Below are 56,289 nucleotides of genomic sequence, written 5' to 3' on the forward strand. Positions count from 1 at the left end.
AGCTGTGCATTTACGACCTGGTGCATCAGAGCGATAGATGCCTCGCGGTCGAAAATTTCTGCAGGCAGCTCAACCGTGCCGTCGGTCTTGCCATCAGCGGTGTGGACGTCAAGCTTCAGATTGGTCATGCGTGTGCACCGCCCTTCACTGCGGTCTTAACGGTTACGAGGCCGCCGCGAACACCTGGGATTGCACCCTTGATGATCAGCAGGTTTGCCTCGGCGTCAATCTTCTGAACCTTCAGGTTCTGGGTGGTGACGCGGTCATTACCCATGCGGCCAGCCATGCGGGTGCCCTTGAAGACGCGGCCTGGGGTAGCACAAGCACCGATACCACCGACGCGACGGTGTGCTGCCTGGTTACCGTGAGCTGCGCCCTGGCCAGCAAAGCCGTGGCGCTTCATGCCGCCGGCGTAGCCCTTACCCTTGGAGGTGCCGGTGACGTCGACGAAGGAGATGCCTTCGAAGATGTCAACGGTGACATCCTGGCCTACCTCGTAACCGGAAACGTCATCCATGCGGATTTCGGCTACGTGACGGCGTGGGGTAACACCAGCCTTTGCAAAGTGGCCGGCAGCAGGCTTGTTAGCCTTGCGTGGGTCGATTTCGCCGTAGGCGATCTGGATGGCGTTGTAGCCATCGGTTTCAACGGTGCGAATCTGGGTTACGACACATGGACCAGCTTCAACGACGGTAACCGGAATAACGCGGTTGTCCTCGTCGAAGATCTGGGTCATGCCGAGCTTGGTGCCCAGAATGCCCTTTACTTCGTTTTCACTCATTATTTATTCTCCGCCAAGTATCTTCTGGTCGATTACTGGATGTTCACATCGACGCTGGCCGGAAGATCGATACGCATGAGAGCGTCAACGGTCTTTGGCGTTGGGTCGAGGATGTCGATCAGACGCTTGTGAGTACGCATTTCGAAGTGCTCACGAGAGTCCTTGTACTTGTGTGGAGAACGAATAACTGCGTAAACGTTCTTTTCAGTAGGCAGTGGCACTGGGCCAACTACACGGGCACCGGTACGGGTGACCGTCTCGACGATCTTCTTTGCGGAAGCGTCGATTGCCTCGTGGTCATAGGCCTTGAGCCTAATGCGGATCTTTTGTCCCGCCACGCTTATCCTCTTCCTCGCTGTCCCACATCAATTCTTGAGCGGTGGGAATTCGCTGATTTCTCTATAACGTTGTCCGAGCCTGTCAGAGGCTTGGCGCACAACGCCAGTTACTTGACTGTCAATCTTGATGAACTCGAAGAGATGAAGTTTGCATGAGCAACAACACCTTTTACGTCGAGCCTCGATTGCAAGAGATAAGTACCGTGTTACGCACGCCATACTTATGGACTCTTACGTCAAGTGGAAGGGAACCTATCTCGCGATAAGCGTGTTCCTTGCCGACTGCCGCTGTTTATTTGCCATGCCCCTTCATGCTTCGGTTCTCCACTTCCAAGGAAGTGAACAACCTTCTCACACGAGGTGAGAGAAGGAAGATCATGTTTGCCTCACCATCAGCGTGAACGTTAAGAAATGTTCACGTGTTGTTAAAGCAACCTGGCTATTAAAACATGTCCCACCCAAAAACTCAAGCCCTTTTCCTAGCCTTTGTTACGCATCACACACCCAGGCTCACCTGCTGTGTTATCTCCCCCTACAATAAGGAATGAAAACAGCACCACACTATGAAGGAGTTCCCCGTGACCGATCCCGTCCAGCCAGCCTCCGGAGTTGATCGTGGCCGTACCCTCATCGAAGACGTGGTGGTGGCGAAAATAGCGGGGATGGCCACCCGTGAGGTATCCGGAGTCTATTCCCTTGGCGCCACCCCTACCCGTATGGTCGGTGCGCTGCGAGACAACATCCCTGGGGCCCGAAGCAGCGCCCAACAGGGTGTCTCCGTTGAGGTGGGCCCAACCCAGACCACCGTCGACATCGCCATCGTCGCCGAGTACGGCGTGGCCATCCACGAACTTGCTGCCGCGATCCGCCGGAACGTTATCGCCGCGTTAGAACGTATGACGGGCCTTGAGGTGACCGAAGTGAACATCACCGTGCACGACGTCCACCTTGCGCAGCTCGATGACAACTACGAGGAAGCAACCGCAACACCCCGCGTGAAATAGATGACTGACTACCTTGAACCTTCGCTAGCCACCCACATCCAGGATGCGGTGTGCTCCTGTGACGGCGTCGCACACCTCCATTCCGGGCAATTCGGGGAAATTGCGCTCCTCTACCCCGGCCTGCGGGTTCCGGGGCTACGCCTCGTGGCGGAGCGATTGGAAGTTCATGTCGTCGTTAAGCTCACTGCTGGCGACCTGCACCAGCTCGCTACGACAATCCGGCACGCAGTGAGCGAACTGGTGGACCTACCCATCGACGTCACGATCGGAGACGTAACAATATGAAAAGCAACGTCCTAATCGGCATCGCGATCGGCTTCCTGTTCGCCTTCGCTGTCATTTTCGGCGGTCTGTCCGGGCTGCTGTGGGCCGCGTTGTTCGCGACGATCGGCGGTATCGTGGGAGCTCATTTCGATGGGCTCATCGATCTCCGCGCCCTGTGGGACAGTGTGAGCCGAGGTCGCCGTGGATAAAATCAGCGAGCGGGCCGTCACCAAGATTGTTGCGGCAGCAGTGGCAAGCGTCCCCGGCACCGCCACCATTAAGTCGGGGGTCGGCCGCCTTACCGGACGTGCCTTCCCTCGGTTTGACGTGCAGCTTGACGACGACGGGGACACCGCTACGATCGAGGCCTTCATTGCCGTGACCTGGCCCGCTCCCCTGCTCGACGTTGCCGAAACCGTTCGCGACACCATCGTCGAACATGTCCATACCCTCACCGGCATCAAGGTGCTCGCCTGCAACGTTGTGGTCGGTCCGGTGGTCGCAGGGGAAGGCCGCGTCCTGGTAGAAGACTTAGCACTGCCACCACTCGTTACCACCCCGATCACTGTACGAGGTATCCGATGACTACACGCGTTCCCCGCGCCACCCCGGCATCGCGCATCGTCGCGATTTTGATGAGCCTATCGCTGTTCGGGGTCGCCATCTGCGCTGCCCGTGAGCTATGGACCAAACGCACCGGAACACAGCTCAACAGCCTGCTCACCCCCGTTTTCGAGCTCATCGCGCGCGCCAAGTACGAGCCGTGGATGCTACCGATGGGGTGCCTGGTTGTCGCCGTTGGATTCGCACTCATAGTGATCGCGCTCAAGCCCCGACCACGCACCCACATTCAGCTACGCATGGCCGAGAATCACTGGACTCGCAACGTTGACATCGCCAGGCTTTGTACCGCCGCTGCGGAACGCGTTCCCGGCGTGGCACGCGCCTCCACCTACGCCTCACCCCGCCACGTCACGGTGACTATCTCAGGCAACCACTCTGACAGTACCCTCGTCGAACGCGTGACCAGTACCGTCCATAACGTGGTCGCCCCGCTAGCAGATGCGCCACAGGTTCAGGTCCGCCTGCAACAACAACCAGGGGAAAACCAATGAGCAAGCTTACCGACGCCCTCAACCGCCTCATCATTTTCCTCACCGGTCTCCTCGCCACTGGAGCCGGCGCGTTAGTCGTAGCGCTATATTTCGACGTTCCCATCGCGCAGCAACTGGTCCATACCATGCGCCCCCACGAATGGGGCACCATCCCGCAGTCGCCCTGGTTCTTGGTTGCTGTCAGTGCCGTCGGGATACTCGCATTGCTGTTCGGCGTACTCGGCCTATACATGAACCTCAAGCGCTACCACATCAGACGGGTCTCTTCACCAGCCAGCACTCCAACGGGCGCGATCGATTATGACCTCAGCGCAGTTGCCGGTGCGATAGCCGACTCCTTCGAGGCCTTGCCACGGGTGATCCGTGCTCATTCAGTAGCACGGTGGGATCGTGGCGCGCGGGTCATCACCATCACGGTCGATGCTGAACCGCAAGTTAACCTGCGGACGCTCGAGGAGCACGCTGTGACTGCGGAGCAGGACCTGCACCGGGCAATCAGAGAAACGCTAGACGTCGTTTTCCGGTTCCATATCGCTCCCGTTGAACGGAAGAACTGACAATCCTTGTTCGATGGCGTTGATAAAGAACGCGACCTTTTCGTCCACGTAGCCTCGCGCCAGCCAGTGCTGGTCGGGGTCTGATCCATTGTGGAGCTTATGAGCTGCCCGAACGGCTGCCACCTGACAATGCGAAGCGATCACTGAGCCAAAAACAAACTCGATGAGTAAATCAGCCGTCGCATCGTCGCAGGGGAAGCCAGTTCCGTTAAGACGATCTTTGAACTCCCGATGATGCTTTTGAAATGCAATCGATGACGTCGCGCTAGTGAGCATTGTTTGATCAAGCCCCTCGTAGGTATCCATGATTTCCCATAGGGCGTTGACGCCAATAGTCAGATTAGTTTGCCATGTGGTTGCAGTTTGTTTGAATGGCCAGTTCGTTGCGACGTGTTTGACGCACAGTTCGACGAGGTGATCTCGGGAGGCGATGATGCGGTAAAGCGCAGAGGTACGGACACCTAGTCTGTCAGCCACAGCGCCAAGAGTGAAATTGGTGAGGCCAAGTTCCAGCGCGACGTTAACGGCGTCTTGTTCAGCGAACCGCGGCTTGGGGCCAGTGCGAGAGGTTCCGTTAGTCATATCACATATCCTAAGGCAATTTGTAGTTCTCACCTATTTATTGTCGAACAAAAAAGGGCTGTTGGTTGAACCAACAGCCCTTTGTATCCTGCGTATTACAGGATCATCAGATTACTTGATGATCTTGGTAACACGGCCGGCGCCGACGGTGCGGCCACCTTCGCGGATAGCGAAGCGCAGGCCTTCGTCCATAGCGACTGGCTGGATCAGGGTGACGGACATGTCGACGTTGTCGCCAGGCATAACCATCTCGGTGCCCTCAGGGAGCTTCACAACACCGGTAACGTCGGTGGTGCGGAAGTAGAACTGTGGGCGGTAGTTGTCGAAGAATGGGGTGTGGCGGCCACCCTCGTCCTTGGACAGAACGTAGACGGAGCCCTCGAACTCGGTGTGAGGGGTGTAAGCGCCTGGCTTAGCGATGATCTGGCCGCGCTCAACGTCTTCACGCTTGATGCCACGGAGCAGCAGACCACAGTTGTCGCCAGCCTCGGTGTAGTCGAGGAGCTTACGGAACATCTCGATACCGGTAACGGTGGTGGTGGTGGACTTCTCGCGAATACCGAGGATCTCAACTTCCTCGTTCACGTTCAGCTGGCCACGCTCGACACGGCCGGTAACAACGGTGCCGCGGCCGGTAATGGTGAAGATATCCTCGACAGGCATGAGGAATGGCTTGTCGGTCTCGCGGACTGGGTCTGGGATGTTGTCGTCACAAGCCTGCATGAGCTCGAGAACGGAGTCAACCCACTTCTGCTCGCCGTTGAGGGCGCCCAGTGCGGAGATGTGAACGATTGGAGCCTCTTCGTCGTACTCCTGCTCAGCGAGCAGCTCACGTACTTCCATCTCCACGAGCTCGATGATTTCCTCATCGTCAACCATGTCGCATTTGTTCAGAGCAACGAGGATGTAAGGAACGCCAACCTGGCGAGCGAGCAGAACGTGCTCACGGGTCTGAGGCATTGGGCCGTCGGTAGCAGCAACCACGAGGATTGCGCCGTCCATCTGAGCAGCGCCGGTGATCATGTTCTTGATGTAGTCGGCGTGGCCTGGAGCGTCAACGTGTGCGTAGTGGCGCTTCTCGGTCTGGTACTCAACGTGGGAAATGTTAATGGTAATGCCACGTTCCTTCTCTTCCGGTGCCTTGTCGATGGCATCGAAAGCGAAAGCCTGGTTCAGATCTGGGTAAGCGTCAGCCAGAACCTTGGTGATAGCCGCGGTGGTGGTGGTCTTACCGTGGTCAACGTGACCGATGGTGCCGATGTTTACGTGCGGTTTCGTGCGCTCGAACTTCGCCTTTGCCACTGTATGTCCTCCTGGACTTCATGGTGGCTACGACCTTCGCAGCCACATTTGGTGGTTTGTATCCGTACCCATTCGGTGCCTCACGCGAGGCGCTAAATAGGTGCAGCATTATTTCTGCCAGTTACATGATACTAGGGTCCCAAACGGTAGAAAACAAACCCTTCGAGAAAAGCCTAGTGTTGCCATGAGTAATGGCCAGCTCAATCCCCCTTTTTCGGGAGACTCAGCGAGCCATTACCCAAACGGCTTATTCGCATTATAGGAGGGCCAATTAATCTGGCAAAACTAGCCCTCCCTGAGCGGTAATCGGCTTACTTGTTGCCGGTACGCTCTGCGATGATCTCGGCTGCGACGTTCGCAGGAACCTCTGCGTAGGAGTCGAAGATCATGGTGAAGTTTGCGCGGCCCGCGGTGCGGGAACGCAGGTCACCGATGTAGCCGAACATCTGAGAAAGTGGCACCTTAGCCTTGACGACCTTCGCACCGGAGCGGTCTTCCATTGCGTTGACCTGACCACGGCGGGAGTTGATATCGCCAATGACGTCGCCCATGTACTCCTCAGGAGTGGTGACCTCAACAGCCATCATTGGCTCGAGCAGGACTGGCTTTGCCTTTTCGACAGCAGCCTTGAGTACCTGAGCACCAGCGATCTTGAAGGCCATTTCAGAGGAGTCAACGTCGTGGTATGCACCGTCGACGAGGGTTGCCTTGATGTTGACCAGTGGGTAGCCAGCGAGGAAGCCGTACTGCATAGCGTCCTGGATACCAGCGTCGACAGATGGGATGTATTCCTTTGGAACACGGCCACCGGTGACGGCGTTCTCGAACTTGTAGATTGGGGACTCGCCCTCTTCGAGCTCCTCCGGAGCCGGAGCGTAAGGCTCGATGGAAACGATGACCTTTGCGAACTGACCGGAACCACCAGTCTGCTTCTTGTGGGTGTAGTCGAGGTTTTCGACAGCCTTGCGAATGGTCTCGCGGTAAGCAACCTGAGGCGCACCGACGTTTGCCTCAACCTTGAACTCACGCTTCATGCGGTCAACCAGGACGTCGAGGTGGAGCTCGCCCATGCCGCCGATGACGGTCTGGCCGGTCTCTTCGTCCAGCTTAACGGTGAAGGTTGGGTCTTCTTCAGCCAGCTTCTGGATAGCGGTACCCAGCTTCTCCTGGTCAGCCTTGGTCTTAGGCTCAATGGCGACCTCAATCACTGGATCCGGGAAGTCCATGGACTCGAGGATGATCTGATCGTTGAGATCACAGAGGGTGTCACCGGTGGTGGTGTCCTTCAGACCAATGAAGGCGTAGATGTTACCAGCGTGTGCGGCGTCAACAGGGTTCTCCTTGTTGGCGTGCATCTGGAACAGCTTACCGACGCGCTCCCTCTTACCCTTGGTGGAGTTCATGACCTGAGCACCTGGCTCCACAACGCCTGCGTACACGCGGACGAAGGTCAGCTTACCGAAGAATGGGTGAGCAGCAATCTTGAATGCCAGAGCAGAGAAAGGCTCGTCGTCGGAAGGCTTGCGCACAACGGTGGTGCTCTCATCGCCGACAGCGTGTCCGTGAACCTCGCCGATGTCCAGTGGGTTCGGGAGGAAGTCGATGACTGCGTCGAGCAGTGGCTGGACACCCTTGTTGCGGTATGCGGTACCACACAGAACTGGGTAGACCTCGGAGTTGACGGTCATCTTGCGGATGGCTGCCTTGATCTCCTCAACGGTGAGCTCTTCGCCACCGAAGTACTTCTCCATCAGCTCTTCGTCGGACTCAGCGACGGTCTCGAGCAGCTTCTCACGCCATTCGTTTGCAGTGTCAACGAGGTCAGCTGGGATCTCTTCGACGGTAGCTGGGGTACCGACCTCAACCTTGCCGCGCCAGGTCAGCGCCTGCATGTTGATCAGGTCGACAACGCCGTCGAAGTCATCTTCTGCACCGATTGGGATCTGCAGAACCAATGGCTTTGCACCCAGGCGGTCGACGATGGTGCCAACGGTGAAGAAGAAGTCAGCACCGAGCTTGTCCATTTTGTTCACGAAGCAGATACGTGGAACGTCGTACTTAGCAGCCTGACGCCACACCTGCTCGGACTGTGGCTCAACGCCTTCCTTGCCGTCGAAGACAGCGACTGCGCCGTCAAGGACACGCAGAGAGCGCTCTACCTCAACGGTGAAGTCAACGTGGCCCGGGGTGTCAATGATGTTGATCTGGTTTTCGTTCCAGAAACAGGTCACAGCAGCGGAGGTAATGGTAATACCGCGCTCTTTCTCCTGCTCCATCCAGTCGGTGGTAGCGCCACCATCGTGGGTCTCGCCAACCTTACGGTTGATACCGGTGTAGAAGAGAATACGTTCAGTGGTCGTCGTCTTACCAGCATCGATGTGAGCCATGATGCCGATGTTGCGGACCTTGTTTAGGTCCTTAAGCACTTCTTGTGCCACAGTGGTTCCCCAACTCGTCAGTTGTGGGCGTTTTTAGTTGAAGGCCGGTGAAAAACCGTGAACCTAGACTAAATTCGCCGATGAATATGGTACTCGATCAATTCTGCCATTGTTTTGCTAGTTTTACAGCCCCTAGGTTGAAAATCTCCAGCAAATCGAGATGGCATTAGGCACACAAATGGCCTCGCACCGAGGTCGCCGCAGAACGGAAGGTTCTGGGTGGATCGGCGACGAGGCCAATGTGGGTCGTTTGCACTACCAGCGGTAGTGTGCGAAAGCGCGGTTTGCTTCAGCCATCTTGTGGGTGTCTTCGCGGCGCTTCACGGAAGCACCAAGACCGTTGGCTGCATCGAGGATCTCGTTAGCGAGGCGCTCAACCATGGTGTTCTCACGACGCTGGCGGGTGAAGGTCACGAGCCAACGCAAAGCGAGGGTGTTTGCACGGTTTGGGCGAACCTCAACAGGAACCTGGTAGGTTGCGCCACCAACGCGGCGGGAGCGAACCTCGAGGTCTGGCTTGATGTTGCCCAGAGCCTTCTCGAGGGTCAGCACTGGGTCGGTACCGGTCTTCTCACGGCAAGCCTCGAGTGCGTTGTACACGATGCGTTCTGCAGTGGACTTCTTGCCATCCAGCAGAACCTTGTTAACCAGCTGGGTAACAGTTTCAGAGCCGTATACCGGGTCCTTAACGACCGGGCGTACTGGAGCCTTTCCCTTACGCATTCCTCTTATCCCTTCTTTGCACCGTAGCGGGAACGTGCCTGCTTGCGGTCCTTAACACCCTGGGTGTCAAGTGCGCCACGCACGATCTTGTAGCGAACACCTGGGAGGTCCTTCACACGACCACCGCGAACGAGCACCATGGAGTGCTCCTGGAGGTTGTGGCCCTCGCCTGGGATGTATGCGGAAACCTCGATACCGGAGGTCAGGCGCACACGGGCAACCTTACGCAGTGCAGAGTTAGGCTTCTTAGGAGTGGTGGTGTAAACACGGGTGCATACGCCACGACGCTGAGGGGAACCCTTCAATGCGGCGGTAGCGACCTTCGTGCTCTTATCATGGCGGCCCTTACGGACCAGCTGCTGAATAGTTGGCATAGAAGTTCTTTCTACTGTGATGAGCTTTAGTTGTAGCCTCGGAACCGCGAAAGTAGGTAGACAAACCAAAAAAGGGGCTCTTCTCCGGGGCCGCTACCGTGCAATTCCATCGCGTCATACTGAACAGCTCTTCAGCTGGTCTAACGCAAGGCTCCCACCATAAAAACGTGGGACTGTCCGCCAGCGTACAGCATTGCCCCACCACAAACCAAATTCGTTGGTTATTCTAAACCCATGGAAAAGCCCCGCCTTCGCGCCACCGACAATGACCGCAATCAGATTTTGGCTGTGCTGAGCCAAGCATTGAGTAATGGCCAGTTAGATTTCGCGGAGTTCGACGAGCGATCCCGTGCCGTCACGCAGGCAAAATACCGCGATGAGCTACTCACGCCCTTATCTGATTTAGTTCCTGACCCCGCTCGCCTTCTAGGCAAGGAAGTGGCTGAGCGTCCCCATTACTCCCCTTCCCTACCCTCACAAAATGTGGTGACGAACACACCCGGCGAGACGTTCAGTTTTTCACTCATGGGAGGTAGTGAGCGGAACGGATCGTGGACAATTGCCACGTCACACACCTCCATCTCCGTCATGGGTGGAACTATTCTCGACCTCACTCGTGCGCAATTCGCAGGCCATGACATCACCATTCATGCATGGGCGGTAATGGGTGGTATTTCTGTACTCGTCCCGGAAGATGTGCGCGTCGTCTGCGACGGCACCGGAATTATGGGTGGTTATGGAATCGTCTCTAACAAAGAAGTAACCACCCGGATGGAAGATTTACCCACTAACGTGCCGACTGTCCGGGTCACGGGCCTCGCGCTCATGGGTGGCGTGGAAGTAAAGCGGATGCCTCGGACAATATAATTTCTCATCCACCAGCAGATCGAGCGTACGGATGGGATTTTTAAGGCTTGAAAAGTCCCTTCCGTACGCTTGATTTCGCTTCTGTTCTAACTAAACCAGCCCCGGCCTTGGTATCACTCCCACCCACTGGGAGTTTTCGGTACCAAGGCCGGGGCCGATTGTGTCAGCAGACCTAAATAGGACTAGAAGGTCTCGTCCAGCGGGACGGAAGCGCCGGTGAACTCACCGTAGCCGTCATCGCCGTAGATCGAATCGCCATAGGTTGGGATCGAGTAGGCGGCGTTGCGTGCTGCCTCGGTTGGCTTGACCGAGATGTTGCGGTAGCGGGCGATACCGGTACCAGCTGGGATCAGCTTACCGATGATCACGTTCTCCTTGAGGCCGATCAGCTTATCCGAGCGCTTGTTGATGGCGGCGTCGGTAAGCACGCGGGTGGTCTCCTGGAAGGAGGCCGCGGAGAGCCAGGATTCGGTAGCCAGAGAGGCCTTGGTGATACCCATGATCTCGGAGCGGAGCTCGGCTGGCTGGCCGCCGTCGGCGATAGCCTGGGCGTTAGCACGCTTTGCTTCGGACAGATCAACCAGGGTGCCCGGCAGGAATTCGGTGGAACCGGATTCGATGACGGTACCGCGACGCAGCATCTGGCGAATAATGATTTCGATGTGCTTGTCGTGGATAGCCACACCCTGGGCGCGGTACACGGCCTGCACTTCATCAATCAGGTGCTGTTCCACACCACGGCGACCAAGCACCTCGAGCACGTCGTGCGGGTCAGCTGGGCCACGCAGCAGGCGGTCGCCCACCTCAACGCGGTCGCCTTCGCGCAGCGTGCGCTCGATCATGGCGTCTGGGTTAGATTCCATTGGAACCTTCACCATTGCCAGGCCTTGGCGCTTGGACAGCTTCTCGTAAACCACGTTGTCGGAGCCGTCTTCTGGCTCGATGGTCAGCGTGTAGAAGTTGCCTTCGTCCTCGAGGTGGACAACGCCAGCGGCGGAGGCGATTGGGGCGCGGTTCTTTGGAACGCGGGCCTCGAAAAGCTCCTGGACACGTGGCAGACCACCGGTAATGTCACCACCGACACCACCCTGGTGGAACGTACGCATTGTCAGCTGGGTACCAGGCTCACCAATGGACTGTGCTGCGACGATACCGACGGCCTCGCCGATGTCGACCTGGTGGCCGGATGCCATGGACTTGCCGTAGCACTTCGCGCACACGCCGGTTGGGGTCTGGCAGGTCAGGACCGAACGGACCTTTACGATCTCAACTCCGGCGTCGACAAGTGCGTCGATCTGCAGCTCGCCGAGGTCGGTGCCGGCGGCCAGGACGACGTTGCCGTCCTTATCGACGGCGTCTGCTGCCAATACTCGGCCAGAGACAGAGGTCTCAACCAGGGAGTGGCGGACGTACTTATCGCCGGACTTCTCCGCCACTGGGACGCGGACGCCCTGGCGGGTACCACAGTCCTCTTCGCGGACGATGACGTCCTGAGCAACGTCAACCAGACGACGGGTGAGGTAACCGGAGTCTGCGGTACGCAGTGCGGTATCGGCCAGGCCCTTACGGGAACCATGGGAGTTGTTGAAGTACTCGAGAACCGTCAGGCCTTCACGGAATGAGGTCTTAATTGGTCGGGTGATGTAGTCACCCTTCGAGTTCACAACCATGCCCTTCATGCCGGCCAGGGTCCAGATCTGACGCATGTTACCTGCTGCACCAGACTTCACGATCATTGGGATCGGGTTGTCATCTGGGTACAGGTCCTCAACGGCCTTACCAACCTCGTCGGTGGCGTCCTTCCACAGCTCGACCAGGCGGTCGTAACGCTCGCGGGAGGTGAGCTTACCGAACTGGAACTTGGTCTCGATGGTACGGGCTTCGGCCTCGTAACGGTCGAGCATTTCGTCCTTGTTCGGAAGCACAAGCACGTCAGACATGGTGATGGTCACGCCGGAACGGGTTGCCCAGTAGAAACCGGCATCCTTCATCTTGTCCATGGTCTGCGCGACGGTGATCATTGGGTAGCGCGCGGACAGGTCGGTGATGACGTCGCCGAGCATGATCTTGTCGGAGCCGCCGCCCTTACGGACCATGACGCCCTCAAGGTATGGGTAGTTCCATGGCAGCAGCTCGTTGAACATGATGCGACCCAGGGTGGTGTCTGCCATCCAGGTGTCACCCTTGTTCCAGCCGTCTGGGAACTGCTCAGCTTCAATGTCTGCTGGTGGACGCAGGTGAGAGATGCGTACCTTGATCGGTGCCTGCAGGCCGAGCACGCCACGGTCGTAGGCCATGATGGCTTCCGCCATGGAGGAGTACACGCCCTGAGCAATGCCCTCAGCGGTTGCTGGTTCGTAAGCACCCTGGCCGCCGAACTCATCCTTGCCCTTGGCCAGGGTCAGGAAGTACAGACCGGTGACCATGTCCAGACGTGGCATAGCCAGTGGCTTACCGGATGCTGGCGACAGGATGTTGTTGGAAGCGAGCATCAGCACGCGGGCCTCTGCCTGAGCTTCAGCGGACAGTGGCAGGTGGACTGCCATCTGGTCACCGTCGAAGTCAGCGTTGAATGCTTCACAGGCCAGTGGGTGCAGCTGAATTGCCTTACCTTCGACGAGCACTGGCTCGAAGGCCTGGATACCGAGGCGGTGCAGCGTAGGTGCACGGTTCAGCATCACTGGGTGCTCAGAAATGGCCTCTTCGAGGACGTCCCACACCTCTGGACGCTGGCGTTCCACCATGCGCTTTGCGGACTTGATGTTCTGTGCGTAGTCGTTTTCCACCAGTCGTTTCATGACGAATGGCTTGAACAGCTCAAGAGCCATCAGCTTCGGCAGACCACATTCGTGCAGGCGCAGCTGCGGACCAACGATAATAACGGAACGACCGGAGTAGTCGACACGCTTACCCAGCAGGTTCTGACGGAAGCGACCCTGCTTGCCCTTGAGCAGATCAGACAGGGACTTCAGTGGGCGGTTGCCCGGGCCGGTCACTGGGCGGCCGCGACGACCGTTGTCGAAGAGCGCGTCCACAGATTCCTGCAGCATACGCTTTTCGTTGTTCACGATGATCTCTGGTGCGCCCAGATCGATCATGCGCTTGAGGCGGTTGTTGCGGTTGATCACACGGCGGTAGAGGTCGTTGAGGTCGGAGGTTGCGAAGCGACCACCGTCGAGCTGAACCATTGGGCGCAGCTCTGGTGGGATCACTGGAATGCAGTCCAGGACCATGCCAGCTGGGTCGTTGCCGGAGCGCTGGAAGGCTGCAACAACCTTTAGGCGCTTGAGGGCACGCATCTTCTTCTGGCCCTTGCCGTTGTTGATGATCTCGCGGAGTTCTTCAGCCTCGGCGTCGAGGTCGAAGCCACGGATGAGCTCCTGAATAGCTTCGGCGCCCATGCCGCCGGTGAAGTAATCCTCGTAGCGGTCAACCAGCTCGGTGTAGATGGTCTCGTCGATGATCATCTGCTTTGGAGCGAGCTTGACAAAGGTCTGCCAAATCTCTTCCAGGCGGTCGATCTCACGCTCAGCGCGCTCACGGATGTGCTGCATTTCCTTTTCTGCAGCGGACTGGACCTTCTTGCGGGCGTCAGCCTTAGCGCCGGCGGCCTCGAGCTCAGCGAGGTCCTCTTCCAGCTTCTGAGCGCGATCCGCGATCTCAGACTCCATGTCGGCCTCAACGTCCTTCTTCTCTAGCAGCATTTCTGCTTCCAGAGTGGTCAGGTCGTTGTGGCGAGCCTCTTCATCAACGGAGGTGATGATGTTGGCTGCGAAGTAGATGATGCGCTCCAGGTCCTTTGGAGCCAGGTCCAGAAGGTAGCCGAGGCGAGATGGCACGCCCTTGAAGTACCAGATGTGGGTCACTGGAGCGGCGAGCTCGATGTGGCCCATGCGCTCACGACGCACCTTGGACTTGGTCACCTCAACGCCACAGCGTTCACAGATGATGCCCTTGTAACGGACGCGCTTGTACTTACCACACTGGCATTCCCAGTCGCGAGTTGGACCGAAAATGCGCTCGCAGAACAGGCCGTCCTTCTCAGGCTTCAAAGTACGGTAGTTAATGGTCTCAGGCTTCTTGACCTCGCCCTTAGACCAACGACGGATGTCGTCGGCGGTGGCGAGACCAATGCGGAGCTCGTCGAAGAAGTTGACGTCGAGCACGTAACTCCCTTTCCCTAAAATGTCTTGGGTTTTCTAAAGAACTTGTTCGTTTTTCGCCTTCGCGCTTATCGACGGGCCATAGGTTGCAATCCTATGGCCGTCGTTAAGCTGCTAAGACCGTGAGTTACGCGATGTCGTCGGTACGTTCGTCGCGAGACAGGTTGATGCCGAGGGAGGCGCCAGCCTGGTCAAACTCGTCGTCGTCAGAGGTGCCGAGCTCCATCGGGGTGCCGTCAGCGGAGAGAACCTCCACGTTCAGGCACAAGGACTGGAGCTCCTTGAGCAGAACCTTGAAGGACTCAGGAATACCAGGATCCGGGATGTTTTCGCCCTTCACGATGGCTTCGTAGACCTTCACACGGCCAACCACGTCGTCAGACTTGATGGTCAGCAATTCCTGCAGGGTGTAGGCCGCGCCGTACGCCTGCATTGCCCACACTTCCATTTCACCGAAGCGCTGGCCACCGAACTGGGCCTTACCGCCGAGTGGCTGCTGGGTAATCATGGAGTAAGGGCCGGTGGAACGAGCGTGGATCTTCTCATCGACCAAGTGGTGCAGCTTCAGGATGTACATGTAGCCGACAGACACTGGGTATGGGAATGGTTCACCGGAACGGCCGTCGAACAGCTGCGCCTTGCCATTTTCATCCACCATGACGTCGCCGTCGCGGTTTGGCAGTGAGTTAGCCAGCAGACCAGCAAGTTCTTCGTTGGTTGCGCCGTCGAACACCGGGGTGGCGGTCAGGGAACCGGCTGGAACGTCGTAGAGCTCCTCTGGGAGGGTCTCCAGCAGCTTTGCGTTCTTGACGTCTTCCGGATCAATGTGCCAACCAGCAGCGGCAAGCCAACCGAGGTGAACTTCCAGCACCTGGCCGATGTTCATACGGCGAGGCACACCGTGGGTGTTCAGGATGATGTCCACTGGGGTGCCGTCTGGCATAAATGGCATATCTTCCTGTGGCAGGATCTTGCCCACGACACCTTTGTTGCCGTGGCGGCCAGCGAGCTTGTCGCCGTCCTGGATCTTACGCTTCTGAGCCACGTACACGCGGATCATCTCGTTGACACCAGGGGCGAGATCGTCGTCGTCCTCGCGAGAGAAGCGACGGACGCCGATGACCTTACCGGTCTCACCGTGTGGCACCTTCATGGAGGTGTCGCGGACTTCGCGGGCTTTCTCACCGAAGATGGCGCGCAGGAGGCGCTCTTCTGGGGTCAGCTCGGTCTCACCCTTCGGGGTGACCTTACCCACCAGGATGTCGCCGTCACGGACGTCTGCACCGATGCGGACGATACCGCGCTCGTCGAGGTCCTTCAGAACATCTTCAGAGACGTTCGGGATTTCACGGGTGATCTCTTCGGCACCGAGCTTGGTGTCGCGAGCATCGATCTCGTGTTCCTCGATGTGGATGGAGGTCAGGATGTCCTCTTCCACCAGGCGCTGGTTCAGGATGATGGCGTCCTCATAGTTGTGGCCTTCCCATGGCATGAATGCCACGAGCAGGTTACGACCGAGGGCCATTTCACCGTTAGCGGTACCTGGGCCGTCGGCAAGCACCTGGCCAGCCTCGACGCGGTCACCAATGTTGACCAGTGGCTTCTGGTTGTAAGAAGTGCCCTGATTGGTGCGCTGGAACTTGCGCAGCATGTAGGTATCGCGGATGCCATCATCACCCATGATGGTGATGAAGTCAGCAGCAAGGTTCTCCACGATGCCGGCCTTCTTGGAGATCACCAGGTCGCCAGCGTCGTAAGCAGCGCGCTTTTCCATGCCGGTGCCCACGAATGGAGCCTCGGAGCGTACCAACGGCACGGCCTGACGTTGCATGTTCGCGCCCATGAGGGCACGGTTTGCGTCGTCGTGCTCGAGGAATGGAATCATGGCGGTTGCCACGGACACCATCTGGCGTGGGGAGACGTCCATGTAGTCAATGGTCTTGGAGTCAACGACCTCAATGTCGCCGTTCTTCAGACGCACCACTACGGTGTCATCAACGATCTTGCCGGACTCGTCCACGTCGATGGAAGCCTGCGCAATAACGTAGCGGTCTTCCTCGTCAGCGGTCAGGTACTCGATCTGATCAGTGAGCACACCATTTTCCACCTTGCGGTACGGAGTCTCAATGAAGCCGAAGGAGTTGACCTTAGCGTAGGACGACAGGGATCCGATCAGACCAATGTTTGGGCCTTCCGGAGTCTCAATTGGGCACATACGGCCGTAGTGAGATGGGTGAACGTCGCGGACCTCAATGCCGGCGCGCTCACGGGACAGGCCACCTGGGCCCAGTGCGGACAGACGACGCTTGTGGGTCAGGCCCGACAGCGAGTTGTTCTGGTCCATGAACTGGGACAGCTGGGAGGTTCCGAAGAATTCACGGATCGCCGCAGACACGGGACGAACGTTGATCAGGGAGGTCGGCGTGATGGACTCAGCGTCCTGGGTGGTCATGCGCTCACGCACGACACGTTCCATACGGGACAGGCCAACGCGGACCTGGTTCTGGATCAGCTCGCCAACGGTACGCAGACGACGGTTACCGAAGTGGTCAATGTCGTCCACCTCAACTGGGATGATCTCCCCGGTTGGGGAGGTCATCGAGGTTTCACCAGCGTGCAGGCGCACCAGGTATTCAATGGTGGTAGCGATGTCTTCTTCGGTCAGGGTCATCAAGCCATCGTGGTCACCACCGAGGCCGAGCTTACGGTTGACCTTGTAACGGCCGACCTTAGCCAGGTCGTAGCGCTTTGCACGGAAGAAGGAATTGTCCAGGAGGGACTGTGCAAGGTCGCGGGTAGGCTGCTCGCCTGGGCGCTGCTTGCGGTAGATCTCGAGGAGGGCCTCGTCGGTGTTGGAGACACCGTCGGACTCGAGGGTTGCCATCATGATCTCGGAGAATCCGAAGCGTTCCTTGATCTGCTCGGTGGTCCAGCCGAAAGCCTTCAGCAGGACGGTCACCGGCTGGCGACGCTTGCGGTCAATACGAACACCAACGGTGTCGCGCTTATCGACGTCAAACTCCAACCACGCGCCACGGGAAGGAATAACCTTCACAGCGTGCAGCGGACGCTCGGTGGACTTGTCGATCGACTGATCGAAGTACACACCTGGGGAGCGAACCAGCTGAGAGACAACGACACGCTCGGTGCCGTTCACGATGAAGGTACCCTTGTCCGTCATCATCGGGAAGTCGCCAATGAAGACCGTCTGCGACTTAATTTCGCCGGTCTCATTGTTCACGAACTCCGCGGTGACGTACAGCGGTGCAGAGTAGTTGATGTCCTTGTCCTTGGACTCATCAATAGAGTGCTTCACTTCTTCGAAGCGAGGCTCGGACAGAGAAAGGGACATGTTTCCGGAGTAGTCCTGGATTGGGGACAACTCTTCCAAAATGTCTTCGAGGCCACTGGTAACCCTCTGGCCTTCGCCGACTTCTTCCTGCATGCGGGCACGCCACTCCGGCGTGCCGATCAGCCATGCGAAAGATTCGAGCTGAAGATCCAGAAGCCCAGGGACCTCGATTGGCTCCGTTACCTTAGCGAACGAGTATCGCTTCGGAGCTCCGGGGATATCGGCCATAGACTTGGTCTGGCGGGAGACTGCCAAGATGCGTCCTTCCAGCACCTCACGTAATCACCACCCCCTAAAGTGGGTAAAGGGCGGCAATCACTTACTTTGAGCATTCGGTCTGCTGAGGAAACCGCACCAGTTATGCCACTGGACTTTACATCCAGATAGCACGGAGTGACCTTGTCAAATCGGTATTTTCAAGCCGATAGCCAAGGTCTTTCAGAAAAACTGGTGACAGATTCCAGTGCAACGAAACAGCCTATATCAGATATGCCTGGAAGTAAAGCGTTTACAAACGCATGCATTGCGGGAACTCTAACACAGTAGTGCCCCCAGGACAGCCGACACGCCTAACGTTTCCGACCAATCACGCCGAACACTCCCAACAACCCCAGCAGAGTTAAGCCGATACCCACTCCCGCAGCGACTCGATTCAAGATCCTGATAACCGAGCCGTCATTGATACTTTCGGCTTGAGAAAGCATCTCATTACGCGAGGCTTCAGCCATCCGGCCGTCGAAAAGCAGCACCTGCTCCTTCTTCTCCCCTTCTCGCGTGCCGTAGAAATCATCCACCTTTTCATGGATGTCCACCACCAGCCCCGACTTCTGGTCCACGTAGAAGTCGCGGGTGCCGGAGTGGAAGAGGTACCCCTGCTCCCCTTCATCCAACTGGGTGGTATTAAACGGGCCGGCATAATTCATCGCGACATTCGTCGGCTCGATGTCCTGCCGGTAGCGATACACCGTGCGCCCTTGAATCTCCATCTCCTCTTGAAAGGTCGCCGGCACGGCCTTGCGCAACGTCACATCGAATACCTGGTAGGTCTGCTGCGCTGAATTGACGGGGAACTTCACCCACAGCGAATCAATAGACACCTGGCGGGTGGCGCTGGCAGGCTGGTCCGCGAGCGTCGCAGGGGTCAAGGCCTGGCCGGTGTAGCGATCCAGCCGGTAGCTCCAAACGGTGGCGTCGATGAGCCGATCAAGCTCGTCCTGATTACTGCCCCGCATCGTGGTGACACCCAACCGTGTGGTCACGGAATTAGCATCCACCGGGTCCATGAATTCAGCATGATACTGGCGGGTGACCGGTACAGTCACCACTTTCCCCTGCTGTCGCACCAGCGTCTGAGCTTGCTCGTCTTGCAGCGTGACGGTAGTGTTCCGCAGGTCCAGTGGCATCCGACCATCAAAATGGAGGAACTGCGGTGCCAGAAATCCCCACACCAGCAACATGACACCGAGGCCAACTGTCAGCGCGGAAAAGATTCGGGACTTAGGAAGCATGGTGAACATCCTACCTGGCCCACGTCGCACCTGAAGGAATACACTGCCTGATATGCACAGCCCCACCGTAAGACCAGCGGCCCCCGCAGACGTCCCCGAGATCCACCGACTCATCCTGGCGCTCGCCGAATACGAACGCGAACCAGACGCCGTACGGGCAACAAGCAGGCAGCTTCACGACGCCCTATTCAGCGACAACCCCGCCGTGCACGCCATAGTCGTGGACTCCCCGGAAACCTCCGAGCACACCCTCGACGGCTTCGCCCTCTGGTTCCACAACTACTCCACCTGGGAAGGCACCCACGGTATCTACTTAGAAGACCTCTACGTTCGCGAAGAACGCCGTGGCCAAGGCATCGGCGGCGCACTACTGAAACACCTCGCAAAGCTAGCCGTGGAACGTGGCTACGCCCGCATGGAATGGTCCGTTCTGAAATGGAACGAACCCTCTATCCAGTTCTACCAGCACATCGGAGCTTTTCCACTCTCAGAGTGGGACACCTACCGGCTCACGGGTGACGCCTTGAAACATCTAGGTTCTAGGCGCGAAATTTAGCGTACGGATGGGACGAATCAGGCCTCAGAAATCCCATCCGTACGCTAAATCTATGGTGCACCTACGGAAAAACCCGCTCACCAAAGCGGTGAGCGGGTTTGATGCTTGAAAAAGCGAGATTACTTGAGGGTAACCTTTGCGCCAGCCTCTTCGAGCTTAGCCTTAGCAGCCTCAGCGTCGTCCTTGTTAGCACCCTCGAGGATAGCCTTAGGTGCGCCCTCAACGAGCTCCTTAGCTTCCTTCAGGCCCAGGCCGGAAACGATCTCGCGAACAGCCTTAATAACGCCGATCTTCTTTGCGCCAGCGTCCTCGAGAACGACGTCGAACTCGTCCTTCTCTTCAGCAGCAGCGGCAGCGTCGCCACCTGCAGCACCTGCAGCAGCAACTGCAACTGGAGCAGCAGCGGTGACCTCGAAGACCTCTTCGAATTCCTTAACGAACTCAGAGAGCTCGATGAGGGTCATTTCCTTGAAAGCTTCAATGAGCTCGTCCTTGGTGAGCTTAGCCATGGTGGCGGTCCTTTCGTTTGTGTGACTCTGGTGAGTCAGGGAAGTAAATGGTTTTGTTTTCCCGGCGGTGGGAAATTATTCGCCCTGCTTCTTTTCCTGCAGCGCAGCGCCGAGGCGTGCGACCTGGGAAGCAGGAGCGTTGAACAGGCCTGCAGCCTTTGCCAAGTTGCCCTTCATGGCGCCAGCCAGCTTTGCGAGAGTGGTCTCGCGGTTGTCCAGCTCGGCAATAGCGTCGACCTGAGCTGCGCTCAGAGCGTTGCCATCCATGTAGCCACCCTTGACCACGAATGCCTTGTTGTCGCCACCAAATTTCTTCAGTGCCTTAGCAGCATCTACAGCCTCGCCCTTGATGAAAGCAATAGCGGTAGGACCGGTAAGGAGATCATCAAGACCTTCAATGCCAGCTTCCTTAGCAGCCAGCTTGATCATGGTGTTCTTGGCGACGGAGTACTGGACATCAGAGCCCAGAGCACGACGCAGTTCGGTGGTCTGCGCCACAGTCAGGCCACGGTACTCGGTCAGGACGATCGAGTTCGCAGCTGCGAACTTCTCCTTCAGCTCTGCCAGAGCAGCGGTGTTCTTTGCGTTTGCCATTACTTCGCCTCCTTCCTCATGTATATGTACATTGTCCGCCGAGGTTTCTTGAACAAACAAAAAACCCCGTGCAAGAGCACAGGGAACAAACTCACATACTGTGAGGATGGACTCTAGTTACTCCTGCGTGGGCCGATCCCCTAGTGGGAATTCCTTCGACCTCTGAAGTGAGGTGACCAACGGTCTTCGGTGAAACTTGAGCTACGCCGTTTGGCACGGCGGTTCAAACTTCGCTAGGTACTCTAGCCGTTACCTAGCGGAAAACACAAATCGCCAGCCCAGTGGGTTTTACACCTGCAAACTGCGAAACGGTTCAAACGGCAGTACTCGGATCACAAACCACACGGCGATGAGCACCCCGACGACGACAGGTGCATGCTTCCATTGCAAAAAGTCAGGGATCTTCTTCCCACAAGTTTTTCCCAACCAAGCCACCCACGCCCAAATCAAGATAAGAACGAAGAGGAGCCCGAGGGCGTTGTAACGAAGCGCATCGCTAAAGCGTAATTGCGTGAGGCACTGAATCATTCGCATGGAGCCACACCCCGGACAGTTGATTCCCAGCAATGCCTTAGTCGGACACACTGGGATCACACCACCAGGGGTTTCTGGGTCTGCGACTGCGACAGCAACGCAGCCACAGACTGCCGTAGCACCAACGAAAAGCGGAGCAACCGGATGTGAAGTTATCCGACTCACCTGAGACTAGACGGAGGAACCAAGGTCACCGAGTGAGTACTGCACGGCGATGCTGACGATGCCAACAATAATGCCGGCCACCACAGAGATGATTGCCCACAGCTTTGCCTTGTTTGCAGAATTGCGGGCGCCTTCCCTGTCGCCCATATCCCATTTGCTGTTGACCTGAGTAGCGAACACGATCGACGCGATACCGGTTGGTACACAGCACAAGACAGTGGCCAAGATCGCCCAAACAAGGTAGTTTTGAGGGCGTTCGTCCATCAGTGGCTGATCAGAGTAGCCGGAATTCGGGTAGCTACCAGCTGCGCTGTAAGCATCGCCCGAGTTCTGGCTGTAAGGGTTGTTGTTATTCCCCTGGCCATACTCGTTGCCAGAGTTGTTGTCCTGGAATGGGTTCTGCGGTGTAGTCACAATTTCTTCCTTACTAGTAGTTGAGACAGAATGTCAGATTATCAAGGCTCACCGTGTCGCGCTGAGAAACGATTTCACATCTCTGCGACCTTTGGCCAGTAATCCGCTCGTTTCTGCACGTCAACGGCGTGATAACAGATCGAATACAGTTTTTGTATCGAAAGTAAGATGCCTGCACCACGGAGATTGTTCCCGGGAAAGTAAAAAGTCCTCGCTTGGAGGCGAGGACTTTCAGAGATAGGGATTAACCTGCGTAGTTCTTCTGAACGCTGGTGTCCACTGGCAGGCCTGGGCCGGTGGTGGAAGACATGGTGATCTTCTTCAGGTAGACACCCTTGGCGGAGGATGGCTTGAGGCGCAGCAGCTCGTCGATGAGCGCGCCGTAGTTCTCAGCCAGCTTCTCAGCGTCGAAGGAAGCCTTACCGATCAGTGCGTGCAGGTTGGAAGCCTTGTCCACGCGGAAGGAGATCTTGCCGCCCTTGACCTCTTCGATTGCCTTAGCAACGTCGGTGGTCACGGTACCGGTCTTAGGGTTAGGCATGAGACCACGTGGGCCCAGGACGCGGGCAACGCGACCAACCTTGGCCATCTGGTCTGGGGTTGCGATAGCAACGTCGAACTCGATGGTGCCAGCGGTGATCTGCTCGATCAGCTCGGTGGTGCCAACGATGTCTGCGCCTGCTGCTTCAGCCTCGGTTGCCTTCTCGCCCTCAGCGAAGACTGCAACGCGGACGGTCTTACCGGTGCCGTGTGGCAGGTTAACGGTGCCGCGAACGAGCTGGTCAGCCTTACGTGGGTCAACGCCCAGGCGGATGGCAACGTCGACGGATGCGTCGAAGTTCTTGGAGGAGGTCTCCTTGACCAGCTTTGCAGCCTCGAGTGGGGAGTAGATGCGGCCGGCGTCGATCAGCTCAGCAGCAGCCTTGTATGCCTTAGAGTTCTTGCTCATTGTGAAAAATCCTTAACTGATTTGTGTGGTGTGTGCGGGCCGGAGCTGGCCCTGCCACAGGAATGACGCCCTATGGGCGTCGTTAAGCGAGTGCTTATTCGCCCTCGACGACGATGCCCATGGAGCGGGCGGTGCCGGCGATGATGCGTGCGCCTGCCTCGACGTCGTTAGCGTTGAGGTCTTCCTTCTTGGTAGTGGCGATCTCGCGGCACTGATCCATGGTCACGGTGCCGACCTTCTGGGTGTGAGGAACGCCGGAACCCTTCTGCAGGCCAGCAGCCTTGAGCAGCAGCTTCGCAGCAGGTGGGGTCTTCAGCTTGAAGGTGAAGGAGCGGTCTTCGTAGACGGTGATCTCAACTGGGACCACGTTACCGCGCTGGTTTTCAGTCGCAGCGTTGTAAGCCTTGCAGAATTCCATGATGTTGACGCCGTGAGCACCGAGTGCTGGGCCAACTGGTGGTGCAGGGTTAGCCTGACCAGCCTGAATCTGCAGCTTGATGAGGCCGGAGACCTTCTTCTTAGGAGCCATCGATTAAACCTTCTTTCCGTGGTACCGCCTATTTCGCCATCGATGTTGTTCGAAATAGACGTCCGGATGCCCACATGCGTGAGCCACCGGGGATGATTATGGGCGCGAAAAGTTTTACGCGCGATGCTCTACCATACGGCAAAGCCCGCCGCAGCACCAAATTGCTGTAGCGGGCTTACCGACGCCGTAGTTAGGAGATCTTTTCCACCTGATCGAACGTGAGCTCCACTGGGGTCTCGCGACCGAAGATAGATACCAGAGCCTGCAGCTTGCCGTTTTCTGCATCGATCTCGGAGATCGTGGCCGACACGGATGCAAGCGCACCTGTGAGGATGGTGACAGCCTCGCCGACCTGGAAGTCCACCTGAGGCGCCTTAGCCCCTTCAGATACTGGCTGGGCGATAACCTTCTCGCCGTCAGCGGTGGTCTGCTCCACGTCGCCCTCCGCAGGTGCGGTCTGTGGCATGAGGAACTTAGCGACGTCGCGGTGCTTCACTGGGGTCGCGTTGCCTTCGTTGCCGACGAAGGACGTGACGCCTGGGGTATCGCGAACGACAGACCAGGAGCGATCGTTAACTTCCATGCGCACGAGGACGTAACCCGGCAGCAGCTTACGCTTGACCAGTTTCTTCTTGCCGTCACGAATCTCAGTTACTTCTTCGATAGGCACAACCACATCGAAGATCGAGTCTTCCGCTTCAAGGGTCTGGGCGCGCATGTCCAGGTTGGCCTTCACCTTGTTTTCGTACCCCGAGTAGCACTGGATGATGTACCACTGGCCGGGTAGCTTTTTCAGCTCACGGATGTAGGCACGAAGGCGGGTTTTGTATTCGGCGAGAGCAGCATCTTCCGCAGTTGCCTCAGTATCACCGAGAGCTTCAGCAACCTGCGCCAGCTCAGCATCACTTGCTTGCTCTTTCGCGTCAGCAGCCTCGGCGGCATCAGTCAGATCGGTATCGAGATCCGTCTCAGGCGTAAATTCGTCGCTCATTGTGCACTTTCTTGCTTGAGGGTTAAGCCAGTTGTTAGCCATCCTACCCGGAAGGCATGGGCAATAAATTATCCCGCCGTACCCTTGGGGTACTCGGCGGGATTATCTGGGTGTTTAGTTTAACTATCCGGCGAGGATTTTTTCAACTCCGAGACCAGCAAGGAAATCCACTCCGGATACCAGTGCAGTCACAAGAATGAGGAAGAGGAAAACCACGATGGTGTAGGTGACCATTTGCTTGCCAGTGGGCCAAATAACTTTCTTCAGCTCCGAGCCAACCTCGGGGAAGAAAGTGGCAACGCCACCACCAACTTGATCTTCACCAGCGCTCTTAGCGGAAGCTTTCTTAGCTGCGATCTGTGCGGAAGAGGTGGTAGAAACTCCAGTGACCTGACGCTTACCAGCAGGGCGAGCAGCAGCCGCCGCATTTCCTGGTTGACGATCTTCAGACACCTAAGCTCCTTGGATTTTACTGATGAAGGTTTCCTTGCAGGGGCGACAGGAATCGAACCTGCAACCTACGGTTTTGGAGACCGTTGCTCTGCCAATTGAGCTACGCCCCTTCATGCACCACTCGCAACGAGCGATACGGAACCACTCTAGCTGAAACTGACCTAAATTCAAATAAGGCCAGCCACCAAGGTGACTTTCAATATCGAAGCAACTGTGCAAAGAGTCCCCACACTCTCGCGTAAGGACCCCGCACACATGTGCTTCGGTAGCGATGGCGAGAATTGAACTCGCGACACAACGATTATGAGTCGTTTGCTCTACCACTGAGCTACACCGCCACGTTCATTAATCAGCACAGGACTGAAAAAAGAACAGAGCCCCCTGACAGAATCGAACTGTCGACCTTTTCCTTACCATGGAAACGCTCTGCCGACTGAGCTAAGGGGGCACAGCTTCTCTTGTGCCTGGCAGTTTTACCTGCCCGCTCCGTTGAAGCCTTCAAAAGAATAACCGGATAACACTGCAATAAACAAATCACGTGGTGAGAGGCTATTTTTTTAAGTGACAATGCACCAGATTAACAGCCATGTCGAGTTGGTTGCGGGACGTCTAACTTCCATTTTTACTGCTGCGCCTCCTTAGGAGTGCACACCAAACAAATCTGCCCCATGCTACGAAAAATCCCCCTACCACCACCTGGCATTATGCAGTAGCAGATCACCTAACATGGGGCAGATAATGAGGCGGGTACAAAAGAGGCAACACATCCACCTGGAGGGCATTTAACCCACCAGTCAACTAAAAACCCGCCTTCCTAGAAAATCTAGAAAGGCGGGTTGTGATTGTGCCAGATGATGGATTCGAACCAACGTAGGCAATGCCGACGGATTTACAATCCGCTCCCTTTGGCCGCTCGGGCAATCTGGCTCGCACTCAAGGTGCGTTACACACTCTACTACGAACACCACCGACTTAAGCAAATCGGCAGGTCATTAGCTATTTTTATCCGACTCGGGAGACGGTGATCTTAGCGAGCGTGCGGAGCGCTTCGGTGGCTGCGCCTGCTGGGAGGAGATCGAGTTGGGCTTCGGCGTCGGCAAGCAGTGCGTGGACGTCGGCAAGTGCCCGCTCGCGGCCGGTGGACTTTGCGAGCAGATCGAGTACCTCGGCGAGGAGGGCGTCATCGCCACCGATCGGGCCGGTGAGTTTAGCGCGCAGCGCGTCGCCCACTTCACCTTCCTCTGCGAGCGCATAGAGCACGGGGAGGGTGAAGACACCTTCGCGCAGGTCAGTGCCTGGGTTCTTTCCGGATTGGGTGTAGTCGGAGAAGATGTCGATGATGTCGTCAACAATCTGGAACACCATGCCGATGTCGTAGCCGAACTTACTCAGCGCCGTTCGAATCGGCTCGGGTGCACCGGAATGCAACGCTCCCAGGTATCCGGCGGAGGCGATGAGCACGCCGGTCTTTTCCTTGATCACGTCCATGTAATGCTCGATGGGGTCCCCGCCACGGGCACCGACGGTCTCGCGCATCTGCCCGGTGACCAGGTCATGGAAGGTTTCTGCGAAGTGCGCGACAGTTTCCACCCCAAGTTCGGCCATGATTCGGGAAACGTTGGCCAGCAGAATGTCACCAGCGAGAATAGCAACAGAGTTATTCCACCTCGCGTTGGCGGAGTCAACCCCGCGACGCTTGTCGGCTTCGTCCATGACGTCGTCGTGGTACAGGGTGGCCAGGTGCGTCATCTCAACGATCGTCGCCGCGGAAATGACCTTTGGCGAACACGGCGCGGAACCATACTGGGACGCGATGAGGGCGAACATCGGGCGGAAACGCTTACCCCCAGCTTGGGCGAGGTGGAGAACCTTATCCGTAACGAAGTCCTCACCGCGAGACAGCTCCTGTCGCAGGAGTTCCTCCACCTGGCTGAGGCCTGCTGTGATCGAGGCGGTCAATTCCGGGTCACCCAAGGAAACCTGCGTGGTATTTCCTGCGGTGGCGGTCACTTGGGTGACAAGCTGTTCTGGTTTTTCACCAGTGTTAGGCAAGCCGGCTTGGCCGTTGCTCATTCGTCGTAGCCCTCGATCTATACTGCGCCCCCCTGCAAGAGAGGCCAAACGGATTAACTAGTTAGGTATCTACGGTAGCTTAAACAATTCCGACATACACACCCTGGGTGAGTGTTTCTGCTTTGAACTTGTCACAATGGAAGACGTGAGTGCAATCTTCTCAACGGATGTCCTGATCATAGGGGCCGGCCCAGCTGGCGCCGCCGCCGCCTTTTACGCCGCTAAGCAGGGGCTTTCTGCGCTGCTTATCGACGCCGCTTCCTTCCCACGCGACAAGACCTGCGGCGACGGCCTCACCCCTCGTGCCATGCACCAGTTGGAGAAAATCGGCCTAGCGAAGCAGATCACACAGCGCTACTCCTCCCGCGGCCTCAAGCTTCATGGTTTCGGCGGTTCCATCGAGGCCCCCTGGCCCCAGTCGACCTTTGGCGACGTTGGCTCAGCCATGCCCCGCACCGAGTTCGACAACCTGTTGGTGCAGCATGCCCTCACCCAAGACGGGGTCACGGGATGGTTCGGGGCTGAGGCCGGGGAACCAACGCTCGCGCACGGGCAAATTTCTGAGGTTCAGGTGCGGGTGGATGGCGTCGTAAAGCGCGTGCATCCCCGTTATGTCATCGTGGCTGATGGGGTGCGCTCGACGTTCGGCAAGCTGCTGGGGCGCAGGTGGCACCGCGGTGAAGTGTATGGGATTGCTGCGCGCTCCTACTGCTCTACCCCGATGAGCGATGAGCCGTGGATCCACTCGCACCTGGAGCTGCGGTCCTCCGACGGCGACGTGCAACCCGGCTATGGGTGGATTTTCCCGCTCGGCACCGGCTACGCGAATGTTGGCTGTGGCGCGCTATCGACTGACGCGCGTCCGGCCCGCGTCAATACCAAGAAACTGCTGCGCAGCTACGCGGCGTCGGTACGCGAGGAGTGGCAGCTTGGGGAGCCGGAGAATGTCGCGAGCGCGCTGCTCCCCATGGGTGGCGCGGTGTCGGGTGTTGCGGGCCCGAACTGGGCCCTGATCGGCGATGCCGCTGCCTGCGTCAACCCGCTCAATGGCGAGGGCATCGACTACGCTCTGGAGACCGCCGAGCTCGCTATCAAGCTCTGCTCCCAAGGTAAGGATCTTTCTCTCGTGTGGCCGTTTACGCTGCGGGAACACTACGGTGAAGCCTTCCTGTTGGCCCGGACCCTGGCTCGCGCCCTCACCTACCCGCAGTTCCTGCCGGTGTTCGGTCCGGTGGGGTTGCGGGTGCCCGGCGTAATGAACTCCGCAGCACGGCTAATGGGCAACCTCATCACCGACGAAGACCGCGACGTGGTCGCCCGCGTGTGGCGTGGCGCCGGGCACCTGCTTGCTTCACGACGCCACAACACCCCGCTCTGGTCCTAAGGCTTAACCGCAGAATGCAGCGCCACGATTCCGAGGGTGAGGTTCTGCCATCCCGCGCCTGCCCAACCATTGTTGTTGATCCGGCGGGCGAGTTCTTCCTGATCCGGCCAGGCACGAATGGAGTCAGCGAGGTACTCGTAGGCGGTGGGGTTGGAACTGACGGCGCGTGCAATCGCTGGCAGTACCCGCAGCACGAGGGCGTAAGCCTGGGAAAATACCGGCACAATCGGGGTGGAAAACTCGGCGATGCATAGCCGACCACCTGGCTTGGTGACGCGCGCGAGCTCCCGGATCGCAGCCTCGTGGTCATGGATGTTGCGCAGGCCGTAGGAAATGGTCACGGCATCAAACGTATTGTCCCGGAACGGCAGCTGCATACCATCGCCGGCCACTTTGGGAACATCGCGGTGCTTGCCAGCAGCCAGCATCCCTAAGGAAAAATCGCAGGCGATACAGGTGGCGCCGGACTTGGCTAGTTCGACGGTAGACACGGCCGTGCCGGCGGCAAGATCCAGCACCAGTTCTCCGGGTCGCAGCGCCAGGCGCTCCCGGGTCCGGCGACGCCAGTGGGCATCGATCCCCAAGGTGAGGATGGTGTTGGTGATGTCGTACTTCTTGCCTACCTGGTCAAACATCCGGGCCACGTCAACGGGTTGCTTGTCCAGAGTTGCCTTAATTCCTTTTTTAGCCACGCCCTTAAATGTAGCCGAAGTGCGCGCTAGCTGATTCGCGCGCCCAGTGCCTTCGCTGCCCACAGTGGGAGCTCTGGACGTGGGCCAAAGATGGTGAGCGGCACGCGTTTGGACTGCTCGATCACGGCGTCATAGTGCTTTATGAGCTGCTCGCACAGGCTCGACCAAGTCTTGGTCCGCACGGTATTGCGGGATGCGGCTGCGAAACGATCGTAGCGCCGTGGGTCCAAAATCGCGTCGACGGCGTCTGGAAGCTCCTCAGAGAAGGTCTCCACATCGAGCAAATCCCCATCCACACTTGGGGTGATGAGGTCAATGGGGCCACCCGCGCGCGGTCCGATGGTCGGGATGCCGGAGGCGTGGGCCTCCTGAATCGCTTGACAGAACGTTTCGAACTCGCCGGTGTGGACGAATAGGTCCAGGCTGGCGTATGCGCGAGCCAGGTCTTCCCCTCCCAAGGCTCCCATAAACACTGCCGTCGGGAGCAGGGATTCCAAGTGTTGCCGCTCCGGCCCATCGCCCACAATAACGAGCTGCAAGTCATCCCGATCCGCCAACGAAGCCAAGCGATCTACTCCCTTTTCCGCAGCCAGGCGCCCGACGAATCCGACGATCCGCTTGGAACGGGTGGGGTCCCAGGTAGTGCGGAGCTCTTCGCTGCGCTTGGAAGGGTGGAACCGGACGGTGTCGACACCACGACCCCAGTGGTAGATCTCATTGATCCCGTGCGCTTCCAACTCGGCGATGGTCACCGAGGAAGGTGCGAGCGTGCGCTGACACATGTTGTGCAGCGTGCGAGTCCATTCCCAGCTCGCCGCAGCCAACGGGGTGAGCTTGTACTTCGTGGCAAATCCCGCCACATCAGTTTGGTACACCGCGATCGCCGGGATGCGGAGCTGACGTGCGGCCAGCGCCCCAGCGCCACCAAGCACGAATGGTGAGGCGAGGTGGATGATATCCGGGTTGAAGTTGCGAAGCGCCTGGGTGACTGCCGGGATGGGCACGCCCACTGGGAGGGAGTTGATCAGTGGCACCATGATCGTGGGGACACGGAAAATCTCGAACCCAAGGTAGGACGGGATCTCTTCCTCGAAGTCGCGGGCGCCTGGTGCGATCACCAGGGCCTCGTGGCCATGCTCGTGCAGGTGTTCCAGCACGCGCAACACCGAGTTGGTGACGCCATTGACATTTGGAAGGAAGGACTCAGCAACAATTGCAACTCGCATGGAATCCATACTCTCCTTTGAAAGCCACCACAACCTTGTCAGAAGGTTAAGTTAGGGAAACATTCCGGCAAACGTTTCGAACCGCAATCCTAACTCTTAGCCCCCTTCCAACAGCGCGGCGCGCAGGTTGAGACGCTTACGCCACCACCCCAGCAGGGTGAGGAGCAGCGCAAACACGGCAGTTGAGATGAGGAACACACTTGCGGCGGGTAGCAATGCCAGAGTCCAATTGCGCCCTTGCACCTTCACCAGCTCAGGGTCACGTTTGGAATACTCGACCCACACCCGCTGGCCCTCCCCTAGCCCGCCGGGGTAAAGCACTCCAGTTTTGGGGGCGTGGAAGAGACCTGCTTCGTCTTGGTAGTCGATTGTGGTGCGAAAGGATGTCACTGAGGTGACGCGAGCAAGTGCCCGCCCATGGTTCTGGGCAATCTCACGATCGTTGAGCAGCGGCCCAATAACGAGCGCCGCACTACCGACTACTGCGCACAGGTAGAGCGCGAGAACAAGCTGGGTGACCCTGCGGTGAATGCGGTGCATGACTACCAGGCTACGGCCTTGGCGATCTCTTCGTGCAGGTCACGTCGCCCATCGCGGGTGGTCACTGCTTCGATCACACGAAACTGTGGCGGTCCCTCAATGCCATCGAGCAGCTTATCGACGAGCTCCTGCACACTTTCCGCCCGCTCGTAGCCGACGCCGTAACCAGCACAAAGCTCAGCAAGGTTCACATCGTGTGGCGTACCGAAGACTCGCTCGAAGCGGTCACGGTATTCTTCCGCGCCTTGTTCCAGGGTTTCAAAAATGCCGCAGCCGTTGTCGTTAGCCACCACGATGGTGAGATTTTCTGGGCGCGGTTCGTCCGACCCGATCAGCAGTCCCCCAATGTCGTGCAAGAAGGTGACATCGCCGAGCAGGGCAACGGTCCGGGGCGCCCGAATCTCAGCTGGATATTGTGCTTGGGTGGCCAGCGCAATCCCGATGGTCTGGCTGACGGTTCCGTCGATTCCGGCTGCGCCGCGCGGGGAGTAGGTAGACACGCCGTCGAAAGGCAAGCCGACGAAGGCAACATCGCGGATCGGGTTGGACGCCCCAACGACCAGGGTGTCCCCCACCCCCAAGGTATCTGCGATCGCGGCAGCGGCATGCAGCCCGGTGAAGTCTGCGCAGCTTTCCAACCCGTCCCGCACCGCATCCGCAGCGAGCTGGCCTGCGGCTTCACAGATTTTCAGCCACTGCGTGGACGGCTGCCCGGTGACACGCACCGTGGATGCCACCCGGCGCGCCGCCCCGGTCGGGTCGGTGTAGTTTGCCGTGCGGGTGAGCACGGTGATGTCGATGTCCTTATCCTGGGTCAGTTTGAGCACCCCACGGTGCAAAGTTGGGTGCCCTACCACCACGATCTGCTCTGGCTTGGTGTGCACCACATAGTCCTCGGCGGACACCTGAGGTTTGTGGAACACGTGGGCTGCGAGTGGATGCACCGCGTTGTGTGGCGCCGGTGCGGTTGGTTCGGCGATGGTGGGTACATCCTCCAGGCCGGGGACCTGCCAGGCACCGTCGCCTGCGATGACCAAAGTGTTTTTGGAAAGGTCAATATCAGCTACGCCCCAGTCGGTGTGACCAAGCGAGATGTCGTGGACGTCTGCGGTGACCTCAGGAGCCTCGCCCACCAGCGGGTTACGGAAGGCCACGTTCACGTGGGAGACCGGATGAGCTAGTGCGCGTCGTAAGGTTGCGGCGGCGGTCTCCGGTCGGGTCTCCACATCGATGCCGAAGGTCGTGGCATACGGCTCGAACAGCCCACACTGTTCGATGGTTTGGGAGGCGCCGGTGCCGACGAAATAGCGCGGGCGATCCGCTGACAGGATCATCAGAGGCGTGTTGGTCAGGTGCGCTTCGATCACCGCGGGCAGGGTGTTCGCCACCGCGGTACCGGATGTCATCACTACAGCTACCTGGCGCTTTTGCACTCGGGCGATGCCGAGGGCGAGGAAGGCGGCGCTGCGTTCGTCGATACGCATGTGCAGCTTGAGCGGGGACCTGGCCAGCTCCAGCAGCAGCGGGGCGTTGCGCGAGCCGGGGCACGCAACAACGTCGGTCATCCCATTGGCAACCAGCTCAGCAACAATTCGGGCAGCAACATCCGTAGCGGTCATGTGGCCATATTCTAGTTGTCGCGTCGCGCCAATTCCGCATGCGTCGCGCGCAGGCGGTCGATCCACCACTGACGCGTATCTTGATCGGCCCGAAGCTCAGCGAGCCTAGCAGGGTCCGGGGCCACTGGGTCGGCGGACAGGTGCCCATCCACCAGCTCCCTTGCGGGTGCTACATCCTCCAGGAAGAGCGATCCGGTGCCAAGCCCAGCCGGTGCCGGCGGCACGGCAATGAGATCGTCGTCATCGTGCGTCGGCAAGGCAGCAACAGCGGCGATACCGGCACTGAGCCCCACCGCAGTATCAAGCGCGCTGGAAACCGTGACGTCCATGCCGTGTTTGCGCAGGTGGCTAGCGACCTGAAGGAGACGGCGCACCCCACCCAATGGCGCTGCCTTAACGACGCCCACATCCGCAGCGCGCGCCTCAAGCACCCGAAATGGGTCGTCGGCTTTGCGGATCGACTCATCCGCGGCGATGCGCTGGAAAATCCCCTGCCTAATGAGGCGAGTGCGCAGCTCTTTCAACTCCGCCAGGGTGGCGCAGGGTTGTTCCAGGTAATCAAGTGGCCCGAAGGTCTTGGCAGCCTCTTCTGCCTGGTCTACGCTCCAACCAGTGTTGGCATCGATACGCACTTTCACACCAGGGCGGGCTGCTCTGACTGCTTCGACACGGGTGCGATCCATGTCCAGGGTGTGTCCCTTTTCTGCCACTTTCACTTTCACGGTCATGCAGCTGGGAAATCGTTCCAGCAGTTCGGGGACCATTTCCGGAGCTACCGCAGGGATGGTTGCGTTGACTTCCACTGTGTCCCGGAGCGCTGGGGGTGGCCCCTGGTAGGCCATTTCAATACCGCAGGCTAGCCAGTTTGCTGCCTCTGCTGGCTCGTACTCCTTGAACGGGCTGAATTCTCCCCAGCCGGCCGGTCCCTCAATGAGGAGGGCCTCCCGGGTAGTGATACCGCGGAATTTCACCCGCATTGGCAGTGAAACTACGTGGGAGCGTTCGATGAGCTCATCCAGGGAGGGAATCATTGGGCTACTTTCTTGTAGATGGGTAATGACTTTCACCCTAGCTGTAATTCGCAAACCATCAAGTCGTACTTAATCCCCCGCTTAGGGGACTTGATACTCAAGGCTTTTGTGGAACAAACGTCCCTATCGGTGGCAACACTCCCAGCAGACATAGGCCATTGCGAATAACAGGGATGAAATTCACGCATCTCACCACCGAACATCGTTATCAACACGTCATACTTATTTCAGACATCAGGGCAACACCGCAAGGTGATGTCACTCACCTGACGGGGGGCAGGATGAGAAGTTGCACACTGCAATGTGAAGCAACATCGGGGGAGCTTTGGGGGACGCATTGCAGCAATGGAGCAGGCCGCGGAAGCCACCATCTCCTGCCAGGGGGAGGCAGCAGATAGTGAGCTTCCGCGGCGCAGGACGGGAACCCATACAGTAGAGACCATGACTAATCCCTTTGACCCCACCCAATGGCAACCCGTCGCAGGCTTCGAAGACCTCACCGACATCACCTACCACCGCCACGTTGGCACAACTCGTGCCGACGGCATCGTGCGCATCGCCTTCGACCGCCCAGAAGTGCGCAACGCCTTCCGCCCCCACACCGTGGACGAGCTTTACCGCGCCCTGGATCACGCCCGCCGCACCCCGGATGTGGGAACGGTCCTCCTCACCGGTAACGGCCCCTCCGAAAAAGACGGTGGCTGGGCATTTTGTTCCGGAGGTGACCAGCGCATCCGCGGTCGCTCGGGGTACCGCTACGCCTCCGGCGAAACCGCAGACACAGTCGATGAAATACGCACCAAAGCCGAAGGCGGGCGCCTACACATTCTGGAAGTTCAGCGCCTCATCCGCACCATGCCGAAGGTGGTCATCGCCGTCGTTAATGGCTGGGCGGCCGGTGGCGGGCACTCCCTGCACGTGGTGTGCGACCTGACCATCGCCTCCCGCGAATACGCCAAATTTAAGCAGACCGACGCCGACGTGGGATCTTTCGATGCTGGCTACGGCTCCGCTTACCTGGCCAAGATGGTCGGGCAAAAGTTTGCCCGGGAGATCTTCTTCCTCGGCCGCACTTATGACGCCGAAACTATGCACCGCATGGGAGCTGTGAATATCGTGGCGGACCACGCCTCGCTTGAAGCAGAGGCCATCCAGGTCGCGCGCGAAATCAACGGCAAATCCCCCACCGCGCAGCGCATGCTGAAGTTTGCCTTCAATCTGACAGATGACGGCCTCATGGGCCAGCAAGTCTTCGCAGGTGAGGCCACCCGTTTGGCTTACATGACCGATGAGGCCGTGGAAGGTAAAAACAGTTTCTTGGAAAAGCGCGACCCGGATTGGACCGAATTCCCTTACTACTACTAGTGCAGCGCTAGTGGGCGAGTTGACCCGGTTTCACTATCGGGTCGCTCTTCGTCATCCTTCGAGCTGTCAGTGGTTTTCGCAGCAGCTTCTTTAAGGTTCTGCTCTGCTTCCTCTGCTAGCTTCTCACGCAGTTTGGCAGCCTGCTCGTCGGTGAAGTCGACGTTGTCATCGGCTGCCAGCTCGTCAGCCACCTCCAGGAGCACGGCCTCCCGAAGTTCCTCATTGCTCACCGGAGACTGTTCCGCCACAATACGCAGCTTGCGGGCATGCCTGCGGGTAAATACGGTTGCCGGATTCAGCATGCGCGACACGAGGGTACGCATCGTCTCGCGTCGCTCAATTTCCGCGTTAATCCGGGTTCGGCCACGCAAGTACGCCGCGATGAGGGTGGCAATGAGCATCACGCCTACATAACCCAGGAGTGGGTAAAGGGCGGACACCAGAGTTTTGAAGCCTACGAAGCTGAGAACAAAACCGACCAGGGCCATCGCAATATAGACAACACGGAAGCGATGCGGTTTGTTCGCGGTGAGCCGGCGAGACATCGAGTAAAACATGCCGATCGCGGTGTTGTAGATCATCGCGTAGATAACGACCGCCATCACGTTGCCCAACAGCGGATTAACGTTATTGACCAAAGCGAGGGTCGGCATATCCTCGTGGCTCACCACTGGGAGCGCTACCCAAAGCGAGAGCACCAGACCGACGAGCAGGAACGCGAAGATCAGGCCACCGAAGAGCCCGCCCCACCCAGCGGCCTTCGTATCGTATTGAGATCCACCGATCACGATGCTCATGGACGCCGCCACGATCATGTTGAATCCGAGGTAATTGAGACATGCCACCCACCAGTTAGGCAGAGTGGTTTGCACCGAATCGGCGTAGGGCTGCAGGGTGTTCAGGTCGCTTGGGACGTCACGAAGAGAAAACACCATCGCCAGCACCAGGAAGAAAATGATGAATGGGGTGGCGATACCAATCACTTGACTGACGCGGTCGACGTCCAGGAACCCGGTTGCGATGACCAGCCCCAGCATCAGCAGCGCACCTACCCACATCGGCAGTCCGAACTGCTGCTGTAGGTTAGCGCCAGCTCCCGCGAACATGACGAATCCCACTGAGAATAGGGTCGCCATAATGCCGTAATCCAACACCCGCGCAACGATGGGATGGGTGACCCGATCAAATACTGCGGTGTGTTCGCCAGCAAGAAAGTAAGAACCAAATTTCAAAACGATCATAGCGGTGACAGCCATCAACACACCGGCTATGACCGCACCGACAACTCCCCACTGCCCGAAAGCGACGAAGAATTGGAGCGCTTCCTGTCCGGAAGCGAAGCCAGCACCAACGATGATGCCGACGAATGCCATTGCGATACTAATGGACCTTTTAAGCACGGATATTCCTTTTGTGTTCAACCTATATCGTTCAATGATAGGCCACGCCCAGCGCAGCGAAAGGTCACGGAGAGGTTCATACCTGGGGTTTTCTGTATCGCACCAAGAAAACAATCTTAAAACTTGACCACAACACACTGCACTTATAGGCATTTTTTCCAACGTTATCAAATGGTTATCAAAGAGGTATTGACGCACCCTCTACACTTAACTGCTGTGCAATCACTCAGCCTCGACCCCCTTATCGTCCCTGCGCACAATCCGATCGCCATCTTGGACGACCTGGAGCGAGCCATTTCTGGACAATGCTCCCTCCTCCCCCTACCGGAGAAAGACCGTGCGCGACAGGCGACGCTGCGGGCGTCGCAACGCGTGGGCGAACCGATTGCAGACACGGCGCTGGTGATGGCAACCTCTGGCAGTACCGGAACCCCTAAGGGGGCGATGCTTTCCCCGCTGAACCTCGTGAGCTCTGCTGATGCCACGCACCAAGCGCTCGGAGGGCCCGGCCAGTGGCATCTGGCGCTCCCTGCACACCATATCGCCGGCATCCAGGTGCTCGTCCGCAGCCTCATCGCCGGGATCGAACCCACCCACCAGGATGTAAGCGCGGGTTTTAACCTGGATGCGTTTTCCACCGCAGCGTCTGAGCTGGCCAGCACGGGCGACCGCTCCTACACCTCCCTGGTGCCGAATCAACTCCTCAAAGCCATGGAGACCCTGCAGGGCATCGAAGCGCTCCGCCTTTTCGACGCCATCTTGGTCGGTGGCGCGCCGGTCACTCGCGAAACCTTAAGAGCCGCACGGGAACTCGGAATCAATGTGGTGACTACCTATGGCTCCTCTGAGACCGCAGGCGGCTGTGTATATAACGGCAAGCCCCTCCCTGGCGCGCGAGTACGCACAGTCGGTGAGCGTATCCACCTAGGCGGACCGATGATCGCGTCTGGTTACCGCAATGCCCCAGACCATGAGGCTTTCGCGGAACCCGGGTGGTTTGCTACCTCGGATTCTGGCGTCCTCACCGAAGGAGTGTTGCGGGTGACAGGTCGACTAGACAATGTGATTATTACCGGTGGGCTCAAGATTCATCCGGAGGTAGTGGAAGAGGCGTTGCTCAACGTCCCCGGTGTGACAGGCGCATGCGTGGTTGGGGTGTCCGATGAGCGACTGGGGCAGAAAATCGTGGCCGCCTACACAGGTAAGGCCACACCGGGCGATGTCATCGAGGGACTTGATGAGCTGCAACGATGGCAGCTCCCTAAGCAGCTGCTGCATCTGGACGAGCTTCCGCTCACCGGACCGGGAAAAGTGGACCGCATGAAGGTGACGAAGCTGCTGACGGAGCGTAAGTAAAATTCGACATTTCTTCGTTCTGTGAGGCGCGAAAACGGCTCAAAATGTCGAATTTTACTTACGGTTAGTCTTCCTTCCTCGAGCACTCGCGTAGCAGCGCCACATCTTCCTCGGTGTACACCTTCTTGATCTGCTCGTCGTTGCCACCCATCAGGGTATTTCCTACTACCAGGGCCCCTACCTGCGTAGATGGGATGACAGCAAAGTGCCGTGGCTGCGCGTAGACCTGGCGGATTGGGTGCCCGGAGCGAAGCGCGCAGACGTGGAGCCACACGTCGTCGGCGCGCGGGGTGAGGTTCATGAAAACATCGCCTTGGTCCACCACGTACTGGATGTAGGAGGCTGGGTACAGCACACCGGAGACGCCAGTGGCGAAGTGAAGGAAGCTGGCCTGGCAGGTGTCGGCCGCGGACCATTTGGCGTAGGGCATCATTTTGTCATCGCGCAGTTCGATGCGGTGGGCACGGTAAGCGATCACTACATCGTTGCGCAGGTCCCCGATGAATAGGAGGTTCTGCAGGAACCATTCGGGGTAAATCATGTCGTCATCGATGGTGGCAACCCGGGTTCCGGTGCCGGCGACCTCGCGGAATTGGCCCCAGTATTTGGTATGGGGTCCATAGCGGCCGTCGGAACATTTCACCTGCAGGCCGCGTTTGATCAGGCGTTTCAGGGTCTCTGGGTATTCGGAGTTGAAGTCGGGTTCGTCGAGCCACAGCACGATGGGGGCCTTTTCGTAGCCACGCGCGATGGACTCCAGGGTGAGATACACCTTGGTCAGTCGTTTGCCGTGCGTGGTCAGCGAAATGATGACGTCGCCCTCTTGTGGGATTTTTGTGCGCGATAGCCTATTGGCGATGAACAGTGGGATGATGCGGAAGCACGTGAGGAAGAAGCTGGCGATTTGCCCTAGTGCGTATCCGATCCACATCATGCAGCGACTCCTTGTCTGTTTGGCTTTTGACTACACTACCCGCGGTTCCTGGGAACTGCCCTAGTAGTATGTGAAGTTATGCCTTCTGCGTCTCAATGGTTTCAGGCCGCCCGCCCCCATACCTGGGCTAATGCTTTCGCGCCGGTTATTGCTGGTTCGGGGGCTGCAGCGTTTCAGGGTGGTTTTAGCTGGTGGCGGGCTTTGCTCGCGGCTGGGGTTTCGTGGGCGCTGATTATCGGTGTGAATTACGCCAATGATTATTCGGATGGCATTAAGGGCACTGATGAGGATCGCACTGGTCCACTCCGCCTCACCGGCTCCGGAATCGCTGCGCCCGCTTCTGTGAAACGGGCTGCGTTCATTGCTTTCGGTGTGGCCGGTGTCCTTGGCATTGCGCTTTCTCTGGCGTCCGCCTGGTGGCTGATCCTGGTCGGCCTGGTCTGTATCCTCGCGGCGTGGTTCTACACGGGTGGCTCCAACCCCTATGGTTACCGTGGGTTGGGCGAGGTCGCCGTCTTTACCTTCTTCGGCTTGGTCGCCGTGTGTGGCACGGAGTTCACGCAGGCTGGGCGCGTTTCGCTCGCTGGCTTGGCGACGGCCATTGCCGTCGGTTCCATTTCCGCCGCCGTGAACCTGGCCAACAATCTGCGTGACATCCCGACAGACACCGAGGCCGGGAAGATCACTCTGGCTGTGCGCCTTGGTGATGCCGGGACACGCCGCCTCTGGCTCATCCTCGCCGCCATGCCGCTGGGCGCATCGCTGCTGCTCAGTGTCCTCTGCACCCCGTGGGCGTTGGTTGGACTTGCGTCCGCTGTTTTATTGGTGCCCGCCTCCAGGCCGATCCGTTCCGGGGCCCTCGGCCCCGCACTGATCCCAGTTTTGGGGCTCACCGGACGAGCCATGCTGGCATGGTCCGTGATTACCGCTGTGGCCTTAGCGTTCGGGGGATAAGAATCACTGTTAGGTTAGGGAAAAAGCACATAGCCGGTGATCCAATCCCGGAGGTGATCAGCCAAAGTGTAAGTAGCACCATGAGCAGGCAGCCCACAACAGCAAATACCCATTCCACTTTTGTTGTCTGTGGCCCCACTAGTAAAGCCGAAGAAGGAACTGCATAGTTGCTTATCGCCACAGACAGCGTTCAGCAAAACTGCGGCGATAAGCACAATGTCGGCGCACGACACTCGGATCATGATCCCCTAGCGTTCGGCTAGTTCCTTCTTCACCCACGCTTTGTGTGCCTTGCGTTGTGCGTCCCACTCGGCGAGCTCTTCGTTTACCTTAAGGCGCAGGCCTTTAAAGACGAACATTGACAGCGGGAATGCCACCAGCAGGCCCAGCAGTGCCGAAATTAGCAGCGGAACTGGGGCTCCGATAAGGTAGGCAGCAGACTGAATAATCACGGTGAGCACGATGAAGAGCGCCAACCGTGCGAGCCCGTACAACGCGATGTCTCGCCACGCACGGTTTCGCAGGGACTTATCGAGGATCGGTTCTTGATTCACAGCTTTGACCATACTAGAGGCATCTAAGGAAGTATCCCCATGGGACGTTTGTTACTACTCATTCTGATCATCGCTGCCATCTACCTGCTCTGGAAAGCCTTCGCCCCCACCTCCCTCGGTGGCGCACCACGTCCGCAGCAGCGCCCCATGATCAAAGGCCCTGACGATGACGAAGACTTCCTATGGAAAATCGAAAAGGAACGCTTCAAGAAACGCCGTGAGGAAGAGTGGCGCCGCGAGCAAGAAAAACGCGACAACCAGGACTCTTAAGCCATTTTTGATCAAAGGCGTACTATCAAACCTATGACTTCCATGGCAGCCACCACCAGCCCACTGGATGTAACGGGCACCACCGGCCCCCTCCGCCCAGTGTCAGACAACCCCGACTTCGACCACATCGTCGGCGTATTCAAAGCCCTCGCCGACCCAACCCGGCTTCGTCTCCTGCACCTGGTCGCTCAAAAAGGCTGCGAAGACGTCTGCGGACTCGAACTAGCTGAAGCCCTCGGTGTCTCCGCCCCCACCGTGACCCACCACATGAAAAAACTCATCGCCATGAACCTCGTCAAACGCGAACAGCGCGGCAAGTGGGCCTACTACTCCGTCAACGAACGCCTGTTTACCTGTATCGAGACGCTGGCGTCGGACATCATTAAGTAGTGGCAAATTTGTGGTTCTGATTAGCCAAAACGGGGGTGCTCTTTGGCCAGAACCCACAGGAAATTCGGCAGCTGTTACCCGCGCCGCAGCACTTGCAGCAGGTACTCGCCATACCCTGAAGCCTTGAGTTCTTCGGCGCGCCGTGCCAGGTCATCGGCTGTAATGTAGCCCATCCGCCAGGCGACTTCTTCCGGAGCCCCAATCTTGAGCCCCTGGCGCTGTTCGATGGCGCGCACGTAGTCGCCGGCGGCCATAAGGGTGTCGATCGTGCCGGTGTCGAGCCAGGCAGTCCCCCGAGGAAGCACCTCAACGTGTAGTTTTCCGGTCTCCAGGTAGACCTTGTTTACGTCCGTGATTTCCAGCTCTCCCCGCTCGCTGGGCTGCAGGCCACGGGCAATGTCAACAACTGCGTTGTCGTAAAAATACAGGCCAGGAACAGCGTAGTTCGAGGATGGATTCTCGGGTTTTTCCTCCAAGCCCGTCGCTTTGCCTTCCGCATCGAAAGACACCACACCGTAAGCCGAGGGATCAGCGACCCAGTAGGCAAAAATGGCACCACCATCGATGTCTTGGAACCGACGAAGCTGGGTGCCCAGCCCCGGACCATAGAAAATGTTGTCACCCAGCACCAATGCCACCGAGTCATCACCGATATGGTCAGCACCCAGGACGAATGCTTCCGCCAAACCGCGCGGGGCGTCCTGGGTTTTGAATGTCAATGAGATGCCGAACTGACTGCCGTCGGCAAGCAGGCGCTCAAACTGCGGGCGGTCCTCCGGCGTGGTGATGATCAGGATGTCGCGAATCCCGGCGAGCATCAGGGTGCTCAGCGGGTAGTAGATCATTGGCTTGTCGTAGACCGGGACCAGCTGTTTGGAAACACCGAGGGTGATGGGGCGCAGGCGGGATCCGGTGCCGCCGGCGAGGATGATGCCTTTCACTCGGCCCACCCTTCACGCAGCATTGCTTCAAATTCGGCGCAGTCCTCCCAGAGGGGCAGCTTCGCGTCAGCGAATGCGGGCGCTTCCTGGTCTTTGTCAGACAAGATGTAGTCCGCTGCTGGCCACTCGATGCCCGCGGAAAACGGATCGATCCCGTGCTCCAGCGCCGGTTCATACTCAGAGGAAGTGAGATAAGCGACGGTCGAATCCTCCAAAGTCAGGAATCCGTGCGCCGCACCGATCGGGAGATAAAGGCTGCAGCGGTTCTCAGCGGTGAGCTGGGTGGCGAACCACTTGCCAAACGTCGGCGAACCGACGCGCGAATCCAGCACCACATCCCAAATCGCGCCACTCATGCAGGTCACGAACTTCGCCTGCCCCGGCGGAACATCAGCAAAATGCAGGCCCCGAACCACGCCCCTCTTTGAAAAGGAGATATTAGATTGTTGCAGGTCAAAAGGGTATCCGATGGCCGCTTCAAACTCAGAGGCCTTGAACCACTCGTTGAAAGTGCCGCGCCGGTCGGGGAAAATCTTCGGCTCGGAAAGGAAAACACCGTGAACTTCTGCAACAGGCTTCAACATGGTGTCTAGTGTAGTTCGCTTGGCTGGTTTATGGGTCAGCTGGTAAAACGCGAGTCCTGGAATTCGAGAGTGGGAGCTTCACATGTGCTTTTCGCGAAATAGCGGGTTTGCAGCTCCGAGTCTCGAATTCCACGTCTCGCACATGGGAATTACTCCAGCTCCCGCTCCACTTTCGCGTAGGCCGCCTCGGCCGCAGCGCGGGATGCGCCCCACCACTCAGGGTTCTCGCGGTACCACTTGATAGTGTCAAGCAGCCCCTCCTCGAAGGTGCGGGTAGCGCGCCAGCCGAGTGCCTGCGTGGAAGACGGGTCAATTGCGTAACGACGGTCGTGGCCCGGCCGGTCCGTGATGTGCACGAAGTCCTGTGGGCCGCGGCCGAAAGCCTTATTGAGGGCGCGGACCACGTCTTTATTGGAGCGCTCACCATCGGCCCCGATCAGGTAAGTCTGGCCGATCTGACCTCGCTCAATCACAGTCCACACAGCATCATTGTGGTCATCGACGTGGATCCAGTCGCGTACGTTCAGCCCATCGCCATAAAGTCGGGGCTTCTCCCCATGCAGCAGGTTGATGATCTGCCGCGGGATGAATTTCTCTGGATGCTGGCGTGGCCCATAGTTATTAGAGCAGTTAGAAATCGTGGCCTGGACACCAAAAGAGCGCACATAGGCTCGCACAATGTGGTCGCTGGCAGCCTTGGAGGCGGAGTATGGGCTGCTCGGATTATAAGGGGTGTCCGGGGTGAAGCGGGCGGGGTCGTCGAGGGCCAAATCACCGAATACTTCGTCGGTTGAGATGTGGTGGAAGCGGGCGTCGTTAAGCCGTGCATACTCGAGGAGCTGGGTCGTGCCCTCGACATTGGTTTTGATGAAGCGCAGGGGGTCGCGGAGGGAGTTGTCGTTGTGGCTCTCGGCGGCGAAGTGGACGATGAGGTCGAAGCTGCCGGTCAGCGGCTCGCGAATATCCTGGCGCAGCACCTCAATGTCGCGTGGGAGGTTGGCTTCATTCGCGGCGTAGGTGAAGCTGTCGAGTACAGTGATGTTGTGATCGGGGCGCGTTGCGAGCGTGCGGTGCACGAAGTTCGAGCCGATGAAGCCGGCGCCGCCGGTGACCAGGATTTTCATAGCATTAAGGATAGCGCGTCAGAAAAAGGCGTACGGATGGGACGAAACCATAGGTCAAACATCCCATCCGTACGCTGGATTTCCCGCGGGCCTAGTTCAGGCCGGCGTACGAGTGCAGGCCGGACACGACCATGTTGATGAAGAAAAGATTGAACACCATCATCCCGAATGCCACGATGTTGATCCAGGCGGCAGCGGAATTCTTCCAGCCGGAAGTTGCGCGGGCGTGCAGGTATGCAGCGTACAGCACCCAGGTAACCAGGGAGATAGTCTCCTTAGGATCCCACCCCCAGAAGCGCCCCCAGGCGGATTCTGCCCAAATGGCGCCAAGTGCAATGCCCAGACCGAACACCGGCAGAGCCCACACCGCGGCTTTGTATGCGAGCCCGTCCAGGGTTTTTGCCGATGGCAGCGGACGCATAATCGCACCGAAGATTCCCTGTTCCTCCCCCTTTGGCTGGTACATGCGCAAGATGTACAGCAGAGAGGCCATGCCGGAAATCATGCCAACACCCGCCCCAATAGAGACGGTGGAGACGTGGATTGGGAACCAGAAGGATTGCAGCGCGGGGACGACGGGAGCAGATGCCGCATAAAGCTTCACCCCACCGTAAAACAGCAAGGCAATAACCGGGGTGAGCACCCACGGCCACATTACGCGCAGTTCGCGACGCTGAATAACCCACGCGGCAATAGCCATCGCTACCAGCGTCACCATTGCGACATATTCGTAAAGGTTGCCGAACGGGAAGCGGGATGCCGACATCCCTCGCAGCACCACGGACACCGCATGGAAAATGATCGCCAACCAAATCATGGATTGCGCCATGCCGGCAAACTTCTCCGCACCGACATCCTTGATGACCGCAGGTTCTGAGGCAGCCGGGCCACCAGCACCGACCAGTTCACGCGCAGGCTCAAAGAGGACCTGGGACTGTTTGGCGTAGTAGACGATCGCCAAGATGAGCGCGAAGACGTAAATGACAAAGGCCGTCTTGAAGCTCAAGTCCGAGTAGTTGGCGAGCGTTTGGTTGACCAGCATGGCGAATCCTTAAAGCAGAATCAAACTTTTGATGGATACAGACACCATAGCGGGCAAGCTGGGATTTGTCCAAGTTTTCGCTAGCCAGGGATCACCTGCCCTATGGCGAAAGGATGCCGAAGACACAATTAGACAGTGGCAAAACTTTTCCTTCAATTTTCAAGACACTGTGCACAGCTTCACTTATCCTCTTCGTAAGACTATTGACTCAGACTGTCGAAAATCTGACATCAAGCTCGATACCACTGCCACTTTCCAGGAAAGACGAAGCAATGACACACAGATTAAAAAAACTCGGGGCCACACTAGCCGTGCTCGCAACCGTTTGCTTTAACCCCATCCCCGCTTCAGCGCAGGAAACAGACCTCACCACACAGCTAGACGCGTTCGACCCGGCCACAGCAGACCCGGTCATGCCAACAACAAGTCTCGATGAACTGCGCCATCCATCCGAAAGAGACATCTACGATGTTGACACCACAGGCTGGGACTTTAACGAACCCGGCGTCAATAAAAACAACATCGACAACCACTACTACGAACACACCCTCCCCACCGACCTCGGCAAGCCGCAACCCGAGATCATCGACGGGCACATGCGCTCCGACCGCATCCAATTGCCCGGAGGCGTGACAAAAGAGCAAGCCGACAGGGCTGAAGTACAAGAAGCCAAGCAACTCGGCATCACCACACCAGGGGACGAACCCCTCATGCAGCCCCTGGCAGCAGAGAACTGCCGTACCTACTGGCCCAGCCCCCACCAGGTCTGCGGCACCATCCGGGAAAAATACGAATCCCTCGCCGTCGCCTGGGCCGGACAAACACCCCTCTCCTTCCTGGGGCTACCCAAATCAGGGGAACTGACCAACCCCGACGGGGTGGGTAAACGCACCGAATTCGACAACGGATTTATTTACTGGCACCCCGATACCGGAGCATGGTCAGTTACCACCCACAACTCCATCGTCTGGGCGCGCAACGGCTGGGAACAAGGACGCCTAGGCTACCCAACGTCCGATGAGATCGGTACCGGCGACGGGGTCGGACGCAAGCAATCCTTTCAACGTGGACGTATCTACACTTCCCTGTCCGGCGTGGTCTCTATCGAAGGCAAGATCCTAGAGAAATGGATTGAAACCGGTGAAGAACGCGGACCTCTCGGATACCCGGCTACCGATGAAGAAGGCACCCCAGACGGCATCGGACGCTACAACCGCTTCGCTCTCGGCATGATCTATTGGCACCCTAAGCACGGAGCACACCCAATCGAGGGCGCGATCGGCGCCGTCTGGCAACGAGCAGGATACGAAATGAGCCAATATGGTTACCCGACTTCCGACCCTCTTTTCGACCAAGAAACAGGATATAGTCAGAAATTCTCCAATAAACCATTGATATTAAAAGATCTTTTTAACTGGAATGGAAGTATTCTAATTAACGGAAAACAAATTTCCAGAGGTTTATATGACTTTAATTTCCAAATCCTCGGAATCGATCTAAAAACCCTACCATCAACTTCACACCAGACTCAGGACTCGTACACCAAATCCCACCCAGCCCCAATGACAAAACCTCGAGATGGTGCAGCTTTCATTAATTTGGCAGACGTAATTCCACAACAAGATTCATACTATACGAAAAACGGGAAGGAATACTATGTAAGTTCACCTATCAAATGGCCCCTCGATTACGAATACAACCCTCAAGCGCCACGCAGAAAGGTGCACGACTTCTGCACCTGGTCAACGGACCTTTGGGGCGGGATGCCACCACAAAGCCTTATCATGGCAGATTTTCGCGGTCCTTGCGCAATTCATGACCAGTGTTTTGTCAAATATACAGATCGCGAAAATAGGCTTTCAATCTGCAATCCACAGTTTAAGGACAAAATGATAGCAAATTGTCGAGGTGTTTATGCTTCCCCAACAGTCACCCAGTCCTGCATTGCAGAATCCTACGCACGACACGCTTTGGTACAAACGGGGGAGTACTTAACAAATTGGTAATACCAGACCAAGATGAAGTTCTTAACAGGCCCCTATCATCGATTCCCTACTGGCGGATCCCCACAATCGAACTGTTGTTTATTGCAATCGCCACAATCATCACTGCAACTACCAGATCTTTCCTCGACGGCCAAAATGAGATCTCAATGTTTTTTCAAATTGCAGGATTTGTCATTGCGCCAATTTGCCTGATCCAATCAACGTTTTTGAATAATGTTCGGATTAAAAACTTTCGCTATGACTGGTTATCAATAGCTATCGGAGTGACGGGATTTTTTGCCACCAGGAACTTCGTTGAAGGGCCCGTTCAAAATGGCCTCATTTTTTGGTTACCATTAGTTTCACTTTCATTTTCAGGTTTTTTTACTTCCATTAGAAGGATGTATGCCAGAAAGATGCTAATAAAAAGAACAAATGAGTAATCTGTTTGACAAGTGATGCTTCAAAGCGTGAAGCTAAACCGTTCTCTCTGAGCCCGGGCAAGCCTCAAGTCGGCTGGAACAGGTCCTTACGCACTACCTACCGCTGTCCCTGAACGCTAAGCATTGGTACGGAGGCTGTAGGACAAGATGCGCTTAGCTATTGGCACGGAACCCACCGGGATGCCATCTCACTCCTTCGACCTGGTGAATTCGCGATGGGAATTCACCAGGTGGTAGATCAGGAAGAATTCATGTGCTACGGGACAAAATTTGAACCAAAGCCTTTACTCGAGGCTCACCTAAGGCCGACAAGAATGCGTACCAGATGCGAAAAGATCTCTAGTCCTCCTCCGGCTCCGGCAGCCCTAGGAGTCGGCGATGGATGCGTTCGTATTCTTCTCCCCACCCGGCGCGGTCAGTGCGGGCTAGGCCTGCGGTTTCAATCAGGGTGCCTGAATCTGTAGGTGACAGGCGTACCCAGACGCGGCGTCGCTTGACAAACAGCGATCCTGCCAGGCCAGCCAGAGTGATGAGGGATGTCACCAGAACCCACACTTGGGTCGGGTCGTGGCTGATCTGCAGATTAGCGAACTCATTGGCACCTTCGAAGGTGACCACGGTGCCGTCGTCAAGTGTGATGGATTCCCCTACCCCTAGGTTGACGCGTTCCAGTTTCTGTAGCACTCCGGTGTGCATCAGGGTTGGGTCGAGGGTGAAGATGGACTGCCCGCGGCCGGAATCCAGGCCAGCGTCGCCACGGTAGATGTCGATGGCCACTGCTGGATCCCGCATCGCCGGGTATGCGGAGGAGAGCAATGCACCGTTTTCACCGGTCCACTGCGCAGTCGGCGCGAACAGACCTTGGATCGCGATGCCGTTAGCTCTGCGGTCTTTAAGTTCTGGGTACATTCCCGCTGGCGGGTCAAAGCGCATCACGCCGGAAGATAGGAAGAAGGTCGGGTCATCGGGCCGGAATTGCACCATTTGGGTGCGTTCTTCACCGTTAGGCCATTTCACGGTGAACCGCGGGGCGAAGCCGTGCCCCTGCAGGTACACGCGATCTTCCCCGATACGCAGCGGGTGATTGACCTTCAAAGTGTACGATGACCACTCAGAATGAGGTTTCGTGATGTCGGCCCCGGCTGCATAGTCCACGTTGGAGGTGAACATTTTGGCCTGGCCGTTTGGCAGGTATTCGGCGGAAAAGTCTTTGACGTTCACGCAGTAGGGATTCAGCTTAGTGCCGTCGACAAGCGTGCCAGCACGGAAGCTGTCGAAGTTCGCTACGGCCGTGTTGCAAAATTCCGAGTTCTCTGCCCCGGCGACCACGATGACTTGGCCTTCGTAGTAGACCATTTTCCCGGCTGCCATCGTCGCTAGGATTCCGACGAGTCCGAGGTGGAAGATCAGGTTAAACAACTCGCGGGAATAACCGCGTTCAGCTGCGAAGGAGCGCTTCCCGGCGCGGTCTTGTTCCGGCGTGTAGGAGGCGAGGCGCCAGCCTTTCAACGCATCCCGAACGTCCTCTTCCACTTCAGCAAGTGGCTTGTCTACGACTCCAGATCCGTGCAGTGGCAGGCGTTCAAAGTTACGCGGTGCGCGGATCGGGTCGGCCTTCCACGCCTGGTAGTGATCCCAGGAGCGCGGCAGGATGCAGCCGATAAGGGAAACGAAAAGCAGGACGTAGATCGCGGTGAACCACTGGGAGGAGAAAACATCGAAGAGTTGGAAGCGGTCGTACCACTTCGCCAATTCGCCATTGGCGGCCAGGTATTCGTCCACCTTGGTTTCGTTGAGGGAGCGCTGTGGGAGCAGTGCGCCTGGGATCGCACCGAGGGCAAGAAGAAACAGCAGCATCAGCGCGGTGCGCATACTGGTGAGCCAGCGCCATGCCAATAGAGGTGCTCTCTTAAACAACGGTGTCTCCTAGATCAAGGTGTAACCAAAATCGACAGTCCACTGTCGAACGACGTTAATGAACAGCGCCCACTGTCCGGTGAACAGGGCTAAGCCGACAATAATCAGTGCCACGCCACCGATTAGTTGGATGCCGCGGGAGTGGCGACGCAGGAAACCGACACCCCGCATCGCTTTCGCGGACCCCAGGGCGACCACCAGGAACGGCAGGCCAAGGCCCAGGCAATACGCGATGATGAGTACCACGCCGCGCATGGCGGTCATTCCTTGGGTCCCCGCGGACACCGAGATGATCGCGGCGAGGGTCGGCCCGAGGCACGGCGTCCATCCGAGAGCGAATACCCCGCCGAGCAGCGGCGCGCCCAGTAGCGTGGAGAGGCGTTTGGGTTGCATGCGGGTATCGCGGTCGAGCGCCGGTACCAACCCCATGAACACCAGTCCCATGAGGATCGTGACCACGCCACCGATTTTCTGCAGTAGCTCCTGGTTGAGCGTCAGCGCCGAAATCGCGCCGAAGACCGTTGCCGTTGCCAGCACGAAGATGATGGTGAAGCCGCCGATGAAAAGCAGTGCCGCACCGGCAACGCGCCAACGCCCTTGCTTTGCGACGGCCGGTCCCTCCGAACTCATCTCCAAATCATTGCCCACCACCCCGGCGAGATACGACATGTACCCGGGGACCAGTGGGACCACGCAGGGGCTTGCGAAGGATACAAACCCAGCCAGCGCCGCTGCCAGCAATCCCAAAATCAGTGGCCCGGTGGCCGCGATATCTGCCAGTTGTTGTCCCATTTAGGCCTCTTGGGTCAAAGGCAACGCTACATCCAGCACGTCTTGCGCTGTGACTTCCCGCAGGAACACCGCTGCCGGGCGGTGCTGCTTGTCCAGAATGATGGTGGTCGGGATCACGGATGCGGGCAAGCCTCCCATTGCTGCGGCTGTCTTGAACGGCGGGTCGTACAGGGATGGGTAGGTCAGGCCGTTATCCGTCATGAAGTCACGGGAAATCTGGCGCTGATAATCCTTCACGTTGACGCCAAGGACAGTGCCTTTGCCGGTCTCCTGCAGCTTTTCATGGATTTCCTGCATGTCGTCGGACTCGGAACGGCACGGGCCGCACCACTGCCCCCAGGCGTTAATGACCACGACTTGGCCTGCGAAATCTGACAGGTTCACCGTCCCGCCTTGCACGGATTCACCAGAAAACTCGCGGATCGGTTTGCGTTCCGATTCCGGATACTTAATGTCGGTTTGTCCACCGGGGGCCACAAAAGACCAGGTGCCTCCGATGGCGACGGCATCTTGCCCGGCGGTGTCCTCAGCCGAACATCCGGCCAAGGACAGTGCCACGCATACAGCGATAAGGGAGCGTTTCATCTATATTCCCTGCGCTGGTTCGGAGTAGTACATGTCGGTGATCTGGTTACCTTGGAACACCAGGGAGGTCAGAGATGCCAGTTCACATTGGCGCATCGCTGGGTTGTGTGCCAGCGACTTCCCTTGCACGCTGCGCTGCACCATGACGATTGGGAGCTGGTGGGACACCAGCACAGCCTCGTGGCCTTCTGCTGCCAGGCGACCGCGCTCGATGGCGTCCATCATGCGGGCTTCGATCACACTGTAGTGCTCGCCCCAACTCGGCAGGGATGGGTTCTTCATCAGTGGCCAGCGCACTGGGTTCCACAGCTGAGACTTCCAGGACTTCACGCGCAGCCCCTCGTACCGGTTTCCTGCCTCCAGCAGGCCCTTATCGATGTCTACGTCCAGCCCCAGCTTTCGGGACAGTGGCGCTGCTGTTTCCTGGGCACGCTGCAAAGGAGACGCCGCAAGGTAGGTAATGTCATGGTCTTGCAGTGCCTCAGCAACCTGCTCAGCCATCGCGTTTCCCCGCGCGCTCAGGTGGTAGCCAGGAAGACGACCGTAAAGAATGCGGTCCGGGTTGTAAACCTCGCCGTGCCGGAGCAGGTGGACGATAGTGGTGCTCATTTAGCCTTCCTTCTTGGCTGCCGCAGCCGCCTTGGCTGCCGGGACGAGGGCGGCTTCGATGCGTTCGAAGTCATTATCCGTCAGTGCGCTGGAGACGAACCAGGTTTCAAACGCGCTTGGGGAACCAAACACGCCATTGTCCAGCAAGGCGTGGAAGAAGCCTGGGAAACGGAAGGTATCGGCTGCCTTCATGTCCGCGAAGTTACGGCCTTCGCCTTCTGCGAAACGAACGGACAGCATGTTGGAGGCGCGCTGGATGTGGTGCGCAACGCCTTCCCGGGTCAGGGCTTCAGTGAACAACGTGGCCAGGCGATCAGCGTTGGCGTTGACGGTGTCATAGATCTCCGGGGTGGCCAGCTTCAGGGAGGCCATACCGGCTGCCATCGCTACTGGGTTTCCGGACAGGGTGCCCGCCTGGTAGACCGGGCCGTGCGGCGCCAAGTATTCCATGATGTCTTTGCGGCCACCGAAGGCAGCTGCCGGCAGACCGCCGGAGATAACCTTGCCGAAGGTGGTGAGGTCACCCGCCACATTATCGACGCCGTACCACCCGGAGTACGAGGTGCGGAACCCCGTCATCACTTCATCCATGATCAGCAGCGCGCCATGCTCATGGGCAATATCTTTCAGCCCCTGGTTGAAGCCGGGCAGTGGTGCAACGGTGCCCATGTTGCCCGCAGCAGCTTCGGTAATCACGGCGGCAATTTCACCCGGGTGTGCCTCGAACGCAGCCCGGACTGCATCCAGGTTGTTGTACTCCACCACCACGGTATCGCCTGCGGCTGCACCCGTGACGCCGGGGGAATCCGGCAGGCCGAAGGTGATCACGCCGGAACCTGCGGAAGCCAGCAGCGCATCAACATGACCGTGGTAGCAGCCGTCAAACTTGATGATCTTCGGGCGGCCGGTGAATCCTCGTGCCAAGCGGACGGCGGACATGGTGGCCTCGGTGCCAGAGTTGACGAAACGAACCTCATCCACGCTGGTGCGAGCCACAACCATTTCCGCAAGCTCGACTTCCGCGGTCGTTGGAGCGCCGTAGGACAGACCACGGGTTGCGGCTTCCTGGACGGCTGCCACGATCTCCGGACGGGCGTTGCCCATGAGCATTGGGCCCCAGGATCCGAAGAGGTCAACGTATTCGTTGCCATCGACGTCGATAAGCGTGCTGCCTTTTGCCTCCTTAATGAAGCGCGTCTGGCCGCCGACGCTGCCGAACGCACGCACCGGCGAGTTCACACCACCGGGGGTAAGGGCGAGCGCGCGGTCAAACCACGCGGCGGACTGGGTGGTATTTGCTGAGGTAGGCACAGACATTTCGTTTCCTTAATGTGAAAATTTCAGGCCGATGACGCCACCGACGATCATCGCGATGAACAAAATCTTGAGCGGCGACGCCGTCTCCTCGCCGGTGACGAAGGAATAGATCACAGCGAGTGTGGCGCCCATTCCGACCCACACGGCATACGACGTGCCTACCGGAAGATATTTCATCGACCACGCCAACCCACCCATCGAAATGGCGCAGGCCAGCAGAAACACGATGCTCGGCAGTATCCGCGTAAACCCCTCGGAACGCGACAACGCCACAGCCCACACTGCTTCAAAGCAGCCAGACAGAATCAAAACAAGCCAAGGCATGACGGTCCCTAAAATTTACGCAGAGTAACGTGCCCTACCCTATCCAAAAGTTGTAGACGGGGGCAAACGGGCGGGGCAGCTTAACGACGCCCTCCACCCCAGTTCACTCATTCCTCATCGGATTCTGGTCAGCGGGCCATCTGCCTGGCCGTGGAGCCTTTCACGCACGAACCAAGTTGGTGCTCTCCTTGGCTCCTTGGCTTCCAAGGCTCCTATCTCGGCGGTTTGACTATGTTAGATTGACGATGATCCCTCGATGCCACCCATTTTCACTACCGTGACCTGCGATCATCGTCAAAGCACTATCAGCACAAGCGGAAAACGTGAAAATTTTTAGTAACTTTCATGGTCCACAAGTGCTGTCACTGATTGTCGCTAACGGGATACGAGCATGCAGTCAGCGAACTATTCTCCGCAGTTACGACATTGTTTCAAGATGCTTCCCCAATGCTTTAGGGTTACCTACACACCACACCGGTAAACGCGTTCGCCCCGGCCACAGCAGGCTCGGCCATGCCACAACAAGCCTTGCCGTGCTGCGCCATCCTACTTAACGGGACAGCTCCGTTGCTAGCGCCTCTGGCTGGGAATTTAATGAACAGGGAAAACCACCATGATTAAGAGAACCGACAGGCTATGGAAGAGACCTGTCTTTCGTGTTCCGGTGATTGAACTAGCCTTCCTCATTGTCGCGTTTCTCACAACAATGCAGGTCAAGTCAATCCTTGAGGTGCAGGAACCGTTGATCTGGTTCATCCAGCGAGAAGGCCTATTTGTCATGCCCGCAGCGTTAATCCAGTCATTACTACTTAATTTCGCACGAGTTAGCGACTTTAAATGGGATATCGCGCTACTCGTCGGAGGTTGTCTCTCCCTCTATCTCATTAGAGACTGGTACCACGAACCGGTGCTCCTCGGTGCATACCTGCTAGCTTTTTTGGAAGGCAGCATCACTGCTTCCATACTTACTGCGCTCCGCCGAGGCGGCGCCTGGCTGAGCACTCGCAAAAGTGGTGCTCAGCGGGCTTAATCATCTTTCGGAGACCAACCGCCCCGCGGCAGCCCGCGCTCCAGCGATAACATTCGGAATGCCGACACCATCTGCCCAGGCACCGGCCACGTCCACACCATCCACTGCCGTCAACGCAGAGCGCACCGCAGCAACGGTCTCCAGGTGGGTATCGCTATAGCACGGAATGCCGCCAAACCAGCGCTGCACAAAGATCTCCGACAGCCCTGCAGCACGGCCGTCGAACCCGGTTATTTTCTGCAGGTCATCCAGGGCGTAGTCCACCAAATCATCCTCAGAGGCGCGCACCAGGGCGTCATCGCCAAAGCGTCCGAAGGAAGCGCGGACCAGAGCCCCACCACGCTCAGCCAAGTGCGGCCACTTTTTAGACGCCAGCGTGAACGCCTTGGCATGCACCCCTGGCTCGTCAGTGGCGATGAGAATACCGGAGTTGTCCGGCAGCCCTTCGGCGGAATCGAACTTCATTCCCACCACAACGGAGGATGCCAATTTCACCTGCTTAAGCGCAGCCGAGGCCTCAGGAGACACAGCGCGCAGCTGCGGAGCAGCAGTCGGCGCAGGCGTGGTCACCAGGACGCGATCAAAGGTTCCCTCGGCCTTTTCCAATCGGAATCCGCCCGGCCCACGCTTGATACCCGAGATGAACGAATCCAGGTGGATTCGGGCACCGGACTGCTCGGCAAGCTCTTCATATAGCTGCGCGTAGCCGCCCTGGAACGCCCCAAACACTGGCCCCGAGCTCGTGCGCGCTGACCGCGCCGCATCCAGCTTCGCGACGGCACCCGACAACGTCACCTTTTCACCTTCGGAAACCATACGATCAAACACCGCTGCCAGCTGTGGAATCGTCGCCCGCACTCCGAGGTCATCGGCGGCACAGGAATACACACCACCGAGAAGAGAAGAAACTACATGGTCAACGACCTCGTCGCCGTAGCGCTCGCGAACCAACACACCGACTGACATGTCGCCACCAGGAGTCCAGTCGATGCCAGGCTTGTCGCCTTCGGCGTCGATAAGCGCGGCGGTCTCGGCAGAGATCAGCCCGTCCAATCCAGAGGAAGTCGCAGGAATCCCCATCGCGCCGCCCATGGGAATTGGGTGCAAGGCGCCACCGCTGTAGACCAGGGATTTCAGCCCAGACGGGGCGACGATGTCATCGCCGAGGCCGAGCTGTTCGAAGAACTCAGTCGCATCTTTTCGGAACGCCAAGAACCCTTCGGCTCCCATGTCGGTGCGGCCGGACTCGAAGGGGACGGTGTAGAGCTTGCCGCCGATGCGTTCGTCGGCTTCGAAGACGTCAATCTCGGCGTCTGGGTCCAATTGGCGCAGTTCGTAGGCGGCGGTGAGCCCTGCAAGTCCAGCGCCGATGATCGCGTACTTCATGTTGTCTCCTAAGAATGAATAATGCGGACGGCTTCGGTGATGGCATCTGGGTCAGTACTTGGCATCACGCCGTGCCCCAGGTTGAAGATGTGACCGATGGCGTCGCCGGCCTCGATAGCGGCCGCAGCCTCGGACTTGATGCGGTTAATCTCGCGGGTCATGGCCTCGGTGCCCGCGAACAAAATCGCGGGATCCAGGTTGCCTTGCAGCACCTTCGCCTGCACCCGCTTGGCTGCCACGTCGAGCGGAACCCGCCAATCGATGCCCATGACCTCAGAGCCAGCTTCGCTCATTGCGCCCAGGATCTCCCCAGTGCCCACGCCGAAGTGGATACGTGGGATGTCCTTGACTGATGTGAGGATTTCCGCAGAGTACGGCAGCACGAACTCGCGATAGTCACGCTCAGTGAGGTACCCGGCCCAGGAATCGAACAGCTGCATCGCCTCGATCCCCGCGTCGATCTGGCCACGCAGCCAATTGATGATCGTCGGGGTCAGGCGCTGCATCAGCGCATGCCAGACCTCTGGTTCGGCGTGCATCATCGCTTTTGTCTTCTCGTGATTCTTGCTTGGGCCCCCCTCGATCAGGTAGCTAGCCAGGGTAAACGGCGCGCCCGCAAAACCGATAAGGGTCTGCTGCTCCGTGAGCTCTTCCTGGATAATACGGATCCCTTCCTGCACCTCCAGCACGTCCGTGTCCAGGATTGGCAGGTTGTTGACGTCCTCGATTGTGCGGATCGGATCCGCCAGAACCGGGCCTCGGCCAGGGACAATATCGATCGGCAGACCAGCGGCCTTCAGCGGCACCACAATATCCGAGAACAAAATCGCACCGTCCACGTCATGGCGACGCACCGGCTGCAACGTGATCTCCGCCAGCAGCTCCGGCATAAAGCAGGAATCCAGCATCGGGATTCCCTCACGGACCTGGCGGTATTCCGGCAAGGATCGACCGGCCTGGCGCATGAACCAGACCGGGGTGCGGGATGGGGTTTTGCCGGCGATGGCGTCGAGAAGCGGGGCGTTCTTGGCAGTCATGCAATCCATTGTGCCCTACCTGGTGCGCGGCCGGTGAATGGGGCGATGCAGCGCTGCTTACCGACGCCCACAGCAGCCATAACTCAGCACTGTGCATGGCTTATATTGAATTGGCCCAAGCCAACTACCAAGTCACGAAGGAACTTTCTTAACGTGAAGAATCAAACCGATGCAAGTTGGTGGCGGTTCCCTTCACCCGAACTGTTTGCTTTCATTAGTTGATGGGTCTGAGGTTACCCTCGAGTAGTGGACACCCAATTAGTACGGATGTTGTGTCCGTAGGAGAGGATGTTCATTATGAGTCAGCAACGCAAGAGGTTTAC

The 56,289-nt window shown here is 58.0% G+C and carries 56 protein-coding genes and 4 tRNA genes (1 of these 60 cut by a window edge); 16 read left to right on the forward strand and 44 right to left on the reverse strand.

Annotated features, from left to right (window positions below; translation table 11 throughout):
• The 3 genes in view from rplD to rpsJ are tightly spaced (at most 32 nt apart) and all read right to left on the reverse strand, a layout consistent with a single transcriptional unit that may run on beyond the window.
• Nucleotides 1-128 carry the start of a 50S ribosomal protein L4 gene (gene rplD / locus ACZ6ZO_RS08055; protein WP_182386972.1) on the reverse strand. 529 nt of this gene lie to the left of the window's left edge, so only the first 128 of its 657 coding nucleotides appear in the window; the start codon lies at nucleotides 126-128; the stop codon falls past the left edge of the window.
• On the reverse strand, nucleotides 125-781 hold the full coding sequence (gene rplC / locus ACZ6ZO_RS08060) for a 50S ribosomal protein L3 (protein ID WP_182386973.1): 657 nt from the start codon (nucleotides 779-781) through the stop codon (nucleotides 125-127). The genes rplD and rplC overlap by 4 nt, the downstream gene beginning before the upstream one ends.
• A 32-nt stretch (nucleotides 782-813) precedes the next feature.
• Nucleotides 814-1,119, reverse strand: a complete 306-nt coding sequence (rpsJ, locus tag ACZ6ZO_RS08065) for a 30S ribosomal protein S10 (RefSeq protein WP_003848085.1) — start codon at nucleotides 1,117-1,119, stop codon at nucleotides 814-816.
• Between the two features lie 578 nt (nucleotides 1,120-1,697).
• Here rpsJ and ACZ6ZO_RS08070 point away from each other — a divergent pair.
• From ACZ6ZO_RS08070 to ACZ6ZO_RS08095, 6 genes are read left to right on the forward strand one after another with little or no spacing between them, the layout of a single operon-like run.
• Entirely contained in the window at nucleotides 1,698-2,123 is a 426-nt protein-coding gene (locus tag ACZ6ZO_RS08070; RefSeq protein ID WP_331251793.1) for an Asp23/Gls24 family envelope stress response protein, read from the forward strand.
• Entirely contained in the window at nucleotides 2,124-2,408 is a 285-nt protein-coding gene (locus ACZ6ZO_RS08075) for a hypothetical protein (protein WP_182386975.1), read from the forward strand.
• Nucleotides 2,405-2,596: a hypothetical protein gene (locus tag ACZ6ZO_RS08080; protein WP_182386976.1), complete on the forward strand. Its 192-nt coding sequence runs from the start codon at nucleotides 2,405-2,407 to the stop codon at nucleotides 2,594-2,596. The genes ACZ6ZO_RS08075 and ACZ6ZO_RS08080 overlap by 4 nt, the downstream gene beginning before the upstream one ends.
• Nucleotides 2,589-2,972: an Asp23/Gls24 family envelope stress response protein gene (locus ACZ6ZO_RS08085; protein ID WP_182386977.1), complete on the forward strand. Its 384-nt coding sequence runs from the start codon at nucleotides 2,589-2,591 to the stop codon at nucleotides 2,970-2,972. The genes ACZ6ZO_RS08080 and ACZ6ZO_RS08085 overlap by 8 nt, the downstream gene beginning before the upstream one ends.
• Nucleotides 2,969-3,502, forward strand: coding sequence for a DUF6286 domain-containing protein (locus ACZ6ZO_RS08090; RefSeq protein WP_182386978.1), 534 nt, complete (start codon nucleotides 2,969-2,971; stop codon nucleotides 3,500-3,502). The genes ACZ6ZO_RS08085 and ACZ6ZO_RS08090 overlap by 4 nt, the downstream gene beginning before the upstream one ends.
• Entirely contained in the window at nucleotides 3,499-4,059 is a 561-nt protein-coding gene (locus tag ACZ6ZO_RS08095; protein ID WP_465291826.1) for an Asp23/Gls24 family envelope stress response protein, read from the forward strand. The genes ACZ6ZO_RS08090 and ACZ6ZO_RS08095 overlap by 4 nt, the downstream gene beginning before the upstream one ends.
• Here ACZ6ZO_RS08095 and ACZ6ZO_RS08100 read toward each other — a convergent pair.
• The 5 genes from ACZ6ZO_RS08100 to rpsL all read right to left on the reverse strand — a co-directional run bounded on the left by ACZ6ZO_RS08100 (nucleotide 4,009) and on the right by rpsL (nucleotide 9,478).
• Nucleotides 4,009-4,641: a TetR/AcrR family transcriptional regulator gene (locus ACZ6ZO_RS08100; protein ID WP_465291828.1), complete on the reverse strand. Its 633-nt coding sequence runs from the start codon at nucleotides 4,639-4,641 to the stop codon at nucleotides 4,009-4,011. The genes ACZ6ZO_RS08095 and ACZ6ZO_RS08100 overlap by 51 nt on opposite strands.
• 111 nt (nucleotides 4,642-4,752) lie before the next feature.
• On the reverse strand, nucleotides 4,753-5,943 hold the full coding sequence (gene tuf / locus ACZ6ZO_RS08105; protein ID WP_182386981.1) for an elongation factor Tu: 1,191 nt from the start codon (nucleotides 5,941-5,943) through the stop codon (nucleotides 4,753-4,755).
• Between the two features lie 311 nt (nucleotides 5,944-6,254).
• Entirely contained in the window at nucleotides 6,255-8,381 is a 2,127-nt protein-coding gene (gene fusA / locus ACZ6ZO_RS08110) for an elongation factor G (RefSeq protein ID WP_465291830.1), read from the reverse strand.
• 255 nt (nucleotides 8,382-8,636) lie between these two features.
• Complete coding sequence (gene rpsG, locus ACZ6ZO_RS08115) at nucleotides 8,637-9,104, reverse strand: 30S ribosomal protein S7 (RefSeq protein WP_208768662.1); 468 nt, start codon at nucleotides 9,102-9,104, stop codon at nucleotides 8,637-8,639.
• A 5-nt stretch (nucleotides 9,105-9,109) separates the two neighbouring features.
• Nucleotides 9,110-9,478 carry a 30S ribosomal protein S12 gene (rpsL, locus tag ACZ6ZO_RS08120; RefSeq protein ID WP_047239507.1) on the reverse strand — a complete coding sequence of 123 codons (369 nt, stop codon included), beginning with the start codon at nucleotides 9,476-9,478 and terminating at the stop codon, nucleotides 9,110-9,112.
• Between the two features lie 234 nt (nucleotides 9,479-9,712).
• Between rpsL and ACZ6ZO_RS08125 the strand changes: the two genes are divergently transcribed.
• Nucleotides 9,713-10,345, forward strand: a complete 633-nt coding sequence (locus ACZ6ZO_RS08125; RefSeq protein ID WP_465291833.1) for a DUF1707 SHOCT-like domain-containing protein — start codon at nucleotides 9,713-9,715, stop codon at nucleotides 10,343-10,345.
• Between the two features lie 182 nt (nucleotides 10,346-10,527).
• Here the strand turns inward: ACZ6ZO_RS08125 and ACZ6ZO_RS08130 are convergent, their stop codons facing one another.
• The 3 genes from ACZ6ZO_RS08130 to pgfA form a co-directional block, all read right to left on the reverse strand.
• The gene (locus tag ACZ6ZO_RS08130) at nucleotides 10,528-14,511 is read right to left on the reverse strand and encodes a DNA-directed RNA polymerase subunit beta' (protein WP_208768661.1); all 3,984 of its coding nucleotides are present in this window, start codon (nucleotides 14,509-14,511) and stop codon (nucleotides 10,528-10,530) included.
• Nucleotides 14,512-14,635: 124 nt separating this feature from the next.
• A complete protein-coding gene (rpoB, locus tag ACZ6ZO_RS08135) occupies nucleotides 14,636-18,133 on the reverse strand; it encodes a DNA-directed RNA polymerase subunit beta (protein ID WP_465291836.1) in 3,498 nt (1,165 codons plus the stop codon).
• Between the two features lie 296 nt (nucleotides 18,134-18,429).
• Nucleotides 18,430-19,368 (reverse strand): cell envelope lipid trafficking protein PgfA, encoded by a 939-nt coding sequence (gene pgfA / locus ACZ6ZO_RS08140; protein WP_465291838.1) that lies wholly within the window; start codon nucleotides 19,366-19,368, stop codon nucleotides 18,430-18,432.
• Nucleotides 19,369-19,420: 52 nt separating this feature from the next.
• Here pgfA and ACZ6ZO_RS08145 point away from each other — a divergent pair, with 52 nt between their 5' ends.
• A complete protein-coding gene (locus ACZ6ZO_RS08145; RefSeq protein WP_465291840.1) occupies nucleotides 19,421-19,924 on the forward strand; it encodes a GNAT family N-acetyltransferase in 504 nt (167 codons plus the stop codon).
• 119 nt (nucleotides 19,925-20,043) lie between these two features.
• On the opposite strand, the gene rplL is transcribed toward ACZ6ZO_RS08145, so the two are convergent.
• The 13 genes from rplL to ACZ6ZO_RS08210 form a co-directional block, all read right to left on the reverse strand.
• On the reverse strand, nucleotides 20,044-20,433 hold the full coding sequence (gene rplL / locus ACZ6ZO_RS08150) for a 50S ribosomal protein L7/L12 (protein ID WP_182387006.1): 390 nt from the start codon (nucleotides 20,431-20,433) through the stop codon (nucleotides 20,044-20,046).
• Between the two features lie 75 nt (nucleotides 20,434-20,508).
• The gene (gene rplJ, locus ACZ6ZO_RS08155) at nucleotides 20,509-21,027 is read right to left on the reverse strand and encodes a 50S ribosomal protein L10 (RefSeq protein ID WP_343159142.1); all 519 of its coding nucleotides are present in this window, start codon (nucleotides 21,025-21,027) and stop codon (nucleotides 20,509-20,511) included.
• Between the two features lie 288 nt (nucleotides 21,028-21,315).
• The gene (locus ACZ6ZO_RS08160) at nucleotides 21,316-21,726 is read right to left on the reverse strand and encodes a DUF2752 domain-containing protein (RefSeq protein ID WP_465291843.1); all 411 of its coding nucleotides are present in this window, start codon (nucleotides 21,724-21,726) and stop codon (nucleotides 21,316-21,318) included.
• Nucleotides 21,727-21,732: 6 nt separating this feature from the next.
• A complete protein-coding gene (locus tag ACZ6ZO_RS08165) occupies nucleotides 21,733-22,140 on the reverse strand; it encodes a CD225/dispanin family protein (protein WP_232843344.1) in 408 nt (135 codons plus the stop codon).
• Between the two features lie 244 nt (nucleotides 22,141-22,384).
• Entirely contained in the window at nucleotides 22,385-23,089 is a 705-nt protein-coding gene (gene rplA / locus ACZ6ZO_RS08170) for a 50S ribosomal protein L1 (protein WP_182387009.1), read from the reverse strand.
• A gap of 94 nt (nucleotides 23,090-23,183) precedes the next feature.
• The gene (gene rplK / locus ACZ6ZO_RS08175; RefSeq protein WP_182387010.1) at nucleotides 23,184-23,618 is read right to left on the reverse strand and encodes a 50S ribosomal protein L11; all 435 of its coding nucleotides are present in this window, start codon (nucleotides 23,616-23,618) and stop codon (nucleotides 23,184-23,186) included.
• A gap of 190 nt (nucleotides 23,619-23,808) precedes the next feature.
• Complete coding sequence (nusG, locus tag ACZ6ZO_RS08180) at nucleotides 23,809-24,609, reverse strand: transcription termination/antitermination protein NusG (protein WP_182387011.1); 801 nt, start codon at nucleotides 24,607-24,609, stop codon at nucleotides 23,809-23,811.
• A 123-nt stretch (nucleotides 24,610-24,732) separates the two neighbouring features.
• Entirely contained in the window at nucleotides 24,733-25,062 is a 330-nt protein-coding gene (gene secE, locus ACZ6ZO_RS08185) for a preprotein translocase subunit SecE (protein ID WP_182387012.1), read from the reverse strand.
• A 37-nt stretch (nucleotides 25,063-25,099) separates the two neighbouring features.
• A tRNA-Trp gene (locus ACZ6ZO_RS08190) sits at nucleotides 25,100-25,172 on the reverse strand.
• A gap of 156 nt (nucleotides 25,173-25,328) precedes the next feature.
• Nucleotides 25,329-25,400, reverse strand: a tRNA-Met gene (locus tag ACZ6ZO_RS08195).
• A 37-nt stretch (nucleotides 25,401-25,437) separates the two neighbouring features.
• Nucleotides 25,438-25,510 (reverse strand) — tRNA-Thr (locus tag ACZ6ZO_RS08200).
• A 397-nt stretch (nucleotides 25,511-25,907) separates the two neighbouring features.
• Nucleotides 25,908-25,989, reverse strand: a tRNA-Tyr gene (locus ACZ6ZO_RS08205).
• Nucleotides 25,990-26,064: 75 nt separating this feature from the next.
• Complete coding sequence (locus ACZ6ZO_RS08210) at nucleotides 26,065-27,072, reverse strand: polyprenyl synthetase family protein (RefSeq protein WP_420839182.1); 1,008 nt, start codon at nucleotides 27,070-27,072, stop codon at nucleotides 26,065-26,067.
• Nucleotides 27,073-27,271: 199 nt separating this feature from the next.
• Between ACZ6ZO_RS08210 and ACZ6ZO_RS08215 the strand changes: the two genes are divergently transcribed.
• Nucleotides 27,272-28,519: a geranylgeranyl reductase family protein gene (locus tag ACZ6ZO_RS08215; RefSeq protein WP_465291847.1), complete on the forward strand. Its 1,248-nt coding sequence runs from the start codon at nucleotides 27,272-27,274 to the stop codon at nucleotides 28,517-28,519.
• Here the strand turns inward: ACZ6ZO_RS08215 and ACZ6ZO_RS08220 are convergent.
• The 5 genes from ACZ6ZO_RS08220 to ACZ6ZO_RS08240 all read right to left on the reverse strand — a co-directional run bounded on the left by ACZ6ZO_RS08220 (nucleotide 28,516) and on the right by ACZ6ZO_RS08240 (nucleotide 33,627).
• Nucleotides 28,516-29,196, reverse strand: a complete 681-nt coding sequence (locus ACZ6ZO_RS08220) for a demethylmenaquinone methyltransferase (protein ID WP_407926300.1) — start codon at nucleotides 29,194-29,196, stop codon at nucleotides 28,516-28,518. The two genes, ACZ6ZO_RS08215 and ACZ6ZO_RS08220, sit on opposite strands and share 4 nt — an antisense overlap.
• Before the next feature lie 41 nt (nucleotides 29,197-29,237).
• Complete coding sequence (locus tag ACZ6ZO_RS08225; RefSeq protein ID WP_220463911.1) at nucleotides 29,238-30,437, reverse strand: glycosyltransferase family 4 protein; 1,200 nt, start codon at nucleotides 30,435-30,437, stop codon at nucleotides 29,238-29,240.
• Nucleotides 30,438-30,533: 96 nt separating this feature from the next.
• Nucleotides 30,534-30,977 (reverse strand): DUF3592 domain-containing protein, encoded by a 444-nt coding sequence (locus ACZ6ZO_RS08230; protein WP_182387016.1) that lies wholly within the window; start codon nucleotides 30,975-30,977, stop codon nucleotides 30,534-30,536.
• A 2-nt stretch (nucleotides 30,978-30,979) separates the two neighbouring features.
• Nucleotides 30,980-32,596 carry a 2-succinyl-5-enolpyruvyl-6-hydroxy-3-cyclohexene-1-carboxylic-acid synthase gene (gene menD, locus ACZ6ZO_RS08235; protein WP_465291850.1) on the reverse strand — a complete coding sequence of 539 codons (1,617 nt, stop codon included), beginning with the start codon at nucleotides 32,594-32,596 and terminating at the stop codon, nucleotides 30,980-30,982.
• Between the two features lie 11 nt (nucleotides 32,597-32,607).
• Nucleotides 32,608-33,627 (reverse strand): o-succinylbenzoate synthase, encoded by a 1,020-nt coding sequence (locus ACZ6ZO_RS08240; RefSeq protein WP_465291852.1) that lies wholly within the window; start codon nucleotides 33,625-33,627, stop codon nucleotides 32,608-32,610.
• 441 nt (nucleotides 33,628-34,068) lie between these two features.
• On the opposite strand from ACZ6ZO_RS08240, the gene ACZ6ZO_RS08245 reads away from it, so the two are divergent.
• Entirely contained in the window at nucleotides 34,069-34,992 is a 924-nt protein-coding gene (locus ACZ6ZO_RS08245; protein WP_465291854.1) for a 1,4-dihydroxy-2-naphthoyl-CoA synthase, read from the forward strand.
• Here the strand turns inward: ACZ6ZO_RS08245 and ACZ6ZO_RS08250 are convergent.
• Complete coding sequence (locus ACZ6ZO_RS08250) at nucleotides 34,989-36,392, reverse strand: YkvI family membrane protein (RefSeq protein ID WP_465291856.1); 1,404 nt, start codon at nucleotides 36,390-36,392, stop codon at nucleotides 34,989-34,991. The genes ACZ6ZO_RS08245 and ACZ6ZO_RS08250 overlap by 4 nt on opposite strands.
• 216 nt (nucleotides 36,393-36,608) lie before the next feature.
• On the opposite strand from ACZ6ZO_RS08250, the gene menE reads away from it, so the two are divergent.
• A complete protein-coding gene (gene menE, locus ACZ6ZO_RS08255; protein ID WP_465291858.1) occupies nucleotides 36,609-37,748 on the forward strand; it encodes an o-succinylbenzoate--CoA ligase in 1,140 nt (379 codons plus the stop codon).
• 64 nt (nucleotides 37,749-37,812) lie between these two features.
• On the opposite strand, the gene ACZ6ZO_RS08260 is transcribed toward menE, so the two are convergent.
• Nucleotides 37,813-38,679, reverse strand: a complete 867-nt coding sequence (locus ACZ6ZO_RS08260) for a glycosyltransferase (RefSeq protein ID WP_182387389.1) — start codon at nucleotides 38,677-38,679, stop codon at nucleotides 37,813-37,815.
• A gap of 81 nt (nucleotides 38,680-38,760) precedes the next feature.
• Between ACZ6ZO_RS08260 and ACZ6ZO_RS08265 the strand changes: the two genes are divergently transcribed.
• Nucleotides 38,761-39,636 (forward strand): 1,4-dihydroxy-2-naphthoate polyprenyltransferase, encoded by an 876-nt coding sequence (locus ACZ6ZO_RS08265; RefSeq protein ID WP_465291860.1) that lies wholly within the window; start codon nucleotides 38,761-38,763, stop codon nucleotides 39,634-39,636.
• Between the two features lie 248 nt (nucleotides 39,637-39,884).
• Here the strand turns inward: ACZ6ZO_RS08265 and ACZ6ZO_RS08270 are convergent, their stop codons facing one another.
• A complete protein-coding gene (locus ACZ6ZO_RS08270; protein WP_182387023.1) occupies nucleotides 39,885-40,202 on the reverse strand; it encodes a DUF4229 domain-containing protein in 318 nt (105 codons plus the stop codon).
• 27 nt (nucleotides 40,203-40,229) lie between these two features.
• Between ACZ6ZO_RS08270 and ACZ6ZO_RS08275 the strand changes: the two genes are divergently transcribed.
• Together ACZ6ZO_RS08275 and ACZ6ZO_RS08280 are read left to right on the forward strand one after the other, a co-directional pair.
• On the forward strand, nucleotides 40,230-40,460 hold the full coding sequence (locus tag ACZ6ZO_RS08275) for a hypothetical protein (protein WP_182387024.1): 231 nt from the start codon (nucleotides 40,230-40,232) through the stop codon (nucleotides 40,458-40,460).
• 33 nt (nucleotides 40,461-40,493) lie between these two features.
• On the forward strand, nucleotides 40,494-40,850 hold the full coding sequence (locus ACZ6ZO_RS08280) for an ArsR/SmtB family transcription factor (protein WP_182387025.1): 357 nt from the start codon (nucleotides 40,494-40,496) through the stop codon (nucleotides 40,848-40,850).
• A 74-nt stretch (nucleotides 40,851-40,924) separates the two neighbouring features.
• Here the strand turns inward: ACZ6ZO_RS08280 and rfbA are convergent, their stop codons facing one another.
• From rfbA to ccsB, 4 genes are all read right to left on the reverse strand, one after another.
• Nucleotides 40,925-41,791: a glucose-1-phosphate thymidylyltransferase RfbA gene (gene rfbA / locus ACZ6ZO_RS08285; RefSeq protein ID WP_182387026.1), complete on the reverse strand. Its 867-nt coding sequence runs from the start codon at nucleotides 41,789-41,791 to the stop codon at nucleotides 40,925-40,927.
• The gene (locus tag ACZ6ZO_RS08290; RefSeq protein ID WP_182387027.1) at nucleotides 41,788-42,375 is read right to left on the reverse strand and encodes a dTDP-4-dehydrorhamnose 3,5-epimerase family protein; all 588 of its coding nucleotides are present in this window, start codon (nucleotides 42,373-42,375) and stop codon (nucleotides 41,788-41,790) included. Before ACZ6ZO_RS08290 ends, rfbA begins: the two co-directional genes overlap by 4 nt.
• Before the next feature lie 149 nt (nucleotides 42,376-42,524).
• Nucleotides 42,525-43,499 (reverse strand): dTDP-glucose 4,6-dehydratase, encoded by a 975-nt coding sequence (gene rfbB, locus ACZ6ZO_RS08295; RefSeq protein ID WP_182387028.1) that lies wholly within the window; start codon nucleotides 43,497-43,499, stop codon nucleotides 42,525-42,527.
• A gap of 91 nt (nucleotides 43,500-43,590) precedes the next feature.
• A complete protein-coding gene (ccsB, locus tag ACZ6ZO_RS08300; protein WP_182387029.1) occupies nucleotides 43,591-44,541 on the reverse strand; it encodes a c-type cytochrome biogenesis protein CcsB in 951 nt (316 codons plus the stop codon).
• 311 nt (nucleotides 44,542-44,852) lie between these two features.
• On the opposite strand from ccsB, the gene ACZ6ZO_RS08305 reads away from it, so the two are divergent.
• A complete protein-coding gene (locus tag ACZ6ZO_RS08305) occupies nucleotides 44,853-46,547 on the forward strand; it encodes an LGFP repeat-containing protein (RefSeq protein ID WP_465291864.1) in 1,695 nt (564 codons plus the stop codon).
• Nucleotides 46,548-47,308: 761 nt separating this feature from the next.
• Here the strand turns inward: ACZ6ZO_RS08305 and ACZ6ZO_RS08310 are convergent.
• The 6 genes from ACZ6ZO_RS08310 to ACZ6ZO_RS08335 are packed head-to-tail and all read right to left on the reverse strand — an operon-like array spanning nucleotide 47,309 to nucleotide 52,513.
• Nucleotides 47,309-48,841 carry a cytochrome c biogenesis protein ResB gene (locus ACZ6ZO_RS08310; protein WP_182387391.1) on the reverse strand — a complete coding sequence of 511 codons (1,533 nt, stop codon included), beginning with the start codon at nucleotides 48,839-48,841 and terminating at the stop codon, nucleotides 47,309-47,311.
• A gap of 54 nt (nucleotides 48,842-48,895) precedes the next feature.
• Entirely contained in the window at nucleotides 48,896-49,678 is a 783-nt protein-coding gene (locus tag ACZ6ZO_RS08315) for a cytochrome c biogenesis CcdA family protein (protein ID WP_182387031.1), read from the reverse strand.
• A complete protein-coding gene (locus ACZ6ZO_RS08320; RefSeq protein ID WP_182387032.1) occupies nucleotides 49,679-50,263 on the reverse strand; it encodes a TlpA disulfide reductase family protein in 585 nt (194 codons plus the stop codon).
• Nucleotides 50,264-50,872 (reverse strand): histidine phosphatase family protein, encoded by a 609-nt coding sequence (locus ACZ6ZO_RS08325; protein WP_182387033.1) that lies wholly within the window; start codon nucleotides 50,870-50,872, stop codon nucleotides 50,264-50,266.
• Nucleotides 50,873-52,189, reverse strand: a complete 1,317-nt coding sequence (hemL, locus tag ACZ6ZO_RS08330; RefSeq protein WP_182387034.1) for a glutamate-1-semialdehyde 2,1-aminomutase — start codon at nucleotides 52,187-52,189, stop codon at nucleotides 50,873-50,875.
• A gap of 9 nt (nucleotides 52,190-52,198) precedes the next feature.
• Nucleotides 52,199-52,513 (reverse strand): DMT family transporter, encoded by a 315-nt coding sequence (locus ACZ6ZO_RS08335; RefSeq protein WP_182387035.1) that lies wholly within the window; start codon nucleotides 52,511-52,513, stop codon nucleotides 52,199-52,201.
• 613 nt (nucleotides 52,514-53,126) lie between these two features.
• Here ACZ6ZO_RS08335 and ACZ6ZO_RS08340 point away from each other — a divergent pair.
• Entirely contained in the window at nucleotides 53,127-53,543 is a 417-nt protein-coding gene (locus tag ACZ6ZO_RS08340) for a hypothetical protein (protein WP_465291868.1), read from the forward strand.
• Here the strand turns inward: ACZ6ZO_RS08340 and ACZ6ZO_RS08345 are convergent, their stop codons facing one another.
• The gene (locus ACZ6ZO_RS08345; protein WP_465291870.1) at nucleotides 53,544-54,929 is read right to left on the reverse strand and encodes a protoporphyrinogen oxidase; all 1,386 of its coding nucleotides are present in this window, start codon (nucleotides 54,927-54,929) and stop codon (nucleotides 53,544-53,546) included.
• 8 nt (nucleotides 54,930-54,937) lie between these two features.
• Nucleotides 54,938-55,966, reverse strand: coding sequence for a uroporphyrinogen decarboxylase (gene hemE / locus ACZ6ZO_RS08350; RefSeq protein WP_465291872.1), 1,029 nt, complete (start codon nucleotides 55,964-55,966; stop codon nucleotides 54,938-54,940).
• Nucleotides 55,967-56,289: the final 323 nt, after the last annotated feature.

The sequence above is a fragment of the Corynebacterium sp. NPDC104732 genome (genome assembly GCF_055583565.1).

Coding starts and splice junctions, on each gene's coding strand:
- rplC (WP_182386973.1), bottom strand. CDS start 781: ATGAGTGAAAACGAAGTAAAGGGCATTCTGGGCACCAAGCTCGGCATG.
- ACZ6ZO_RS08075 (WP_182386975.1), top strand. CDS start 2,124: ATGACTGACTACCTTGAACCTTCGCTAGCCACCCACATCCAGGATGCG.
- ACZ6ZO_RS08080 (WP_182386976.1), top strand. CDS start 2,405: ATGAAAAGCAACGTCCTAATCGGCATCGCGATCGGCTTCCTGTTCGCC.
- ACZ6ZO_RS08090 (WP_182386978.1), top strand. CDS start 2,969: ATGACTACACGCGTTCCCCGCGCCACCCCGGCATCGCGCATCGTCGCG.
- ACZ6ZO_RS08095 (WP_465291826.1), top strand. CDS start 3,499: ATGAGCAAGCTTACCGACGCCCTCAACCGCCTCATCATTTTCCTCACC.
- ACZ6ZO_RS08100 (WP_465291828.1), bottom strand. CDS start 4,641: ATGACTAACGGAACCTCTCGCACTGGCCCCAAGCCGCGGTTCGCTGAA.
- rpsG (WP_208768662.1), bottom strand. CDS start 9,104: ATGCGTAAGGGAAAGGCTCCAGTACGCCCGGTCGTTAAGGACCCGGTA.
- rpsL (WP_047239507.1), bottom strand. CDS start 9,478: ATGCCAACTATTCAGCAGCTGGTCCGTAAGGGCCGCCATGATAAGAGC.
- ACZ6ZO_RS08125 (WP_465291833.1), top strand. CDS start 9,713: ATGGAAAAGCCCCGCCTTCGCGCCACCGACAATGACCGCAATCAGATT.
- pgfA (WP_465291838.1), bottom strand. CDS start 19,368: ATGCTTCCTAAGTCCCGAATCTTTTCCGCGCTGACAGTTGGCCTCGGT.
- ACZ6ZO_RS08145 (WP_465291840.1), top strand. CDS start 19,421: ATGCACAGCCCCACCGTAAGACCAGCGGCCCCCGCAGACGTCCCCGAG.
- rplL (WP_182387006.1), bottom strand. CDS start 20,433: ATGGCTAAGCTCACCAAGGACGAGCTCATTGAAGCTTTCAAGGAAATG.
- rplJ (WP_343159142.1), bottom strand. CDS start 21,027: ATGGCAAACGCAAAGAACACCGCTGCTCTGGCAGAGCTGAAGGAGAAG.
- rplA (WP_182387009.1), bottom strand. CDS start 23,089: ATGAGCAAGAACTCTAAGGCATACAAGGCTGCTGCTGAGCTGATCGAC.
- rplK (WP_182387010.1), bottom strand. CDS start 23,618: ATGGCTCCTAAGAAGAAGGTCTCCGGCCTCATCAAGCTGCAGATTCAG.
- nusG (WP_182387011.1), bottom strand. CDS start 24,609: ATGAGCGACGAATTTACGCCTGAGACGGATCTCGATACCGATCTGACT.
- ACZ6ZO_RS08215 (WP_465291847.1), top strand. CDS start 27,272: ATGGAAGACGTGAGTGCAATCTTCTCAACGGATGTCCTGATCATAGGG.
- ACZ6ZO_RS08225 (WP_220463911.1), bottom strand. CDS start 30,437: ATGCGAGTTGCAATTGTTGCTGAGTCCTTCCTTCCAAATGTCAATGGC.
- ACZ6ZO_RS08230 (WP_182387016.1), bottom strand. CDS start 30,977: ATGCACCGCATTCACCGCAGGGTCACCCAGCTTGTTCTCGCGCTCTAC.
- menD (WP_465291850.1), bottom strand. CDS start 32,596: ATGACCGCTACGGATGTTGCTGCCCGAATTGTTGCTGAGCTGGTTGCC.
- ACZ6ZO_RS08240 (WP_465291852.1), bottom strand. CDS start 33,627: ATGATTCCCTCCCTGGATGAGCTCATCGAACGCTCCCACGTAGTTTCA.
- ACZ6ZO_RS08245 (WP_465291854.1), top strand. CDS start 34,069: ATGACTAATCCCTTTGACCCCACCCAATGGCAACCCGTCGCAGGCTTC.
- ACZ6ZO_RS08260 (WP_182387389.1), bottom strand. CDS start 38,679: ATGTGGATCGGATACGCACTAGGGCAAATCGCCAGCTTCTTCCTCACG.
- ACZ6ZO_RS08265 (WP_465291860.1), top strand. CDS start 38,761: ATGCCTTCTGCGTCTCAATGGTTTCAGGCCGCCCGCCCCCATACCTGG.
- ACZ6ZO_RS08270 (WP_182387023.1), bottom strand. CDS start 40,202: ATGGTCAAAGCTGTGAATCAAGAACCGATCCTCGATAAGTCCCTGCGA.
- ACZ6ZO_RS08275 (WP_182387024.1), top strand. CDS start 40,230: ATGGGACGTTTGTTACTACTCATTCTGATCATCGCTGCCATCTACCTG.
- ACZ6ZO_RS08280 (WP_182387025.1), top strand. CDS start 40,494: ATGACTTCCATGGCAGCCACCACCAGCCCACTGGATGTAACGGGCACC.
- ACZ6ZO_RS08290 (WP_182387027.1), bottom strand. CDS start 42,375: ATGTTGAAGCCTGTTGCAGAAGTTCACGGTGTTTTCCTTTCCGAGCCG.
- rfbB (WP_182387028.1), bottom strand. CDS start 43,499: ATGAAAATCCTGGTCACCGGCGGCGCCGGCTTCATCGGCTCGAACTTC.
- ccsB (WP_182387029.1), bottom strand. CDS start 44,541: ATGCTGGTCAACCAAACGCTCGCCAACTACTCGGACTTGAGCTTCAAG.
- ACZ6ZO_RS08310 (WP_182387391.1), bottom strand. CDS start 48,841: ATGCGCACCGCGCTGATGCTGCTGTTTCTTCTTGCCCTCGGTGCGATC.
- ACZ6ZO_RS08315 (WP_182387031.1), bottom strand. CDS start 49,678: ATGGGACAACAACTGGCAGATATCGCGGCCACCGGGCCACTGATTTTG.
- ACZ6ZO_RS08320 (WP_182387032.1), bottom strand. CDS start 50,263: ATGAAACGCTCCCTTATCGCTGTATGCGTGGCACTGTCCTTGGCCGGA.
- ACZ6ZO_RS08325 (WP_182387033.1), bottom strand. CDS start 50,872: ATGAGCACCACTATCGTCCACCTGCTCCGGCACGGCGAGGTTTACAAC.
- hemL (WP_182387034.1), bottom strand. CDS start 52,189: ATGTCTGTGCCTACCTCAGCAAATACCACCCAGTCCGCCGCGTGGTTT.
- ACZ6ZO_RS08335 (WP_182387035.1), bottom strand. CDS start 52,513: ATGCCTTGGCTTGTTTTGATTCTGTCTGGCTGCTTTGAAGCAGTGTGG.
- ACZ6ZO_RS08340 (WP_465291868.1), top strand. CDS start 53,127: ATGATTAAGAGAACCGACAGGCTATGGAAGAGACCTGTCTTTCGTGTT.
- ACZ6ZO_RS08345 (WP_465291870.1), bottom strand. CDS start 54,929: ATGAAGTACGCGATCATCGGCGCTGGACTTGCAGGGCTCACCGCCGCC.
- hemE (WP_465291872.1), bottom strand. CDS start 55,966: ATGACTGCCAAGAACGCCCCGCTTCTCGACGCCATCGCCGGCAAAACC.